This window comes from Neoluteolibacter marinus (assembly GCF_014904755.1).
Classification (GTDB): domain Bacteria; phylum Verrucomicrobiota; class Verrucomicrobiia; order Verrucomicrobiales; family Akkermansiaceae; genus Haloferula; species Haloferula marina.
Genome location: NZ_JACZFQ010000097.1, coordinates 115,343 through 173,013 on the forward strand (window position 1 = coordinate 115,343; position 57,671 = coordinate 173,013).

At 64.4% G+C, this 57,671-nt stretch carries 42 protein-coding genes and 2 tRNA genes (2 of these 44 running past the window's edge); 29 read left to right on the forward strand and 15 right to left on the reverse strand.

What is annotated here, in order from left to right:
• Positions 1 to 162, forward strand: the end of a protein-coding gene (locus IG178_RS19060) for an NAD(P)H-dependent oxidoreductase (protein ID WP_193214174.1). Its footprint begins 477 nt before the window's first position; only the last 162 of its 639 coding nucleotides appear in the window; the start codon falls outside the window, past its left edge; it ends in the stop codon at positions 160 to 162.
• A gap of 211 nt (positions 163 to 373) precedes the next feature.
• Here the strand turns inward: IG178_RS19060 and IG178_RS19065 are convergent, their stop codons facing one another.
• Positions 374 to 1,009, reverse strand: coding sequence for a YcbK family protein (locus tag IG178_RS19065; protein ID WP_193214175.1), 636 nt, complete (start codon positions 1,007 to 1,009; stop codon positions 374 to 376).
• Between the two features lie 219 nt (positions 1,010 to 1,228).
• On the opposite strand from IG178_RS19065, the gene IG178_RS19070 reads away from it, so the two are divergent.
• Both IG178_RS19070 and IG178_RS19075 read left to right on the forward strand, forming a co-directional pair.
• Entirely contained in the window at positions 1,229 to 2,389 is a 1,161-nt protein-coding gene (locus IG178_RS19070) for an LptF/LptG family permease (protein ID WP_193214176.1), read from the forward strand.
• A 14-nt stretch (positions 2,390 to 2,403) separates the two neighbouring features.
• Complete coding sequence (locus IG178_RS19075) at positions 2,404 to 4,275, forward strand: SulP family inorganic anion transporter (protein WP_193214177.1); 1,872 nt, start codon at positions 2,404 to 2,406, stop codon at positions 4,273 to 4,275.
• 5 nt (positions 4,276 to 4,280) lie between these two features.
• On the opposite strand, the gene IG178_RS19080 is transcribed toward IG178_RS19075, so the two are convergent.
• A complete protein-coding gene (locus tag IG178_RS19080) occupies positions 4,281 to 7,649 on the reverse strand; it encodes a transglutaminase family protein (RefSeq protein ID WP_193214178.1) in 3,369 nt (1,122 codons plus the stop codon).
• 105 nt (positions 7,650 to 7,754) lie between these two features.
• Here IG178_RS19080 and IG178_RS19085 point away from each other — a divergent pair, with 105 nt between their 5' ends.
• Positions 7,755 to 8,447, forward strand: a complete 693-nt coding sequence (locus tag IG178_RS19085) for a 3-keto-disaccharide hydrolase (protein ID WP_193214179.1) — start codon at positions 7,755 to 7,757, stop codon at positions 8,445 to 8,447.
• 103 nt (positions 8,448 to 8,550) lie between these two features.
• Here the strand turns inward: IG178_RS19085 and IG178_RS19090 are convergent, their stop codons facing one another.
• Positions 8,551 to 12,906: a DUF7133 domain-containing protein gene (locus IG178_RS19090; RefSeq protein ID WP_226895592.1), complete on the reverse strand. Its 4,356-nt coding sequence runs from the start codon at positions 12,904 to 12,906 to the stop codon at positions 8,551 to 8,553.
• 433 nt (positions 12,907 to 13,339) lie between these two features.
• On the opposite strand from IG178_RS19090, the gene IG178_RS19095 reads away from it, so the two are divergent.
• Genes IG178_RS19095 through IG178_RS19105 form a run of 3 tightly spaced genes read left to right on the forward strand, consistent with a single transcriptional unit; the run spans position 13,340 to position 14,287 of the window.
• Positions 13,340 to 13,612, forward strand: a complete 273-nt coding sequence (locus IG178_RS19095; protein WP_193214181.1) for a BrnT family toxin — start codon at positions 13,340 to 13,342, stop codon at positions 13,610 to 13,612.
• Positions 13,609 to 13,890, forward strand: a complete 282-nt coding sequence (locus tag IG178_RS19100) for a CopG family antitoxin (protein WP_226895593.1) — start codon at positions 13,609 to 13,611, stop codon at positions 13,888 to 13,890. Before IG178_RS19095 ends, IG178_RS19100 begins: the two co-directional genes overlap by 4 nt.
• Before the next feature lie 7 nt (positions 13,891 to 13,897).
• A complete protein-coding gene (locus IG178_RS19105; RefSeq protein ID WP_193214183.1) occupies positions 13,898 to 14,287 on the forward strand; it encodes a VanZ family protein in 390 nt (129 codons plus the stop codon).
• Positions 14,288 to 14,361: 74 nt separating this feature from the next.
• Here IG178_RS19105 and IG178_RS19110 read toward each other — a convergent pair whose 3' ends face one another.
• A complete protein-coding gene (locus IG178_RS19110; protein ID WP_193214184.1) occupies positions 14,362 to 15,564 on the reverse strand; it encodes an autotransporter outer membrane beta-barrel domain-containing protein in 1,203 nt (400 codons plus the stop codon).
• Between the two features lie 834 nt (positions 15,565 to 16,398).
• Between IG178_RS19110 and IG178_RS19115 the strand changes: the two genes are divergently transcribed.
• A complete protein-coding gene (locus tag IG178_RS19115) occupies positions 16,399 to 17,034 on the forward strand; it encodes a hypothetical protein (RefSeq protein ID WP_193214185.1) in 636 nt (211 codons plus the stop codon).
• A 4-nt stretch (positions 17,035 to 17,038) separates the two neighbouring features.
• Here IG178_RS19115 and IG178_RS19120 read toward each other — a convergent pair whose 3' ends face one another.
• The gene (locus tag IG178_RS19120) at positions 17,039 to 19,558 is read right to left on the reverse strand and encodes a c-type cytochrome (RefSeq protein WP_193214186.1); all 2,520 of its coding nucleotides are present in this window, start codon (positions 19,556 to 19,558) and stop codon (positions 17,039 to 17,041) included.
• A gap of 112 nt (positions 19,559 to 19,670) precedes the next feature.
• Between IG178_RS19120 and IG178_RS19125 the strand changes: the two genes are divergently transcribed.
• Positions 19,671 to 20,732, forward strand: a complete 1,062-nt coding sequence (locus tag IG178_RS19125; RefSeq protein WP_193214187.1) for a Ca2+-dependent phosphoinositide-specific phospholipase C — start codon at positions 19,671 to 19,673, stop codon at positions 20,730 to 20,732.
• A 48-nt stretch (positions 20,733 to 20,780) separates the two neighbouring features.
• On the opposite strand, the gene ahcY is transcribed toward IG178_RS19125, so the two are convergent.
• Both ahcY and metK read right to left on the reverse strand, forming a co-directional pair.
• Positions 20,781 to 22,211 carry an adenosylhomocysteinase gene (gene ahcY / locus IG178_RS19130; RefSeq protein WP_193214188.1) on the reverse strand — a complete coding sequence of 477 codons (1,431 nt, stop codon included), beginning with the start codon at positions 22,209 to 22,211 and terminating at the stop codon, positions 20,781 to 20,783.
• A 33-nt stretch (positions 22,212 to 22,244) separates the two neighbouring features.
• Positions 22,245 to 23,414, reverse strand: coding sequence for a methionine adenosyltransferase (gene metK / locus IG178_RS19135; protein ID WP_193214189.1), 1,170 nt, complete (start codon positions 23,412 to 23,414; stop codon positions 22,245 to 22,247).
• 65 nt (positions 23,415 to 23,479) lie between these two features.
• On the opposite strand from metK, the gene IG178_RS19140 reads away from it, so the two are divergent.
• Positions 23,480 to 24,385 (forward strand): ArsR/SmtB family transcription factor, encoded by a 906-nt coding sequence (locus IG178_RS19140; protein WP_226895594.1) that lies wholly within the window; start codon positions 23,480 to 23,482, stop codon positions 24,383 to 24,385.
• Between the two features lie 22 nt (positions 24,386 to 24,407).
• On the opposite strand, the gene IG178_RS19145 is transcribed toward IG178_RS19140, so the two are convergent.
• A complete protein-coding gene (locus tag IG178_RS19145; RefSeq protein ID WP_193214191.1) occupies positions 24,408 to 26,639 on the reverse strand; it encodes a serine/threonine protein kinase in 2,232 nt (743 codons plus the stop codon).
• Positions 26,636 to 27,220, reverse strand: a complete 585-nt coding sequence (locus IG178_RS19150) for an ECF-type sigma factor (protein WP_343226020.1) — start codon at positions 27,218 to 27,220, stop codon at positions 26,636 to 26,638. Before IG178_RS19150 ends, IG178_RS19145 begins: the two co-directional genes overlap by 4 nt.
• Before the next feature lie 289 nt (positions 27,221 to 27,509).
• Here IG178_RS19150 and IG178_RS19155 point away from each other — a divergent pair, with 289 nt between their 5' ends.
• The 8 genes from IG178_RS19155 to IG178_RS19190 all read left to right on the forward strand — a co-directional run bounded on the left by IG178_RS19155 (position 27,510) and on the right by IG178_RS19190 (position 36,567).
• A complete protein-coding gene (locus IG178_RS19155; protein ID WP_193214193.1) occupies positions 27,510 to 29,855 on the forward strand; it encodes a LamG-like jellyroll fold domain-containing protein in 2,346 nt (781 codons plus the stop codon).
• Positions 29,856 to 29,977: 122 nt separating this feature from the next.
• Complete coding sequence (locus IG178_RS19160; RefSeq protein ID WP_193214194.1) at positions 29,978 to 30,811, forward strand: phosphodiester glycosidase family protein; 834 nt, start codon at positions 29,978 to 29,980, stop codon at positions 30,809 to 30,811.
• A gap of 184 nt (positions 30,812 to 30,995) precedes the next feature.
• Positions 30,996 to 31,331 (forward strand): hypothetical protein, encoded by a 336-nt coding sequence (locus tag IG178_RS19165; RefSeq protein ID WP_193214195.1) that lies wholly within the window; start codon positions 30,996 to 30,998, stop codon positions 31,329 to 31,331.
• 90 nt (positions 31,332 to 31,421) lie between these two features.
• On the forward strand, positions 31,422 to 32,015 hold the full coding sequence (locus IG178_RS19170) for a hypothetical protein (protein WP_193214196.1): 594 nt from the start codon (positions 31,422 to 31,424) through the stop codon (positions 32,013 to 32,015).
• Between the two features lie 127 nt (positions 32,016 to 32,142).
• Positions 32,143 to 33,264, forward strand: coding sequence for a redox-regulated ATPase YchF (gene ychF, locus IG178_RS19175; protein WP_193214197.1), 1,122 nt, complete (start codon positions 32,143 to 32,145; stop codon positions 33,262 to 33,264).
• 82 nt (positions 33,265 to 33,346) lie between these two features.
• Positions 33,347 to 34,834 (forward strand): S1C family serine protease, encoded by a 1,488-nt coding sequence (locus IG178_RS19180; RefSeq protein WP_193214198.1) that lies wholly within the window; start codon positions 33,347 to 33,349, stop codon positions 34,832 to 34,834.
• Between the two features lie 23 nt (positions 34,835 to 34,857).
• Positions 34,858 to 36,390, forward strand: coding sequence for a S1C family serine protease (locus IG178_RS19185; RefSeq protein ID WP_193214199.1), 1,533 nt, complete (start codon positions 34,858 to 34,860; stop codon positions 36,388 to 36,390).
• A gap of 104 nt (positions 36,391 to 36,494) precedes the next feature.
• A tRNA-Phe gene (locus IG178_RS19190) sits at positions 36,495 to 36,567 on the forward strand.
• A gap of 5 nt (positions 36,568 to 36,572) precedes the next feature.
• On the opposite strand, the gene IG178_RS19195 is transcribed toward IG178_RS19190, so the two are convergent.
• Both IG178_RS19195 and IG178_RS19200 read right to left on the reverse strand, forming a co-directional pair.
• Positions 36,573 to 37,412: a D-hexose-6-phosphate mutarotase gene (locus IG178_RS19195; protein ID WP_193214200.1), complete on the reverse strand. Its 840-nt coding sequence runs from the start codon at positions 37,410 to 37,412 to the stop codon at positions 36,573 to 36,575.
• Between the two features lie 174 nt (positions 37,413 to 37,586).
• Positions 37,587 to 39,806, reverse strand: coding sequence for a hypothetical protein (locus IG178_RS19200; protein WP_193214201.1), 2,220 nt, complete (start codon positions 39,804 to 39,806; stop codon positions 37,587 to 37,589).
• 171 nt (positions 39,807 to 39,977) lie between these two features.
• On the opposite strand from IG178_RS19200, the gene IG178_RS19205 reads away from it, so the two are divergent.
• The 3 genes from IG178_RS19205 to IG178_RS19215 are packed head-to-tail and all read left to right on the forward strand — an operon-like array spanning position 39,978 to position 43,100.
• Complete coding sequence (locus tag IG178_RS19205; RefSeq protein ID WP_193214202.1) at positions 39,978 to 40,502, forward strand: hypothetical protein; 525 nt, start codon at positions 39,978 to 39,980, stop codon at positions 40,500 to 40,502.
• A complete protein-coding gene (locus IG178_RS19210; RefSeq protein ID WP_193214203.1) occupies positions 40,499 to 41,965 on the forward strand; it encodes a DUF1800 domain-containing protein in 1,467 nt (488 codons plus the stop codon). Before IG178_RS19205 ends, IG178_RS19210 begins: the two co-directional genes overlap by 4 nt.
• Before the next feature lie 4 nt (positions 41,966 to 41,969).
• Complete coding sequence (locus IG178_RS19215; RefSeq protein ID WP_193214204.1) at positions 41,970 to 43,100, forward strand: DUF1501 domain-containing protein; 1,131 nt, start codon at positions 41,970 to 41,972, stop codon at positions 43,098 to 43,100.
• Between the two features lie 68 nt (positions 43,101 to 43,168).
• Here IG178_RS19215 and IG178_RS19220 read toward each other — a convergent pair whose 3' ends face one another.
• Positions 43,169 to 43,963, reverse strand: a complete 795-nt coding sequence (locus IG178_RS19220; RefSeq protein ID WP_193214205.1) for a 3-keto-disaccharide hydrolase — start codon at positions 43,961 to 43,963, stop codon at positions 43,169 to 43,171.
• 107 nt (positions 43,964 to 44,070) lie between these two features.
• On the opposite strand from IG178_RS19220, the gene IG178_RS19225 reads away from it, so the two are divergent.
• The 4 genes from IG178_RS19225 (at position 44,071) to IG178_RS19240 (ending at position 46,803) form a co-directional block, all read left to right on the forward strand.
• Complete coding sequence (locus IG178_RS19225) at positions 44,071 to 45,078, forward strand: polyprenyl synthetase family protein (RefSeq protein ID WP_193214206.1); 1,008 nt, start codon at positions 44,071 to 44,073, stop codon at positions 45,076 to 45,078.
• A 221-nt stretch (positions 45,079 to 45,299) separates the two neighbouring features.
• On the forward strand, positions 45,300 to 45,791 hold the full coding sequence (gene nrdR, locus IG178_RS19230; protein WP_193214207.1) for a transcriptional regulator NrdR: 492 nt from the start codon (positions 45,300 to 45,302) through the stop codon (positions 45,789 to 45,791).
• A 72-nt stretch (positions 45,792 to 45,863) separates the two neighbouring features.
• Entirely contained in the window at positions 45,864 to 46,436 is a 573-nt protein-coding gene (locus IG178_RS19235) for a hypothetical protein (RefSeq protein WP_193214208.1), read from the forward strand.
• 22 nt (positions 46,437 to 46,458) lie between these two features.
• Positions 46,459 to 46,803 (forward strand): histidine triad nucleotide-binding protein, encoded by a 345-nt coding sequence (locus IG178_RS19240; protein WP_193214209.1) that lies wholly within the window; start codon positions 46,459 to 46,461, stop codon positions 46,801 to 46,803.
• Between the two features lie 111 nt (positions 46,804 to 46,914).
• On the opposite strand, the gene IG178_RS19245 is transcribed toward IG178_RS19240, so the two are convergent.
• Positions 46,915 to 52,386 carry a serine/threonine-protein kinase gene (locus IG178_RS19245; RefSeq protein WP_193214210.1) on the reverse strand — a complete coding sequence of 1,824 codons (5,472 nt, stop codon included), beginning with the start codon at positions 52,384 to 52,386 and terminating at the stop codon, positions 46,915 to 46,917.
• Positions 52,387 to 52,483: 97 nt separating this feature from the next.
• Positions 52,484 to 53,233: an RNA polymerase sigma factor gene (locus IG178_RS19250; RefSeq protein WP_193214211.1), complete on the reverse strand. Its 750-nt coding sequence runs from the start codon at positions 53,231 to 53,233 to the stop codon at positions 52,484 to 52,486.
• 163 nt (positions 53,234 to 53,396) lie between these two features.
• Here IG178_RS19250 and IG178_RS19255 point away from each other — a divergent pair, with 163 nt between their 5' ends.
• The gene (locus tag IG178_RS19255; protein ID WP_193214212.1) at positions 53,397 to 54,593 is read left to right on the forward strand and encodes a hypothetical protein; all 1,197 of its coding nucleotides are present in this window, start codon (positions 53,397 to 53,399) and stop codon (positions 54,591 to 54,593) included.
• Between the two features lie 353 nt (positions 54,594 to 54,946).
• Here the strand turns inward: IG178_RS19255 and IG178_RS19260 are convergent.
• A tRNA-Arg gene (locus IG178_RS19260) sits at positions 54,947 to 55,018 on the reverse strand.
• Positions 55,019 to 55,107: 89 nt separating this feature from the next.
• Here IG178_RS19260 and IG178_RS19265 point away from each other — a divergent pair.
• The 3 genes in view from IG178_RS19265 to IG178_RS19275 are tightly spaced (each overlapping or abutting the next) and all read left to right on the forward strand, a layout consistent with a single transcriptional unit that may run on beyond the window.
• Positions 55,108 to 56,478: a lysophospholipid acyltransferase family protein gene (locus tag IG178_RS19265; RefSeq protein ID WP_193214213.1), complete on the forward strand. Its 1,371-nt coding sequence runs from the start codon at positions 55,108 to 55,110 to the stop codon at positions 56,476 to 56,478.
• Positions 56,475 to 57,392: a mitochondrial fission ELM1 family protein gene (locus IG178_RS19270; protein WP_193214214.1), complete on the forward strand. Its 918-nt coding sequence runs from the start codon at positions 56,475 to 56,477 to the stop codon at positions 57,390 to 57,392. The genes IG178_RS19265 and IG178_RS19270 overlap by 4 nt, the downstream gene beginning before the upstream one ends.
• A protein-coding gene (locus IG178_RS19275; protein ID WP_193214215.1) for a glycosyltransferase family 4 protein crosses the window boundary here: on the forward strand, positions 57,389 to 57,671 show its 5' portion. 815 nt of this gene lie beyond the right edge of the window; only the first 283 of its 1,098 coding nucleotides appear in the window; it begins with the start codon at positions 57,389 to 57,391; the stop codon falls past the right edge of the window. The genes IG178_RS19270 and IG178_RS19275 overlap by 4 nt, the downstream gene beginning before the upstream one ends.

The window sequence follows — 57,671 nt, forward strand, 5'->3', positions numbered from 1 at the left end:
GAAGGCTTCGATCCCGCAGGCTACGATGAGGTGCTGGAGCTCGCCGGCACCGATTACACCACCACCGTCGTCTGCGCCGCGGGTTACCGTTCCGGAGACGACAAATACGCCTCGACGCCAAAGGCACGGTTCCCGCTCGAGGAGCTCATCGAGCACCGCTGACAGCTTCTCCGTCAGCGATCTTCCTACGCGATCACGGGGTTCCCGCCGCGCGGGGATTTGCTAGATTGGCCCCATCAACAGGCCGGTTAGGGTGGCCTGCGGATGTGAAAAGGAACTGGTCAGGTACCTTGTCAAAACTCACGGGCGCCGGAGACTCCCCTCTCCGGCGCCCGATGCGTTTCCGGAAAATGGTTCGGCCCAAGGGCACGGCTCACCAATCGACGTTCTGGCCGCGGGTATCGATGTGGGTGAAGCTTGAGTAGCGACCGACGCCGCCACGGAACAAGCCGCGGGCACGCATCGTGCGGGCCTTCGCCGCCACGCTGGACGCGTGGACGGGGAACTTCACATCGACCGCCACGTTGGACTTGTGCCACGAGCCGCTGCTCGCGCCGGCACAGCGGGCGTTGTAGGCCGGGGAGCGGTAGGCTGAGACGATCTCTTTCACCGGTTGACCGAGTTCCTCCGCGAGCCGGTCCACCACCTTCAAGGTCGGCGCCATTTGCTTCCAAAGCGACTTGGGCGGCAGGGTGTTCCAAACACTCCCGTGCCTCTTGGCATGGGCCGCGATCACCTGCTGCGGGGTGAGCCGCTTGAGCTGCAATCCCCCCAGATAGTCCGCGTAGGCACCAAGCGTCCGACCTTGCCGTTCAACCCACTCCGCGGGCAACTCGTCGAGGTTCAGGCTTGCGCCCCCCCGGGGCTTGGACTTCCAACCGAAAAGTGCCGAGGCCGGTGTGGCAGAGGCAAACAGGGCAAAGGCTCCGGCCCCAAGGGAACCGATGGCACCCCGGCGTGTCAGGCGGGGCGAGCGGGCGGGGTCTCCGGAAAAGTCTGAAAAAAGCATGATCAAAAAAATCGTTGCGGATCCGGGATTTCGCGAAAGCAGCTCCCGTGCCGCCAAGTATTGGGTTGTTTCGCCGCCCGGGCTTTCCGGACGAATTCGCCGGGGAGGAAACCAAGCGAGGAGAGCGCGGCAAGGAATTTCGGTCACATTTGCTAACCGTTAGTCGGCCCGCCTTCCCACTCGACAGCCTGCCGGCCCCGGCGCAGGCTCCGCATACGCATGCGTCTCTCCGACCGCTATATTGGCCGCCAAGTCCTCGTCGGGACGCTGTTCGCCATTATCCTTCTAAGTTCCATCCTGGTGCTCGGCAGCGTCTTCCAGACCATCCGCACCCTGCTGGTCGATTTCGGGGCACCGGTCTCGATCATCTTCGAGTTCATCGTCGCGGCGATCCCCTTCTCGCTGATCTACACCATCCCCTGGGCTTTCCTTTCCGCGGTGCTGCTGGTGTTCGGGCGCCTCTCGTCGGACAACGAGCTCATCGGCTTCCGGGTCGCGGGCCTCAGCCTCTACCGGCTCGCCCTGCCGGTTTTCATGCTCGGGCTCCTGCTGTCCGGCCTTTGCATGTGGCTCAACCTTGAGATCGCTCCGAAGGCGAAGTCCACCTCGAAGCACATCGCCACCCGCGCGTTCTTCATGAACCCGCGCAGCATGCTGAGCGCCGCCGCCGAAAAAGACGGGCTGGCCCGCCTCGAGCAGAGCCTCGAAAACGTCCGCGCCTACATTGAAAAGTCGGATGGCTCCAAGATGGAAGGACTCCATCTCTTTCAAGTCGGGGATCCCAACGATCCCGACTCCGCCGACATCTACGTCCACGCGATGAAGGCGGAGGCCGTCATTGACACGGAAGCACAGCAGTTCCGGCTGCACCTCTATGACGCGATGTTCGAGACCACCGGTGAAGCAGGCCCGGACGGCAAACCGGGCGCTCCCGAAGTGGTGATCGCCGGCGAATCGGTGCCCGTGGTGCTGCCCTTCACCCCGGCGCCCTCGAAGCAGGATCCCGGAACCATGAGCATCGCCGCCATCCGCGACTACATGGAGGAGCTCGAGCAACTCGATGTCGAGCGGGTCAAGGAAGGCAAGCCCGCCTTCTGGAAGTACAAGCTGCCCAACTACGAGGCGGAAATCCAGGGTCGCTTCGCCTCGTCCTTCGCGTGCCTCGCTTTCGCTTTCATCGGCATCCCGCTCGGGATCAAGGCCCGCCGCAAGGACACCTCGACCGGATTGATCCTGAGCCTGCTGATCGGCGCGGCGTACTTCATCTGCGGGATGATCGGCGGCAGCAGCAGCAGCGGCGTGATGATCGCCGCCTGGGCGCCGAACGTGGTTTGCGTGCTCCTCGGAATGTTCTTACTCCGGCGCGCCCGCTTCCGCTAGGATCCGGAAATCCCATGACCACCCATTTCCACCCACGCCGGATGCTGCGCCGCGTCGGCGAGTTCTTCCGGGGTGGAAAGCTCGACCCGCTGCCGATCCTCCACACCCTCCGGAAGTACACCCGCGAGAAATTCCGGGCCGACGGCAAGGCCGCGCTCAACGTTTCGCTTCTCGATATCCCGCAGGGCATGGCCTACGCCGCCATCGCCGAACTGCCGATCGTCTTCGGCATCGCCTGCTCGGCCACCGCGTCGCTGGTGGCACCCCTTTTCGCCGGATCGCGCCACACCATCCTCGGGCCGACCAACGCCACGGCGTTCATGCTCTTCGGCTTCTTCGCCATGGAACCGGCGCTGGCCTCGAGGGAGACCGAGCTTGTGCCGCTGCTGGTAATGATGGTCGGGATCTTCTGCCTCCTCGGTGCGGTTCTCCGCGTCGCCGACCTGCTGCAGTACATCTCCCGCTCGGTGCTCGTCGGCTACGTCTCCGGAGCCGCCGTGCTGATCATGACCAACCAGCTCAAGCACCTGCTCGGCATCGCCGCGGAGGTCGACGAGCACCACGCCCGCAGCTTCGTCGGCCTGGTCGACGCCCTCGCCCGCTCGCTGCCGTCCGCCGACCCGGGACCAATCATCATCGGCTTGGTCACCTTCGCCGCTTTCTTCGCATTGAAGAAGTGGAAGCCGCGCTGGCCGAACCTCGCCATCGTGCTGATCGCAGCATCGGCCATCTTCGGCTCGATGATCCATAAGGGCGTCAGTCCCTTCACCGGCTCCGCCTGCTTCCGGTCCTTCACCCCGCAGGACCTGATGCCATCCTTCCCGTCGCTCGCCCGCGCCGGCATTTTCGAGGATATCTCCGCCCTGCTCGGCGTTTCGCTCGCAGTTGCATTCCTCGCCTGCCTTGAAAACTCGCTGATGGCGAAAACCATCGCCTCGCGATCCGGCGACCGGGCCGACGTCAACCAGGACATGTTCGCGGTCGGGGCCGCCAACTTCGCATCCGCGATCGCCGGCGGCATGCCAGCCTCCGGATCCCTGCTCCGTTCGACGCTGAATTTCACCTCCGGCGCGCGCACCCGGATGTCGTCGATGTATTCCGGCACTTTGGTCCTGGCCGCCGCCATGCTGCTCGCCTGGCTGCCGAAGTTCGGGATCTCGGTCATCGAGTATGTTCCCAAGGCAGCCCTGGCCGCTCTGGTCATCGGCATCGCGATGGCCCTGATCAACCGCCACAACATCCGCATCTGCCTGCGCTCGACGCCCGACGATGCCGCGGTGCTGCTGGTCACCTTCCTCGCCACCTTGATCGCCCCGCTGAACGTTGCCATCTTCATCGGCGTGGCGCTGTCCATCACCCTCTTCCTGCGCAAGGCCAGCCGCCCCCACCTCGTCGAATATGAATTCAGCGACGCCGGCGAGCTCCGGCAGATGGGCGAGAAGCGCCAGCGGCCGAACCCGGCGATCTCGATCGTCCACGTCGAGGGCGACCTGTTCTTCGGCGCGGCCGAGCTGTTCCGCACCCAGATCCAGCGCACCGCCGCCGACCCCTCGCTGAGCATCATCATCTTGCGCTTGAAGAACGCCCGTCACCTCGATGCGACATCGGTGCTCGCGCTCGAGGACCTCATCAAGTTCATGCGCGCGAACGACCGCCACGTCCTGATTTCCGGCGCCACCCGCGAGGTCTACCGGGTGCTCAAGAACTCCGGCGTACTCGAAACCGTCCAGCTGGGTGCCGACCGCAAGGCCGGCGAAAGCAACATCTTCCTCAACCGGCCGAGCAACCCGAACCTCTCGACCCGGGGCGCGCTGAAGCGTGCCCAACAACTGCTCGGCGACCAGAAGGCCGACGTGCGGATTTTCTACGATCCGAACAAGAAGTAGGCCGCCTACAGGCCTTTGCCCGAACGCAGGTCGAGCGTCACCGGGAAGTCCATTCCGAGGTCTTCCGGCGGAACTTCGACGTAGCTCACCGGCGCGCCCCCGGCCCGCTCTGTCAGGCGGCGGTAGCCCAGGCCGCCGGTCGCCACCGGCTCCATCACCCCCGGCGTATGGCCGTGCTGCCAGAAGCGGTTCACCCGCCGAGATTCCGCCTCGTAGGCATTCACCGGGAAGGTCTCGTAGCTCCGTCCCCCCGGGTGCACCACGTGATACACGCAGCCACCGAGCGAGCGGCGGTTCCAGGTGTCGACGACATCGAAGGTCAGCGGCGTGTGCACCCCGATCGTCGGGTGCATCGCCGACCACGGGTCCCAGGCCTTGTAGCGCACGCCGGCGACGTATTCACCGCGGCGACCGGTCGGCTGCAACGGGATCCGGCGGCCGTTGCAAACCAGCACGTGCCGGCCGTCGACCATGCCGCGGACCTTGATCTCGACGCGCTCAACCGAGGAGTCGACATAGCGCGCGGTGCCGCTCGAGGAGCTCTCCTCGCCGAGCACGTGCCACGGTTCCAGTGCGGCCCGGACTTCCAACTCGACGCCGTGGTGGCACATCCGCCCGTAGACCGGGAAGCGGAACTCGTGGAACGGCTCCAGCCAGGCCGCCTCGAAGGGAATTCCGGCCTCCTTCAGGTCGAGCGCCACGTCCTTCAGGTCCTCGCGGATGAAATGGGGCAACATGAAGCGATCGTGGAGGTCGGTCCCCCAGCGGATCAGCTTCTTGTGATAGGGCTGGTCCCAGAATCGGGCAACCAGCGCGCGCACCAACAGCATCTGCACCAGGCTCATCCGCGCATGAGGCGGCATTTCAAAGGCCCGCAGTTCGAGGATGCCCAGACGGCCGCTGGCGGAACCCGGCGCATAGAGCTTGTCGATGCAGAACTCGGCGCGGTGCGTGTTCCCGGTGAGGTCGGTCAGAAGGTTCCTTAGGACGCGGTCGACCAGCCACGGCGGATCACCGCTCTCCGGCAACTGGCTGAAGGCGATCTCGAGTTCGAACAGCTTGTCGTCGCGGCCCTCGTCGACCCGCGGCGCCTGGCTGGTGGGCCCGAGGAAAAGCCCGGAGAACAGGTAGGAGAGCCCGGGGTGATGCTGCCAGTAGGTGATGAAACTCCGCAGCAACCCGGGCCGGCGCAGGAAGGGGCTCCGCTCCGGCGACTCGCCGCCCAGCGTAACGTGGTTGCCGCCGCCGGTCCCGGTGTGGCGGCCGTCGAGCATGAACTTCTCGGTGCCCAGCCGTGAAATACGAGCTGCCTCGTACAACGCCGTCGTGTTCTCCACCAGCTCGCGCCAGGTCTTCACCGGGTGCACGTTGACCTCGATCACCCCGGGGTCGGGCGTCACCTTGATCCGCTCGACGCGGCGGTCCCAGGGCATCTCGTAGCCCTCGATGACCACCGGCAGCTTCAGAGAGACGGCGGCCTTCTCGACCGCTTCCAGCAGCAACAGGTAGTGCTCGAGGTGGGTCACCGGCGGGAAGAAAACATGCACCTTGCCGTGGCGCGGTTCGAAGCAGATCGCGGTGGTCGCGACCGGCTTGCCCGAGTCCGCTGCCTCCGGTGCCGCCGGAGTGACGCCCGTCGCCGTTTGCAAGGTCTTGCCGGCCGGCAGCAGCGAGCCGTGATCGGGAAGGTCGCCGGAAGACTCCAACGGCGAGGCTTCCAACGCCGCCTGTTCGCTGCGCTCCTCCTCGCTCCACTTCGGCAGAGAATCCAAGGGCAGCCGGAAACCCATCGGGGATCCACCGGGGACCAGCGTCATCCGGCCGCGGCGGAAGCTCCACCGGTTGCTCTTCCAGCGGTCCCCTTCGACGTCCCACTCCACCGGCAGCGCGAAGCCGCTCGGTTTGGACAGTCCGCGATCGAGCAAACTGGCGAGGTAGCGCCGCTCCAGCGGATCGTCGAGGTCGGCCGAGTGGGGATCAACGTTCTCCGGCAGCGTGCTCTCCTTCCACGCGTAGTACATCGCATCCTCGAACCCCGCGAGCAGGTGCGACTTGTTGCAGGCAAGCTCTTCCGCCACCAGGGCCGCGAAGCGGCGTGTCTCCTCGATGCCGTGGCCCGGGTCGGAGTTCGGGTCGGCCAGCCACTGCTCGTCCTTCCAGAGCGGCTGGCCGTCCTTGCGCCACATCACCGTGTAACCCCAGCGCGGCAGGGGTTCACCGGGATACCATTTGCCCTCGCCGTAGTGGAGCAGGCCGCCGGGTGCATGGATGTCTTTCAGCCGCTTCAGCAAGGTCATCGCCAGCTTGCGCTTCGCAGGACTGTCCGCGCTGACGTTCCACTCCGCACCCTCCATGTCATCGATCGACACGAAGGTCGGCTCGCCGCCCATCGTCAACGCGACATCGCCGGCCTCGAGCCGCGCGTCGACCTGTTCGCCCAGCGCGTTGATCGCCTCCCATTCGGCATCCGAGTAGGGTTTCGTGACCCGCGGATCCTCGTGGACCCGGCTCACCTCGTTGGCCCACACGAACTCCGTTTCGCAGGGATCGACGCCACCCACCACCGGCGCGGCGCTGGCCGGCTCCGGGGTGCAGGAAAGCGGGATGTGCCCTTCCCCGGCAAACAAGCCGGACGTCGGATCGAGCCCGACCCAGCCAGCACCGGGAAGATAGACCTCGGTCCACGCGTGGAGATCGGTGAAGTCTTCTTCCGGGCCCGACGGTCCGTCGAGGGACTTCTGGTCGGGCTTCAGCTGGACCAGGTAGCCCGACACGAACCGCGCCGCCAGGCCGAAGTGCCGCAAGGCCTGCACCAGCAGGAAGGCGGAATCCCGGCAGGAGCCGGTACCCCGTTCGAAGGTCTGCTCGCAGGACTGGACGCCCGACTCCAGGCGGATCACGTAGCTGACCGCCTGGTGGACCTTGAAATTCACGTCGACAAGGAAGTCGATGGTGCGCCGCTTCTCGCGGGAGATCGTCTCCAACCATTCCATCAACCGCGGTCCGCTTTCCGCCGGTGTCAGGTAGGGCGCCAGCTCCTGCTTCAAGTGCGGCGCGTATTCGAAGGGGAACTCCTCCGCCGCATCCTCGATGAAAAAGTCAAAGGGGTTGATCACCGTCATGTCCGCGACGAGATCCACCGTGATGCTGAGCTTCCGCGTTTTTTCCGGGAACACCAGCCGTGCCGCCCAGTTGCCGAAGGGGTCCTGCTGCCAGTTGATGAAGTGGTTCGCCGGCTCGATTTTCAGCGAGTAGGCCGTGATCGGGGTGCGGGAATGAACGCAGGGCCGCAGGCGGATGACATGGGGCCCCAGATTGACCTCGCGGTCGTAGCGATATTCCGTGACGTGGTGGAGTCCGACTCGAATGGCCATAGGGTTCACCGACCATGAAGCGCCCCCCATGCCAAATGAGGCAAGGACATACGCATGCCCGCCTGTGACATGGAAGGGATCCCGGAAGTCCGGCGTAGTCCCCCGATGCGCCTGAAACACCTGCTACTGGGCCTTCTCCTGGCTCACTCGACCTGCTCCGCGGCCGACGAGGGCTTCGACTCGATTTTCGACGGCACCCTCGCGAACTGGCAGGGAGATCCGACGTATTGGCGCGCTGAGGACGGTGTCCTGATCGGCGAGATCACCCCCGAAACGCTGCTCAATAAGAACTCGTTCATCATCTGGCAGGGCGGCGAGCTCGCCGACTTCGAGCTCAAGCTCGAGTACCGCGTCTCCGACAAGGGCAACAGCGGCATCAACTACCGCAGCATCCGCGTCGCCGATCCCGAAACCAAGTGGGCGATGGAAGGATACCAGTGCGACATCGACGGCCAGGACCAGTGGACCGGCCAGAACTACGAGGAGCGCGGCCGCACCTTCCTCGCCTACCGTGGCGAGAGCGTTGTCCTCAAGCCCGATGCGAAACCCGAGCTCACGAAACAGCTCGGCGATCGGGCAGAACTCCAGAAGAAGGTGAAGAAGAACGACTGGAACGCGGTCCACCTCATCGTGAAGGGCAACCACCTCCAGCACTTCGTCAATGGCGTGCTGATGGCGGAGGTCACCGATGAAGATCCCGGGAAGCGCCGCATGTCCGGCCTGTTAGGCGTGCAAGTCCACGTCGGCCCGCCGATGAAGATCGAATACCGGAACATCCGGGTGAAGAAACTGAAATGACCTGTGATGGAAGGCCTTCAGCCTTCCGTGCTCGTTCAGAAGGCTGCGGGCAAGCGAATGGTGCCCATCCGCTTGCCCGTCAGAACCGAATGAAACGAACGACCTACTTTTTCGCCAGGTCTTCCAGGTAATCCAGCAGGCTCGCGAACTCGCGCACGGTGAGGTTCGAGACAAGGCCCGGCGGCATCAGCGAATTCGGCAACTTCTCGCGCTTGGCGATGTCGGCGGTCTTGAGCGTGCTCTCCTGGGCAGCGATGTCGCGGAGCTTTACCTCGGCGGCGCTTTCCAGGGTGATGAAGCCCATTTTCGCCGAACCGTCCTTCATCGTGATCATCTCCGTGGCGAAGCCCTGGGCGATGGTCGCGCCGGGATCGAGGATGTTCTTTGCCAGATCCTCCCGGGTGTAGGTCTGGGCGATGGTGCCGAGGAAGGGCCCCTTCTGCGGCTCGTCCATGCTGACGGCATGGCAGGCGACGCAGGTCTGGCGGGTATACAGCTGCTGGCCTTGGGCGACGCTCCCCTTGGTCTTGAGGATGGCGGCAACCACTTCTTCCGGCTTGAGCGTGCTGACCAGCGGGGTGGTGTCCTTGCTCATCTTCTCGAGCTTGAGGCGCTTCGCGGTTTCCCCGGCTTCCTTCGCGACCTCGGGATCGGCATCCTCGGTCGCGAGCAGCACCTGTTCGTCGAGGCCGTGGAAGTCGGTCATGCGGATCGCGCGGAGGATCTGGATGCGGCGCTTCGGATCTTGCCAGCCTTCATCGAGAGCTTTCTGGGAGAGCTCGCGGGCCTCGGGGCTGCCGCTCTTGCGGACACTCAGCGCGAGGAGCCCGGCATCGGCCCAAACCGAGCCGCCGCCGTCGATCGCGTGTGCCATCTTTTCAAGAAGCTGGTGATGGTTCTCAAGCTTCGGAGATCCGAGAAAGGCCTGGCGCGCCTGATCCCGCTCGCCGCCGCGGGGCATCCGGGCAAGGGCGCCGAGGGAAACCTGGCAACCTTCCGCCGAATCGGTTTTTGCCAAGGTGGCAATCGCCCGGGCGAGCAGCTTCGGCGGCCCGTCCATCGCAGCGGCCTTGATCAGCAGCGGCACCCCAGCGGCCGGAACGGTCTCGACGGCGGCAAGTTGCTCCACCACTTCCGGCACCAGGCTGTCGTCGGATCCGGCCAGGACGAGCAGGCGGTCCAGGGCTTGATTGGACTCGATGCGGTTGCGGCTCATCTCGCGCACCAGGAAGGCGGCGTCCGCCGGCGAGGCCTTGGCGAGTTCCGCCTGAAGGGCCGCGGCGATCTTCGTCGTCTCGCTCCAGGGTTCCGGCTGATAGTAGGGCCCGCGGGTGTCCGGCCGGGTCCCCCACGAGTCGCCCTTCCATTCGCCCTCGTGGAAATGGAGGCGACACAGGGCGCCCAGCAATTCGGTCCGGATCGCAGCCGAAGACGGGCGGTCGAGACGGGCAATCAGGCCGTCGACGACCCCGGTCGTGTGCATGCGCATCAGGGCACGCAGCGCGCCGGTCCGCCGCGCGGAAGCCGCGTCGGTGCTGTCGACGACGTCGAAGCAGGCTTGGGCCGCACCGAGCATGGCGAGCGAGCGGAACGCGGTATGGGCCACGACCTGATCGGCGTCGCCGAGCTGGGTCGCGATCTCCGGGGCCAGCGATTTCATGTGCTGGCGGGTCGCGCCGACGATTGCTTCGAGGCGCGTGCGCGGATCGTTGCTTTTGAACCCGGCGGTGAAAGGCGCGGCCGGCGCTACGGTCTTGCCTTCCCGGGTCTGGTCCAGTCCCATGTCACCGAGGGCGCGCAAGACAAAGCGCTGGAGGGCGGGATCACCGGCAAGCGGCTCGATCAGCTTGACCACCGCGGCCGCGGACGACGCCTTGGTGCCGCGCGAGGCCAGCGCATACAGCGCGGCCACCCGTGCGGGAAGCGGCTTGGTCGGATCGCTTGCCAGCTTCACCAGGCCCTGCGCCATCGCGGCGTTCGCGGGCCGCCGGTTCAGGGCTCGCTGCGCTTCCAAGGTCCGGACCTGGCTCGGCGACTCCAGCAAGGCGATGAGCTCGGCATCGCTCGCCTTGTTGAAATCCGGCAAGGGTTCCGGAGTGTAGCCTTTCGGCGTGACCTTAACGATGTAGCCGACGTCCGGACCTTCCCAAGCGAAGGTCGCGCCTTTCCAGCTGGCCTGATAGATCGCGCTCATGCCGTCGACATCCGCGTCGGTCGGGCGGGTCATCTTGATCAGCGGTTCGGGCTTCGCGGTCTCCGCAAAGGTCGCACCGCGCGGTTCGACGGTGTGCTTCCACAGCGCCCCGCTGCCCCAGTCGCAGGTGAGCGGCGCGTTGTTCCACTTCGCCGGGATGCCCGGTTCGGAGAGGTAGACCGAACCGCAGCCGGAACCGCCGCCATAGTCGGCCAGCGGCTGGACAATCTCGTCGCCGAAATTGATGTACATCCGCGGGTAACCGTGATCTTCCAAGCCGGTGAAGTGGTGGAAGCGGACGTCCCAGCCGCCGCCGTCGTTGGTGTTGTCACGGGCAAAGATGTCGAGCAACGGGCTGATCGGCGTGCCCAGGATATTGCGGGTGCCGGTGCTGAAGACCTCGAGGTTGGTGCCGTCCGGACGGAAGCGAATCACGCCGCCGGCGCGGTGCTGCAGGTGCTTGCCATCGGTGCCAACGGCATCCATGAAGCCGAAGTCGCCGCCTGCGATGTAGAGCCAGCCGTCGATCCCGAGGCTCAAGCCGTTGGTCGTGTGGTCGGCCGGGCGATCCTTGAACCCGAAGGCGATGCCCGTGATAAGGGTCTTCTCCTCGTCCGCCTGGCCGTCGAGATCGTGGTCGATGTAGACGCTGACATCCGGCGGATGAACGACGTAGAGGCGGTCGTTGTCCCACACCATCCCGCGCGGGGAGTCGACGTTCTTGACGAACTCGGTCACCTGGTCGGCACGGCCGTCCTTGTCGGTGTCGCGCAAGCGGACGATCCGGCCGCGGTTCGGATCGCGGCCGAGCGAACCGTTGCCGTCACTCGCAACATAGAGGTCCCCGTTCGGCGCGGAGGCGACATAGACCGGGTAATTCGCCGAGGACGGGGTGGCGAACAGGCTGACGTCGAAGCCCTCGGCAACCTGCACGTCCTTGAGGATCGCGGTTTCCTGTTCCGGTGTCAGCGTGACCATCCGCGGGATCGTGTTGCCTTGTTTCTTGAACGGGTCGGCATCCTTCCTGCGGTCCGCCTCCGGGCGGAGGGCAAAGAGCGGCCCCACCCCGTCGCCGGTCGCACTGATCTCGCGGATGCAAGCCCAGTCCCGGGAAGTGCCGGTGCAGGTGATCTTCACGAACTTGACTTCCGTTTTGGAAAACTCCGCCGAGGTATCCCCCGGTGCCTCGTTGCCCTTGGCATCGGCGAGGACCGTCCACTGCTTGCCATCCATCGATCCCTCGATGACGTGGCGATAGACATTGGCCGGATGCTCCCAGACGATCTTCAAGCCGGTGAGCGACTGCGGCTTTTCGAACTCCAGTTGCAGCCACTGCGGGAGCGATCCCCCGTCGGCGCACCAGCGGGTGTCCGTGGTGCCGTCGATGGCCTTGTAGGGAAAGTTGTCGGGTTGGGTGCTGGAAGCCGTCACCTTCGCCAGCGTCGCGTTCGCCGGCGGTTCGATGCCGGCCTCCGACTTCCTGGGCACCACGGTGAAGCGACCGGCCGGCCCCTGATAGGGCTTGAGGAATTCCGCGTTGAGCTTGTCGCAGCTCCAGAGCAACCCGCGCACCACCAGATCGAGGTAGCGGCCGTCGGCCACCGTCTCGTTGTTGTGCCCCAGCGTCGTGCTGAAGGCGCGGGTGCCTTGGTAGTCGTTGGTCCAGACCACCACGTTGGTGTCCTTGCCGCCGTTCCCCTGCTCCTGGGTCCCCAGCGCGAGCGGCGTCGCCGAGGGGAACACCTTCACGTTGTTGTAAAGCTCCTCGTTGATCGTCGTCCAATTGGCGAGCCCTTTGGTGACCGGGTGATCCGCCACGGTATAATCCACCTCGATCGGCTTTTGCCAGCCGTGGCCGCTCGACTGGAGGCCGAGGAATTCAAACCAGAGCTCGCTGCCGGTCCGGTAGGAATGCATCGCGCAGTGCAGGTTCACCGCCGGCAGACCGCCCTTGTGGGCATCGACGATGTTCTGGACGTAGGGCATTTCCACCATATCGGCGGCGCACTCGTCATGGATGACGACGTCGTAGCCCTCGGCCCAGTCCTTGTTCTCGTAGATCGGGAACCACGGTTTGGTTCCGTTGTCCTCACTGCGGATCACATCCACCTGGACATTGGCCCGGGCCTGGATGCCGTCGCGCAGGATCAGCGCTTGTTTTTCGTAGTCATGGCAGCATCCCCCACAGACCAGAAGGGCGCGCAGCGGGACATCGGCGGCAGGAAGGGAGAGGGCGGCGAAAAGGAGAAATGCAAGGGAACGCATGATCATTGCAGGAGCGGATCGGACGAGGCCGCGACACTACGAGACCCCGCTGTGAATTCTCACGCGGGAAATTCGCCCGGACTTCTTGCCCGCCGTCATCCCCGGCCAGTTGTCGGCGGGGAAAGTGACCGCTGGCAGGCCTGCTTTGTTGGTTTGCCTCGCTTCGGAACGACTCGCCGGGGCATCGCGAACGGCGACTGCCCTACCCGATTGTGGTGAGGCCAAAACGACCGATTGCTCGTCGATCCCGACCTCGGCCCCGCCGACCTCGCGGTCTTTCTCCGCCATGATGGGACCCAATCCGCTCTCCGACGCTTGCCTGCTCTCAACATTCACCGGTCTCCCGACGGAATCACCCTTTCCGCGAAGCAAGCGCCTTTCCGCTTCCCCATCCCGGCCATCTGGTGTTTTCTCCGGCCCGCAACCGATTCCCATGGAGCTCGACCTAATCGACGTCCACTTCGACCTGAAGTCCTACAAGCCGCGAGAACTCGAGGAAGCCCTCGAGGACCCGTTCGGCTTGCGCCTGCTGCCTGACCAGGAATCCGGCGAAAGCCGCTTCTACGCGCTCGGCCGCACGGTCGCGGACCGCTACCTCTTCGTGTGCTTCCGCACCGACGGCAAGCGCACCCGCGTGATCGCCGCCCGGGACATGAGCGAAGGGGAACAGCGCTTTTACGAACGCAAATACGCCGAGTTCAAATGAGTGAGATGCAATCGATCGTCCGCTGGACGGACATCCCGGAATTCGAGGACGAGGAATCCGAAGCCGAGTTCTGGAAGACCCATGAACTCGACGCCAAGGTGATGTCCGGATCGATCCACGAGCCGGATTCCCGCGAATCGACGACCATCACGCTCCGCTTCGACCCGCGCATGCTGTCGCGCATCAAGCGCATCGCCCGCTCCCGCTTCCTCAACTACCAGTCGATGATGAAGCAGTGGCTGGCCGAGCGGCTCGAAGACGAGTTGCGCAAGCAGTAGGCCCGCAATGCGCCGGATCCTCCGACAGCCTCCCTTCTGGATCGTTGCCGTCGTGATCTGGTTCGGCGTCCTGTGGTGGCTCTCGTCGCGGTCGAACATCTTCCCGCCCGACCGGGAGTTCCAGGCCAACGACAAGGTCCTTCACTTCGGCTACTTCTTTGGCGGCGGCATCCTGCTGTCCGGGCTCCTCCACCGGCTCGGCACCGATCCTCCCCGCTGGCGCCGGATTTTCCTTCTCACGCTCGCGATCGGCAGCTTCGTCGGCGCCCTGGACGAGCATCACCAGTCCTACGTGCCGGGCCGCAGTGCCCACGATCCCGCCGATTTCACCGCCGATGTGCTCGGCATCATCTGCGGAGCCTGGATTTTCCGGAAGACCCACCGGCTGATCGCCTGACAGCGATCAAAACGAAAACGCCCCGTCCGGCTCGGGGGAAAGGCCGGACGAGGCGTTTTAACCCGGGGGTAAAGTCAGAATTCCTTGCCGGCCCTCACGCCGCCATAGTGGGCTTCGGTGTTGCTGCCGAAGCGGCCTTCGTAGTCGAGACCGACGCTCCAGCCGTTGTCCCAGTAATAGCCGACGCCCGCACCGACGACCGCGAGGTCCTCGTCGTAGCTCTCGACCGGGATGCCGAAGGAGGTCACGTTGCCGTCTTCAAATTCGTGCTCCCAGCCGACCCGCAACTGGGGAGCCCAGAAGCCGGAACCTCCGCGAATCTTCCAGGACACCTGATAGCCGAGGATCGAAACCAGCGAGTCGACATCCTGCTCGCCGAAGTAGGTCGCACCCGGACCAACCTCGGTGTAGGCGTCGATGCTTCCGGTGATGTAGCGCAAGCCGGCATAGGGGCCGTGCACGAAGTCGTCCTCGCCGAAATTCAGGCCGACGTTGAACTCGATCGTGTGGGTCTCGGCGTCGGGCGATCCCGAAGCGATTCCGCCACCGGTGTAGCGGTTGGTTTCAAAGGAATGCATCCCATAGGAATACATCAGTCCGGCCCACAGGTCCGCCGAGCCAAGCGTGTCGGCCCGGTAATAGGAAACGTAGGGGCTCAGGGCCACCGAGTCGACATCCGTGCTGCCGACCGATCCCATGTCGAGGTCCCCGCTGGAAGCGGAGAGAGCCACGCCGACACTCCAGTTGCGGTTGATGTGATACTCCACGCCGACGCTACCGCCGAAGACTTCCAGCGAGCCATCTTCGGTTCCGGGAGCGACTCCCGTCGTCGGAGTTCCCGGTCCGCTGGACGGCATGCGGGCTGAGACCATGCGCTTCAGGTCATATTTCTCGTCCTTCTTGTCGTCCTTTTTGTCGTCCTTCTTCTTCGAACGCGGACGATAGCTGTCGCCATCGTGATCCTCGCTGTAGTAGTAGAGCGAGCCGAAGAGCCGCCAACGGTTTGGCACCGGCACAGCGATCGCGGACACCTTGCCCTTGGCGGAACTCATGCCGCCCTTGGACCCGGAGTATTCGACCGGGGCCTCGGTTTCGATGATATGGTTTCCCGGGCGGATGCCGGCGCGATTGCGGTAAAGATGGCTCCCGACATCGCGGGTCGTCGCCCAGGCGAGACCAAGGGTGCCGACTCCCAGCGCCGAGGACGTGGCATTGCGGTTGTCAGGAAACTCCTGGCCGGGCTGTTGTGCGCGTGCCGTGACGGATCCTGCTGCCATGGCGGCAAGCAGTACACGAGAAAGCCGGGGGGCTTGGGTGCTCATATCGGGGGGATGGGGGTGAACCGCTCCTCGGGGAAGGAGGCGGAGGGGATCCGGCGTATAGCAGCAATTTTCCGGGGCAGGCAAGGAAAGTTTGGACCCCTAAGTTTTGACGAAATCTTATAAAATTTAACTTTCAACCTCGATTGATCGGCAATGCAGCCCCAGATTGTTGCCGGAAGCTGGAGGGTCTCCCCTCCTTGATTCATCGCGCTAGATCCTTAGCCTGAACCGGTGCCACTCGATCCAACAGCAACCGAACCGCTCAAATTCAACTGTCCGGCTTGCGGTTCAGGCCTGACCGTTCCTGCTGCGGCGGCAGGCCTGACAGGACCCTGTCCCAAGTGCTGGCAAGAAATCGTCAGCCCGGATCCGGGGCGTGGATTGGCCGCCCGGCTGCCTGAAGTTACGCCGGCAGCTGAAGCCCGCGAGCTCCCGGCAGAGCCCGCTCCCGAATCCGATGTTCCCGATGTCACCTCGCCCCGGGAGGCCGGCTCATCACCGCCCGCTCCAAGCCCTGCACCTTCCCATCACCGTCGTGGGCTGAAGGTGTCCTGGATCTTCCTCATGCTCATGAGTGCCTCGGGGGCCTCGGTCGCCGGATATCATTGGGGCAAAGCCTCGCGTCCAGTGATTCTGCCGCCGGTCGTCGCGACCAAAGCCGTGAATCCTCCGGCGCCGGTGCCCCCTTCCCCGCTCCCGCCCGAGCCACCTGCACCCCTAGCTTCCTCCACCGGGGTCGAACCGCCACCCGTCGAAGAGCCGCCGGTTGTTCCGGATTCACCCGGTCAATTGAGCGCGAGATCAACGCTCAATGCTTTCCTCGATGCCCCCGACTGGAAATCCCGGCGCACCTATGTGTTGGATCCGGAGGGGGTCGGTCCGGCCATGGAAGCCCGCGCCGCGGAACTCGGCGACGGTCCCATCGAGACCACCTCCATCCGCTTCGCCGGCGTCGACGGTGTGAACTACTTCTACCAAGTCTATACCCCCGGAATGCCAGAGGGGATCCCGATCTCGCTGCTTGGAACCGACGAAGGACCGATGATCGACTGGGAGTCGTTCGTTGGCTTCCTCGACGATCACTTCCGCAAGTTCATCGAAGGACCGGCGGACCGGCACGCGATCCTCGACCTCTTCGTGAAGCCGGGTGACGAAAGCGGCCTGTTCTTCCGCTACCACCTGAGCGTGCCGATGCCGGGCCGTGAGTGCGACGCCTTCATCCGCAAGGACTCGGTCGCCTTCGCCCGCTTGCGCAGCGTCTTCGACGGATCGGGCGGCTACGACCTGGAAACCGTCAACCGCATGACGGCCAGCAACGGCCTGCCGCTGGTGCTCGCCTTGGTGAAGCGCGAAACCAACGACGGCAGGACCTTCATCGAGATCGAGGATTTCGTCGCCGCGGGCTGGGCTCCACCGGCGCCGTGAGCGTTCACTTCAAGCTGCGGATGAAGAGCACGATGCTTTGCATCTCGGTCTCGCTCAGCACACCCGCGTAGCTCCCCATACCGAGGGCGTAGCCTTTGACGATCGCCTTGCCCGGTTCCATCATCGACTCGATCAGGTAGGCGTCATCGGCCGTCCGTGGATCCCCTTCGGCAAAATGCCGCTCGGTTCTGTAGAGGCCTTTCCAGGTCGGCCCGCTGTGGCCCTCCTTGGCACCGTCGAGCGAATGGCAGGCAATGCAGCCGAATCGCGCCGACAATTCCCGGCCCTGCTCGAGGGTGGGAACGCCATTGCCCTGCGAGCCATCGTGCACGGTGGCCAGACCTTCATCGAGAACCGGCGGTTCGAATCCCATGGCATCCCAATCCGCAGCCGGTGGATCGCCCACGGTAAAGAACACCGACTGGGAGGAGGAAGCCGTGCCCTTGATGTGGAAACGATGTGAAATCTCCAGCTGCATCGTCGGCTTGAGGCCGGGGATATGAATGAAAGCTCCCTTGCCGTCCTTCGATAGGAAGCAGCCGCCGGTCGCCAGCGGATCCACGCCCTGGCTGCCATCCCGCTTGAGTCGCGGCGAACCGTAACCGGAACTCCGGCGATACTGCCATTCCTTCGCGGCCACCGCCTCCGCCGTCACCGACGCGGGATCCAACCCGGCGCCGAAGCGAAGGATCACCCCTTCCTTCACCACCGTCGCATCGACGGCCGTCGCCAGAGCATCGCCCGTCGGCCTCAACCTCGCCACGCCCTCCAGCGCGGGAGCCCGCGAATCATAGATGCGGAAGCCGGCCAGCCAGATCGATCCATCGGCCGGATGAGTCCGCGCGTGGAGGATCGGCAGGCCCGTGTCGATCGATAGCGGGATCACCGCCCCCCCCGTCGACGGCCATTCGCCGCCCGGCCTCACCAACAAGACCCTGCCGGTGCCGTAGGACAGGTCGAGCAGGCCGCCGTTCCAGTCCTTGAAGGCGGTGCCCCGCAACCACAATGGCGAGGCCGAGGAAGTGTCCTGGTCATGGGGAATCCAAACCGCAGGAGCCACCAGACCCGCCTCGCCATCGCTGCCGTATCCGAAATCCGCACCGGCCGTGACCGGGAAGATCCCGGACGAAGGCACCCAGTTTCCCTGCTGGTCCGACATCGCGATCCTGCCGCTCTTGCCGTCCCGGGCGAAGAAGGGCTCGCGGGCATGCGCGGCGACGACCTCAAGCTCCTTGCCGTCGGGGGAAATGGTCAGGATCGCCCCGCTGTGGGAATTGGCAGGGCGCTTGTTGTTGATCGAGCGCCCGTCGGTCGCGATACCGCCGATTGAGCACCAGGTCCGGCCCGTCTCGTCCACCTCCATGTCGAGCGGGTAGCCGCGGGTTCCCGCGGTCTGCATCACCAAGCTACTATGGTTTTCATAGAAGTCCGTCTCGCCGTCGCCATTGCGGTCGTGCAGGCGGACGATCCCGTTGCGGGTGAACACCTGCAGCACCCCGTTGACCTGCTCGATCGACAGCGGCTCGCAAAGTCCCGCCGCGATGCGCGTCCAGCGGCAACGCTTCCCCGCAAGATCGAGGCGCCACACATCACCGCCGAAAGTCACCAGCGCCGCGGTATTCGCAGCGAGGAAAACCATGTCCGCTGGCCGGACCCGTCGTTTCCACGGGTTGTCGAGCGGCAAGGCGACCCGGTCCATCGCCCACCCCGGCCCGGACCGCTCGTTGTCTTCGATCGCCGTATTGATGCCCCGCCGCCAGCGCGCCGGAGCGGCGCCGGGTGGCGCAGGGGTTTTGGCGGAGGAATCCCCACCGCCATAGGTCAGGCTCACCCGGCGCTCATTCTCCGAAGCCGCGAGCCGGGCGAACCGCAAGGCACCCTTGGTCTCGACTTTGAGCCCCGGATGGTTCTTCCCGACCTCAACGAAGGACCCGGAGTCCGGAAGCAAAAACAGAAGTTCCGGTCCCGGCGCGACCGCGAGATTGCGGATCAGGTGCCCGCGATCAACGGCATACCACTCCCTGATCTCCGTCTTCCCGCAACAATAGGACAAGACGCCCGTGTCACCTGCGGCGAGATACCCGAGGAATCGTCGCCCGCTGGCCTCCAGACCACCCCGCCCTGTATCCCCGCCGAAAGAAGGTCGCGGATCCGCCTCCAGGCCCTGCAAATCCGCCGCCACCCCCGGAAGCGGCGGGCATAGGACCGTCCCGCCGGCAGCAGGAGCTGGCAACTTGACGCCCCCTTTCTGCGTCGGCTTCTCCCAAGAGGCCTGAGCCATCAGCGCGAGTGACATGGGGGATTCACCCTTAGCAGGCTCGATCGCAATCACCGGACGCAGCAGGTCCTGGTCGAAGACGACCCATTTTCCGTCACCCACGTTCAACAGCAGCCCCCTCGCCACTTGGCCGCCAAGTCCGGCGTCCACCGGGCTACCATGCACCGGCACCGTCGGATCGAAAAACGGCGCCGCACGGGTGAGCTGCACCGTCACTGCCAGCACGAGAAGCGACAGGAATTTCATGGCGACAGGATGGAGACCTGAACCCGCACGGCAAGGCCAACTTTTGCATGCAAATTCTAAGCCCGAAACTTCGGGCTGGCTACTCTGGCAGCATCAACAGGAGAGTCGGGCCATGAGATTTGGCCTCCTTGCAATCGTTCTGGGCTTCGCCGGCGGCCACGCTGCGGAGCTCAAGCTAAACCAGCTCCAGGCAATCGGGAGCCACAATTCCTACCACCTCGCCCCGCCACCCGCCCTCCTCGACCGCCTGGGGGCGATGAACCCGGACTGGGCCGAAGCCTGGGACTACAGCCATCCCCCGCTGGTCGAACAGCTCGACGCCGGCGTCCGCCAGTTCGAACTGGATATCTTTTCGGATGAGAAAGGCGGCCTCTTCGCCCAACCGCTTGGCCTTCGCCTGATGAAGATCGCGGGAGCAACGACGCCACCCTTCGATCCAGAGGGTTTGCTGAAGAAGCCCGGCTTCAAGGTGCTCCACATTCCCGACGCCGACTATGGCAGCCAAGCCCCTACCCTGTCACTCGCGCTGTCGCAGATGCTCGCCTGGTCCGGGAAGCATCCCCGCCACCTGCCGGTGATGATCCTGCTCGAGTGCAAGGACCAGCCGCAGCCGCCGCTTCCGACGAAACCGGAAAAGCTTACCCGCGAACGACTCCTGGCCCTGGAGAAAGAAGTTCTCTCCGTCATCCCCGCCGAACGCATCCTGCGGCCCGACGATGTCCGCGGCAAACACCCGACCCTGCGCGAGGCGGTTCTCGGCGACGGCTGGCCCAGCATCGAATCCCTGCGCGGCAAGTTCCTCTTCGCCCTCGACAACACCGATGCCGTCCGCGACCGCTACCTTGAGGACAATCTAGCTTTGGAGGGCCGCCTGATCTTCGTCAGCGCGCCGGACGAACAGCATCCGGCCGCCGGCTGGTTCAAGTGCAACGATCCGGTCCGCGAGTTCGACCACATCCGCCAGCTGGTCGAGGCGGGATTCCTGGTCCGCACCCGATCCGACCAGCCCGGCTCGAAACCGCTTCAACAGACAAAGGCGATCGACAGCGGGGCCCAGTGGGTCAGTTCCGACCGCTTCGCCGCGGGGCACCCCCAGCGGGTGAGTCTTCCCGGCGGCCTGATGGTCCGCAGCAACCCCGCGAGCGGCGGCGACGGCCAGGCCATCGAACCATGAAAAAAGCCCCGCCGGCGGACCGGCGGGGCTGATTTCAAATGGAACGCTTCAGTAGCGGTAGTGCTCGGGCTTGAATGGCCCTTCCACCGGCACGCCGATGTAGTCGGCTTGCTCCTGGGTCAGCTTGGTCAGCTTCGCACCGATCTTCTCGAGGTGCAGGCGGGCCACTTCCTCGTCGAGGTGCTTCGGCAGCACCTTCACTTCGCCGGCCTTGTAGCTGTCCTTGTTCTTCCAGAGGTCGATCTGGGCGAGCGTCTGGTTGGTGAAGCTGTTGGACATCACGAAGCTCGGGTGGCCGGTGGCGCAGCCGAGGTTCACCAGGCGGCCTTCGGCCAGCATGTAGAGGCTGTTGCCGGTCGGGAACGTGTATTTGTCGACCTGCGGCTTGATGTTGGTCTTCACGACGCCGGAGGCCTTGTCGAGCTTGTCGATCTGGATCTCGTTGTCGAAGTGGCCGATGTTACAAACGATGGCCTGGTCCTTCATCTTCTCCATGTGCTCGAGGCGGATGATGTCCTTGTTGCCGGTGGTGGTGACGTAGATGTCGCCCCAGCCGAGGGTGTCCTCGATCGGCAGCACGCGGAAGCCTTCCATCGCCGCCTGCAGCGCGCAGATCGGGTCGACCTCGGTGACCACGACCTGGGCACCCTGGCCGCGCAGCGCCTGGGCGCAGCCCTTGCCGACGTCGCCGTAGCCGCAGACCACGCCGACCTTGCCGGAGATCATCACGTCGGTGGCACGCTTGATGCCGTCGACCAGCGACTCGCGGCAGCCGTAGAGGTTGTCGAACTTCGACTTGGTGACCGAGTCGTTCACGTTGATGGCGGGAACCAGCAGCGTGCCGGCCTTGGCCATCTGATAGAGACGGTGGACACCGGTGGTGGTCTCTTCCGAGACACCCTTCCAGTCCTTGACGATCTTGGCGAAGATGCCGGGCTGCTCCTTGCCGATCTTCTTGAGGAGGTCCTTGATGACCTGCTCTTCCTGGCTGCCGGCCGGGCCGTTGACCCAGTCGGAACCGTTCTCCATCTCGTAGCCCTTGTGAATCAGCAGGGTCGCGTCACCACCGTCGTCGACGATCAGTTCCGGACCGAGGCCCTGCGGGTTGACCAGCGCCTGCCAGGTGCACCACCAGTATTCCTCGAGGGTCTCACCCTTCCAGGCGAAGACCGGCACGCCGGCGGCGGCGATCGCGGCGGCGGCGTGGTCCTGGGTCGAGAAGATGTTGCAGGACACCCAGCGCACCTCGGCGCCAAGGTCGACCAGCGTCTCGATCAGCACGGCGGTCTGGATGGTCATGTGCAGCGAGCCCATGATGCGGACTCCCTGGAGCGGCTTCTCCGGGCCATACTTGGCGCGGGTCGCCATCAGGCCGGGCATCTCGTGCTCGGCGATCTCGATTTCCTTGCGTCCGAAATCGGCGAGGCCGATGTCGCGGACCTTGTAATCCTGGGTGAGCGGTTCTGCTACGGTGGACATGGTAATTCTCTGGTGTGGAGTTGAAGTTCGGGATTACTTTGCGGCCTTGGCGAGAGCGGCGGCCTTGTCGGTCTTTTCCCAAGGGAGATCGCAGTCTTCCTTGCCGAAGTGGCCGTAGTTGGTGGAGGCGGAGTAGATCGGGCGGAGCAGGTTGAGCTGCTTGACGATGTCGGCCGGCTTGAAGGAAAAGACCTTCTTCACTGCGGCGAGAATCTTTTCGTCCGAGGTGGTGCCGGTGCCGAAGGTGTCGACGTGGATGCTGACCGGCAGCGGGTGGCCGATCGCGTAGGCGAACTGGATCTCCACCTTCTTGGCGAGGCCGGCGGCGACGATGTTCTTGGCAACCCAGCGGCCCATGTAGGCGGCCGAGCGGTCGACCTTCGACGGGTCCTTGCCGGAGAAGGCACCACCCCCATGGCGGCCCATGCCACCGTAGGTGTCGACGATGATCTTGCGGCCGGTGAGGCCGGAGTCACCCTGCGGGCCGCCGATCACGAAGTTGCCGGTCGGGTTGATCAGGAATTCGGTGTCGGTTGTCAGCATGCGCTTGGGGATCACCTTCTTGATGACCTTCTCGATGCAGAACTTCTCGATGTCCGCGTGCTTGGTGCCGGCGGCGTGCTGGGTCGAGATCACCACGTTGACCACACGGGTCGGCTTGCCATCGACATACTCGACGGACACCTGGGTCTTGGCATCCGGACGCAGCCACTTGACCTTGCCGGACTTGCGGATGCGGGTCAGCTCGCGGCCGAGGCGGTGGGCATACATGACCGGCGCGGGCATCAGCTCGCGGGTCTCGTCGCAGGCGTAGCCGAACATGATGCCCTGGTCGCCCGCGCCCTGCTCGGCGGTCCTCTTGCCGACGGCCTTCTTGGCATCGACGCCCTGGGCGATGTCCGGCGACTGACCGGTAAGGTAGTTGTTGATGAAGACGGTGTCGGCGTGGAACACGTCGTCGTTGTTGATGTAGCCGATGCCGCGGATGGCCTCGCGGATGACTTCCTCGTAGTTGACCTTGGCCTTGGTGGTGATCTCGCCGCCAACGACGACGATGTTCGACTTCACGAAGGTTTCGCAAGCCACCCGGCTGTTCGGGTCCTGCGCGAGGCAGGCGTCGAGGATCGCGTCGGAGATGGTGTCGCAGACCTTGTCGGGATGGCCTTCACCGACGGACTCGGAAGAGAAAATGTAGGAACTCATGGGCGTTTCGTTTTTCGCATCGTCAAATCGCGATGCGTTGATGTATCCACCTGGCCATGCCGTCAATGCTGAAATCCCTGAAGCTTCTGGCCGACCCGACGCGACTGCGGATCCTTCACCTGCTCGACCGCGAGGAGCTGAGCGTCGCCGACCTCCAGGATTTGCTGGGCATGGGACAGAGCCGCATTTCGACCCAGCTGTCCCAGCTCAAGACAGGCGGATTGGTCGGCGATGAGCGCAGCGGCAAGAACAACATCTACCGCTCGAACATGACGCCCGAGGTCGCCGGACTCGCCCGCCACGCGGCCTCCGAGCTGCCGGAGTCGGCCAAGGATCTCACGGCCCTCCGCCACCTCGTCCGCAAGCGCCAGGACCGGGCGCGCCGCTACTTCGACCAGCTGGCCGGCCGATTCGGCCGCGACTACGTGCCGGGACGGTCGTGGAAGGGCCTCGCCGAAGCCCTGCTCAAGGTCATGGCCGGGGGGATCGTGGCCGACCTGGGTGCCGGCGAGGGCACGCTTTCCCAGCTCCTTGCCCAGCGCGCGGAGAAGGTGATCGCGATCGACCTATCGGAGAAGATGGTGGAATTCGCCACCGCCCTGGCCGCGGAACACGGCATCGGAAACATCGAATTCCGGGTCGGCGACATCGAAGCCCCGCCCTTGGACCCTGCATCCCTCGACCTCGCGGTGTTCAGCCAGGCGCTGCACCACGCCGCCCATCCCCAGAAAGCCATCGACTCCGCCTACCGCGCCCTGAAGCCCGGGGGGCGGGTCGTGGTGCTCGACCTACTGACGCACAGTTTCGAGCAGGCCAAGGAACTCTACGCCGACACCTGGCTTGGCTTCGGCGAGGGCGAGGTTTCCGCCATGCTGGAAAAGGCGGGCTTCACCGAAATCGAGACCGCGGTGGTGGATCGGGAGGCGGAATCGCCGAATTTCCAGACCCTGCTCGCGGTGGCCCGCAAGTGATTTGCCGCAAGCCGTCGCCGGCTCACGGCTTTGCCAGGACCTCCGGCATCCCGGCCTCGCGGGCCAGGACCTTGGCCACCGACCAATCGAACCAGTAGGCAGGCACTTCGTGCCCCGCTTCGAAATCCCGCCCGCCGGCGTCGACGATCATCCTGCGTGCCAACGCAAGATTCTCCGCCGCCGCTTGCACGTCGCCCCGACCCCGTGCGGCCATCGCTGCCACCGCCCGCAGCGATGCCTCGCAGGACCGCTTGATCATTTCATCTTCCAGACCGTGGCTTGCGACCGCCAGCGCTTCGTCAAAATCGCCCCGACGGAGGTGATCGAGGCTGGTGCTCAGCGCGATCCAATAGGCCGGCGTTTCGTCGGAGATTTGCCCGATGAGCCCCGCTACCCCTTCCAGCCGCTGGTGTTCCCCGGCTGAAATCGGCGCAAGCAGGCAGAACTTGAGAAGTCGCTCCGCCTCGACCGGACGCTCCACCGGGAGGTAGGTGTCGATCACTTCCGAGCGATAGGCCCGGTATTCGTCGGGGGCCAGCTCGGCCAGCACCGCACCGATCGCGATCAAGTCGAGCCCCTGCATGATCTTGGCAGGGTCCTCGAAGCGGTTGGCCTGGATCAGGAGCCGGTAGCAGGGCAAGGCGTCCTTCATCCGGCCGGCCCTGGCGTGCCAGTTGGCCAACGACCGGAACGAGGCGGCGGCTTCGATCGACGGGCCGATCGTCGATGGCGGGTGTTCGCGGTAAAGCGCATCCGCCTCGTCGATGCGGTCCTGATGGAGAAGGAAAGCAACCCGCGCCATGCTCGCCCGCGCGTCCGCTTCCAGGCGGAGCCGCTCCTCGTCCGCCCGCGCATCCTCCGCCTCGGTCCGGAGCCGGACCTGCAGGTCGCGCGAACGCTGGGCGTCCCGATACAAGACGGTGGTCACCGCCAGAGCGGTCAAAAGAAGCAGCATGATGACCGCCGACAAGGCCACGGCCAGCTTGTTCCGGCGGACGAACTTCCCCGCCAGATATATGCGTCCCGGCGGCCGAGCGAGCACCGGCTGATCGTGGAGATAGCGTTCCAGATCCATCGCCAGGCTGTTGACCGTCTGGTAGCGGCGGGCCCGCGCCTTCTCCATCGCCTTCAACACGATCCAGTCCAGGTCGCCCCGGATCGCAGCGATCAACGACGCCGGCTCGGTCCGCCTCCGGGCGGCAATGCCCGGCAGGTCGTCCTGCTCCCCGCTCCGCAACCGTTCGGAGGGACGCACCGTGTCGCTTTCCAGGATCGCCTCGTGAAAGCGCGAGATCCCGGCGGCACCGCGATCCGCCGGCGCGGCCGGCGGCATCGAGGTCAGCAACTCGTAGAGCAGCACCCCGAGGCTGTAGACGTCGCTGCGGGTGTCGATGTCGAGGCTCGACGGGTCGAGCTGCTCCGGACTCGCATACTGGGGCGTGCCGAAAAACTGGTCGTGCGACGTGAAAACCGTCTCGCTGGACAGCGGCCGGGCGTCGGTCGCCTTGGCGATGCCGAAGTCGATGATCTTCGGAAAATGGCTGCCGTCCTCGCGATGCACGACGAGGATGTTGGACGGCTTGATGTCGCGGTGGATGATCCCCTTCTGGTGCGCATGCTGGATGGCGTGGCAAACTTGGATGAAGAGCTCGATCCGCGCCGGAATGTCGAGCCGCTGATGATCGCAGTGATCGGTGATGCGCTCACCATTCACGAGTTCCATCACGAAATACGGGTTCCGGTCAGCCGGTGCGCTGGCATCCAGGATCTTGGCGATGCCCGGGTGATCCATCATCGCCAGCGCCTGCCGCTCCGCCTCGAAGCGGGCGATGATCTCCCGGGAATCCAGGCCGTGGCGGAGCACCTTCACCGCCACCCGACGGCGCACCGGGCGGTCTTGCTCGGCCTCGTAGATGATCCCGCTCCCCCCCTCCCCGATCCGCCGGATCAAACGATAGCCTCCGAGCCGCATTCCGGCTCCGGTCTCGACGGAAGGATCCCACGGCAGGTCGGCTACCGATTCTGTTTGTTCCCTCGCAAACTCCTTCACCAGGCGGACCTTCTGGTCGCTGGCCTCGGAGAAATACCGGCTGGCCGTGCGGGTCGATTCGATCAAGTCCCACATCTCCGCCTTGGCGGGATCATCCGGCGCATAGATCCGGTCGAGAAAGCGCCGCCGGGCTTCCGTTTCCTCGATCGAGAGCGCCGCCTGATAAATGGCGGACTCGAACTCGACGCTTTCGTCCCGGTTCATGATCCTTGCCCGGGCTTGCTCCCCGTGTGCTCGGCGATCAGCTGGTAAAGCCTCGCCTTCGCATACATCCACTGCCGCTCGACGCTGCGCACCGCCATGTTCTCGATGCGTGCGATCTCCGCGGTACTAAGTCCCCCGTAGAACTTCAGGAGCACGATCCGCGCGGCTTCCGGGCACTTTCGTTCAAGGACGCGCAGACACTCGTGGATCATCAGGATGTGATCGTCGTTCTCTCGCCAGTTTTCCTCCGACCATCCGGCCGTCGCGGGAGGCGTGCGCTTTGCCGCCAGCTTCGACCGGGCACGATCCACCAGAATGCGGCGCATCGCCTGTGAGGCCGCGCCGAAAAAGTGACCGTCGCTGCGCCACGCCCCGTCGCCGTCGATGCCCACGCGCATCCACGCCTCGTGGACCAGGGCGGTGGGCTGCAAGGTCGGGCTCGGCCCCCACTCCCGGGTCAAAAGCTGCGAGGCCAACCGGCGGAGCTCCTCATACATCTTCGGCAGAAGCTGCTCCGAGCTGAACATCAGGCTGGTCGCGGGATCTTCCATCGAAACGCCGGAGCGAAAACCGGCCTGCACGCTACCGGGAAGGATTTTCCGCGTCAAGGAACCCGCCGATACCCGCTGGAAGCGGTCGTTTTCCCGCCAGGGCCAAACTGACTTTCCACCGCGAAATCCTGTCGCCCGACATTTTTTTGGCGGTTTCGCCGGACGGGCTGCGCACTGCGAAACGAACCCTCGGGATGCCCGTCCACCGGCATCGCGGAACCCAAGCGTCTCCCAGTGAACCCCTGGAGCACCGTGCCCGACGGAACCCATCCGAAAAAAATTGAAGACACGTCCCATGAACCAGAACCCACACAACCCAATGGCACCCCCCACCCGTATCCACCGCAGCGCCGGCGCGAAATGGCCCGCCTCGCTGCTTGCCGGTGCGCTGCTGGCCCCTCTTCACGGCCAGGATCTCGCCCACCGCTGGAGCTTCGACACCCTGGCGGACAGCGCCGGATCCGCGGATGCCGTCCTGGTTGGCACCGCCTCCCTGTCCGGCACCGGCTCGCTCACGCTGCCCGGCGGAGGGACCCGCACCAATCACGCCACGGTTCCGATCGGCAGCACCATCGCCGGGCTTTCCAGCATGACCGTCGATACCTGGTTCACGATGAACGCCCAGCAAGACTGGAGCAAGGTATGGATGTTCGGCACCACACTAGGCTCGTCGAATGCCTCGCCCTACATCGACCTCACCCCGCGCGCGGGCACCGGCGGAAATCCCCCGTCCGCGGGTTTCAAGGCCGCCGGCACCAACGCCGAGTCCAACACCCGCAACGATCCGAATCCCGCCGCCCTGGCAACCGCCACCGAGTATCACGCGACCGTGGTCTTCGATGCCGACAAGGACACCATTTCCCTCTATCTCGACGGCACCTTGGCCGACAGCACGACCTGGACGGGCCAGATCTCCGACCTTGGAAATACCGTCGACAACTTCATCGGAGCCCCCGTTTTCTACAACGACGCGAACTTCAACGGTTCCGTCAACGAGATGCGAATCTGGGACGGCGCGTTGAGCCCCGGCAAGGTCATGGCCTACCACAGCGCGGGCGCTGATTCCGTTCCCGCCAACGATCCCGCCCTGTCCGTTTCGAACACATCGACCTCGTCGCCGGGAGGGGCCATCGTGGTTGAGATCCCCGTCCACAACGTCGGCGACAGCTTGCCGTTGACCATCAGCAGCATCGAACTCTCCGGGGTCGATGCCGACTACTTCTCCGCGCCTGCCAGCTACCCCGAAAACATTCCTGCCGGAGAGTCAGGAATCCTCCAGGTGAACTTCGACCCGGAGTTCTTCAGCGGGAACTTCAATGTCGATGTCCTCATCCACAGCAACGACAACCTCGATCCCGACCAGACCATCCACCTGACCGTGAATGTCTCGGAGCCCGATGCCGTTTACACCGCGAACTTCAGTACAGTGGCCAACACCGAGGGCGAGCAGGCCTACGAGATCACGGTCACCAACAACAGCACCGCGGCGCTGGAAATCTATGACGGCGTCATCCTCGCAACCGCGGCAGCTCCCCACTACCACCAGCGCTTTGCGGTCGACCACGACTTCGTTGGCAGCGGTGCGATCGTCATCCCGGCGGGTGAAGTCGGCGCAGTGCCGGTGACCTTCGACCCCACGGGCCTCGGCGCCGGGGCCAAGGCCGCAATCGTTTCCCTCCAAACCAACGAGTTCGACAACTTCCTTCCGGAGATCCCGGTGAGCGTTGAGGTCACCGGCACCGTCGACGACGGACCAACCGCCCTCGCCCACCGCTGGAGCTTCGACGATGCCACGGACAGCGTCGGCGCCGCCGATGTCGTGTTGAACGGGACCGCGTCGATCGGCTCCGGCAGCCTTACGCTTCCGGGCACCGCGGTGCGGAGCGACTACGCCGAGATCCCGATCGGCGAAACCCTCGCCACCTCCAACAGCGTGACGATCGAGACCTGGTTCACCATCGCCGAAGCCGGCGAGACCTGGCGCAAGCTGTGGATGTTCGGCTGCATGCAGGACTCCGAGGCGAACTCCGTGTGGATGGACTTCACGCCCTACTCCGGCGATCCCGCGGCCGCCCCGTCGTCCAGCGCGAAGGCCCCGGGCTTCCAGGGAACCACCCGCGCCGACGGCGGTCCGCCCGAACTTTCGGTGGGTCAGGAACACCACTCGGCCGTCGTCTTTGACGCCGGTGTCGGCCAGATCCTGCTCTACATCGACGGCGCGCTGGTCGATTCGGGCCCGATGACCGGAGCCGTGCACCAGATCGGGATCACCGACAACAACTACCTCGGCGCTGCGGTCTTCTTCGGAGACGCGGACTGGAAAGGCTCGATCAACGAAATGCGGGTCTGGAAGGGCGCCCTTTCGTCCACCGACGTCGCGGCCAGCCACACCGGCGGCCCGGCCAACGTGATCGAACCGGGTGCCGCTCCCGTCGAGCCCTTCGCGGTCGCCGGGGTGTCGATCGTCGGCGGTCAAGTCACCCTGACGATCTCCGGCATGTCGCCGGGCCAGCAGTATCACCTCGAGACCGGCATCTCGCTCGACGACTTCGCGACTGTTGAAGGCAGCACCTTCACCGCGGGTGAGGCCGTCCCGACGGTTCCCGCGGATGGACCGCGCCGCTTCGTGCGGGTCGTCGAGGGCCCGGAGCCCGTGGCCCCCTGATTTTCCAAGATGGGTAATGGAAATCGCCGCCCGGGGACCGGTTCTGGGTTCCTGTCCCCGGGCGCGCGAATCGCCCGGCAATGAAAGTTGCCGGGCCGCGATGGGGCCGCTTTGCTTGGCGCATGCGGCCCCATTTCCTGTTCGCCACGCTCGCGCTTGCAGCCTGTTCACCGGTCGAACCGCCGGCGGCGGCCGTCACCCCGGCCCCGTCGCCGGTTCAACAGGAGTCCCCCTCCGCTCCACCCCAAGCAAGCAAGCCGGTCGCCAAGCCCGATGCCGGGCCTTTGATTTCGCCCCGCCTTGTCGAGACCAGCGTTTCCGGGATCCCGGTGAAAGCCGTTGTCTTTGATGCGAGGAGTCACCACCTGAGGGTCGCGGACCAAGCCGGTGGCCCTGACAGCCAATGGCCGGATGCCCGGGCTGCCGGTCAGGCCATGGGCGGGCTCGCCGCGGTCAACGGCGGATTCTTCACCCCCGAGGGCCAGCCGCTCGGCCAACTGGTCGCCGCCGGACGGAAAACCGGCACTGTCAACCGCGCCTCCTCGCTGGGCGGCGGTTGGTACGTGGACGACGGCAGGGGTCTCGACCTCGTGCGGCGTGAGCAATTCCGGGGCGGTCGCGAAGCGCTCCAGACGGGACCCTTCCTGGTCGAAAACGGCCGGCCGGTGAGCGGCCTCAGCACCCGCAGTTCCAGCGCCCGGACCTTCCTGGCCAGCGACGGGCGCCACGGCTGGATCATGGCCACCACCGGGGCCTGCTCGCTTGAGGAACTCGCCAAAGCCCTCGCCGGCACCAACATCGGCGGCATCCCCCTCCGCAGCGCCCTGAACCTCGACGGTGGGCGCTCGTCGGAAATCTGGATTGCCGGAACCCTCGCCGGAGGCCCCCGCCACGACCGGCCGTTCTGGAACAAACCGGTGCGCAATTTCCTCGTGCTGACCCCGCGCGGCGAGTGAAACGAATCGCCGGGACACGCTGGTTTATAAGCTTTCCCGAAATATCGCCCCCTCGGTAAATCCCGCCTGCAAGGACCGTGGAATCAAGGATCGAGGACCACGACAGGATTCGATTTGGACAGCGGAGCTTCCCCGTGCTAGCGGTTCCGGCGTTTCCCCCTAACAAACAACACCCCCGATTTTCATGAAACCCCTCTGCTGCGTCGCCGCCGCCCTGACTCTCGCCTCTTGCGGACAAATGAGCCAGATCAAGCAAGCGACGACCGGCGGCTTCACCAAGGTCTCCGAAGCGTCCAAGGCATCGTTCGCCAAGCTGATGCCCGCCCGCGTGCCGATTGTCGAGGTCCGGGCGGAAGACCTGAAGGACCTCCCGTCCGGCCAGGAGCAAGCGCTCGCCTTTGAGAAGACCCGCCGCAACCGCTTCTGGATCTTCAGCGGACCGGTCGATTTCGAGGAGCCGCAATTGCCCGATGATACCGGGGCCATGAATGGCGACCTGTTGCCCCCGAAGGTGGAGTGACCGCCGCACGGCGGCGGCCGGGAAAAAATCCCGCGGATCCGGAATTTGTCTAAACCCCTGCCAGCGGGTGGACATCCGGAGTCTGCAGTGATGAAACCCCAAACCCTTCTGGCCTTCTTTCTCGCCTCGGCAGCCCCGGCCTTCGCCGCCGTCGGCGTGGTCGAATCCACCGGGCAGTTCCTGGTGAACTCCTCCGTGGTCTACCTTTCCCCCACACCGGGAGGCACCGCCAACCCGACCCTCGACGGCTACGATTTCGGGAGTTTCAACCCGCTGTCGGATACCCTGGAGCTGACCAACTGGTTCGTCGAAAACTATGCCTACAATGCCGGGCCGGGCAGCGACAACTGGATCACCGACAGCAATTCGGCGACGCTCTTTCTCAGCGTCGGCCTCTCCGCCAATGACCAGATCCTCGGCCACGCCGGCGCTTCGGGTAACAACCACTTCTGGAACAACACCGGCAACGGCCCGGTCAACCTGCTCGACGGGCTTTCAAACGGAACCTACTCGCTGAGCGTCTCGCTCGCCTACACCTACAACGATTGGGACGGCAGCTCGACCTCGGTCCTGACAAGTTCCGGCAATTCGTTGGCAACCGCGAGCTTTACCGTGGTGCCCGAACCCGCGGCCGCGCTCCTCGGCTCGATCGGGCTTCTGATCCTGCTCGGCCGCCGCCGTTGATTCCTTTCCCCCAGAGTCCAAGGAAGTCCGGTCGGCTCGTCCGGCCGGGCTTTTCTTTGGCTCCGGGCACAAGTTCCGCATTCCGGCGTTGGCAAGCCGCCGGCTCTCGCCTAACCCTCGCCGCGCCATGCTCAAAGCCGGAATCGTCGGACTCCCCAATGTCGGTAAGTCCACCCTCTTCAACGCCGTCACCCGCACCCGCAAGGCGGAAGCGGCCAACTACCCTTTCTGCACCATCGATCCGAACGTGGGCATCGTCACCGTGCCCGATTCCCGGCTGGCCGTGCTTTCGAAGATCTCCGGCTCCCAGAAGCTGGTGCCGACCGCCATCGAGTTCGTCGACATCGCCGGCCTCGTCGCCGGTGCCTCGGAAGGCGCCGGTCTCGGCAACAAGTTCCTCGCCAACATCCGCGAGACCGACGCCATCGTGCAGGTCGTGCGCTGCTTCGAGAACGACGACATCATCCACGAACTCGGCTCGGTCGACCCGATCCGTGACATCGAGGTAATCAACGCCGAACTGATCCTCGCCGACATCGCGGCCATGGAGAAACGCCGGGTTTCTCGCGAAAAGAAGGCCAAGGGCGGCGACAAGGAATCGAAGGCGGAAGTCGAGCTGATCGACAAGCTGATGCCGCACCTCAACGACGGCAATCCGGCGCTGACCCTCCAGCTCAGCGACGCCGAGCGCGAGCTGATGAAGGACTTCTTCCTACTTTCCGACAAGCGCACCATTTTCGCCTGCAACGTCGCCGAAGACGAACTGGCCGACGCCCAGAAAGACCCGGATTCCCATCCGATGGTCGCCAAGGTCCGCAAGTACGCGGCCGACGCCCACGCCGCCGAGGCGATCGTCATTTCCGCCCGGATCGAGGAGGAACTGATCGACCTGGAGCCCGAGGAAGCCGCCGAGATGCTCCGTGAAATGGGCGTCGACGATTCCGGCGTGTCGGCGTTGATCCGCGCCGTCTATCACCTGCTCGGCCTCCGCACCTATCTGACCACGGGAGTTCAGGAAACCCGTGCCTGGACCATCAACGAGGGCGACAAGGCCCCGGCCGCCGCCGGTGTCATCCACACCGACTTCGAGCGCGGCTTCATCGCCGCCGAGGTCGTCCACTACGACGACCTGGTCGCCGCCGGTTCCAAGAATGCCGCCAAGGAAGCCGGCAAGGTGCGGATCGAAGGCAAGGAATACGTCGTCAAGGACGGCGACGTCATCGAGTTCCGCTTCAACGTCAGCAAGTAGCCGCCGCCCGGCCGGCGGAACATCATCGGGGCGGCGCGGCATTCCCCTTGCAGAGGCGGCGTTCCTTCGTAGCCTCGCGCCGATGCTCGCGCGCTCATTCGTCACCCTCGCCTTGCTGATCGCCGGCCCTTCGCTGGCGCAGACGGCCACCCCGAAAATCCCCCCGACTCCCGCCGGGGCCCCCTCGGACATCTACCGCTCGGTCGTCCGGATCGAGGCGGCGGTGCAGGTGCCCGATTATGAGACCCCTTGGAACAGCGGACGCTTCGGCGGAGGCATCGGCACCGGCTTCCTGATCGGGAAGAACCGCTTCCTCACCAACGCCCACGTCGTCTCCAACCAGCGCCGCCTGCTGATCACCATCCACGGCAGCCCGCGCAAGTACCCCGCCCGCGTCAAGTTCGTCGCCCACGACTGCGACCTCGCCCTGCTCGAGGTGGAGGACTTCACCGACTTCGAGAAGTTTCCGGTCCTGCAATTTGGTGACGTTCCTCATTTGGAAAGCCAGGTGCGGGTGATCGGCTATCCGATCGGCGGCGAGCGCCTGTCCGTCACCCGCGGCGTCGTTTCCCGCATCGACTTTTCCTCCTACTCCCACTCCCGGGCCGACCAGCACCTGATCGTCCAGATCGACGCCGCCATCAACCCGGGCAACTCCGGCGGCCCCGTGCTGCAGGACGGCAAGGCCGTCGGCGTGGCATTCCAGGGACTCATGCAGGCCGACAATACCGGCTACATCATCCCGACCCCCGTGGTGCGCCGTTTCCTGAAGGACATCGAGGATGGCACCTACGACCACTACGTCGATCTCGGCATCTCGACCTTCCCGCTCTTCAACCCGGCGATGCGCAACGCCCTGAAGCTGCCGGACGACGGCAATGGCGTGCTGGTCACCGACGTCACCCCCACCGGCGCCTGCGACGGCATCCTCAAACCCGGTGACGTGCTCCACGCCATCGACGGTCACATCGTCGACAGCGCCGGACAGATCCTGCTCGACGGTGAAAAAGTCGATCTCAACGAAGTCGTCGAACGCAAGTTCGCCGGCGACACCGTCGCCCTGCGCTGGCAGAGCGCCGGCACCTGGAACGACCGCGACATCGAGCTCAAGACCCTGCCGCCGGCGCGGATGTATGCCATCCAATACGAAAAGAACCCGCGCTACATCGTCTTCGCCGGCCTCGTTTTCCAGCCGCTCGACACCAACCTCTTTGCCACCGTCAAGTTCGACGATGTCAACGTGCGCCGCCTCTATTCGGACTACGTGCCGAACGGCATCTTCACCGAGCGCGAGGACATCGTGGTGCTTACACGGGTCGAGAGCGACCCGGTCACCAGCCAGCTGGGCGGCTTCGAAGGCCACGCCGTGGACAAGATCAACGGCGTCACCGTCAAGAGCCTCAAGCACGCCCATGAATTGCTGAATCCCGACACCCTGCCGGAGTTTTTCGTGATCGAGCTCTTCGGTGCCCCGCGCCCGGTGGTCATCCCCGGCAACGTCGTCGCCGCCGCCAACGAACGCGTCAGCAAGACCTACAACATCCCGCGCCTTTCCAACCTCACCGAGTGATGAATCTCGCACCTGACATCCTCATGCGTCCCCTTCTTCTCCTGCCCCTCGCCTTCCTGCCGGGCTGCGAACGCCACGAAGCCGTTCCCGCCGTGCCCCCGGTCGTCGTCGAAGTTCCCGTCGCCGGACCAGTGATCGGTCCCGATGATCTGCTCGACTCGGTGGTGCGCATCAGCACCACCCAGCAAGCCTGGGACCCGGCGGAACCGTGGCAAAAGAACAACCCCGGCCAGCGCCGGGCCCTCGGCGCGATCGTCGGCGACCAGCTGGTCCTGACCACCTCGGAGATGGCCGCGGACGCGACCTACATCGAGTTCGAATCCTCCGATGGCAAGCGCCTCGCCCCGGCGAAGGTGATCGCAGTCGACTACGAGGCCAACCTCGCCCTGTTAGGTCCCCAGTCGGAGGAAGACGCCAAGTTCTTCGAGGGCACCGAGCCGCTGGAAATCGCCGAGCCGCCGAAACCCGGCGACGCGCTGGAGATCGTCCAGCTCGAGACCAACGGCACCCCGCTGGTCACGTCCGGAAACATCCAGAGCATCGACGTCGTCTCCAACTTCCTGCCCGGGCAGTACTTCCTCACCTACGAGGTGAAGGCCTCGATGCAAAGCTCGGCCAACAGCTTCTCGCTGCCCGTGATGCGCGGCGACAAGCTCGCCGGGATCCTGACCAGCTACAACTCCAAGGACCAGATCAGCGACGTCACCGCCACCGACATCGTCTCGCGCTTCGTCAAGGAGGCCGCCGACGGCGAATACTCCGGTTTCCCCTCGCTCGGCATCGCCATCACCCGCACCGAGGACCTGAACTTCCGCCTCTGGCTGAAGCTCCCGGAGGACGACGGTGGCCTCTACATCTCCAGCGTCCGCCCCGGCAGCGCCGCCGAAAAGGCCGGACTGAAGAAGGGCGACGTCATCGTGTCGATCGACGGCCACACCATCGACCGCCTCGGCTACTTCGACGATCCCCACTACGGCCGGCTCTACTGGAGCCACCTCGTCCGCGGCGCCAAGGCCAGCGGCGACAAGGCGGTCTTCGGCATTCTCCGCGACGGCCAGCCGCAGGAAGTCGAAGCCGTGCTGGACCGCCTCGAGGAAAGCGACCAGCTCGTGCCCGCCTACACCTTCGGCCAGGCGCCGTCGTATCTTGTCAAGGGAGGCCTGATCTTCCAGGAACTCACCCGCCCGCTGCTCCAGTCCTTCGGCAAGGAGTGGCAGTCCCGGGCACCGCTCAAGCTCCTCGATGTCTACGAGAACCCGGAGAAGTATGAATCGCGCGCGCGCCGCGTGGTCTTCCTTGCCAATGTCATCCCGACCCCTGCCACGGTCGGCTACGAGCCGCTCCGCAACCTCATCGTGAACCGCGTGAACGGCAAGGAGATCAAGGACATGGCCACCCTGATCGAAGCCTTCGACACGCCCTCCGAGGACGGCATGCACCGCATCGAATTCGAGGACGAGAAGTTCTCCGTTTACCTCGATGAAACGATCTCCACCGCGGTCGACGAGCAACTGATCCAGCGCGGACTCAACCGCTTGTCGCGGGCGGAAAACTGAGGTCGCGACCACTTCTTCGGCCGAGGTGATTTTCCTCCAATTTTTCGGTTGTCAAAACCGGAGGTCCCCCCCTAAATCCCCGCCCACCCCGCAAGGGGCACCAAGGCTCGGTAGCTCAGTTGGTAGAGCAGCGGATTGAAAATCCGCGTGTCGGCGGTTCGATCCCGTCCCGAGCCACTTCCTCACCTTTCGACCCGTAGCGTCGTCCTCAGGACGGCGCTTTTTTTCGGCCCGAGCACGACGGCCAGGTCATTGGCAATCGCGGCTTCGATGCAGACGAAGTGGCGGAATCCATCGTCCGGGAGATCTCCCAGCGCGGCGGCCTTCGCGACCCAGGGGTTCCACACCACCGTCGACGGACTGCCATCCTTCTCCACCACGACCGAGCGCCCCGCCACCTTGTCGATCATTCTAACAGACTGCGTGCTCCGGTAGATCCGGTCCACCTCGCGGTCGATCCGCAGGTCGCCCGCTTGCCCCTTCACCGCCGCCTCCCCCACCGTGTCGAGATACTCTACACCGTCGAGCCCCTCGATGAGGATCTCCCCGACATCCGCGACCCGCAGGTAGGAATGCAGCGCCCCGCTGACCGCGACCGGATGTTCACCGGGATTGGTCGATTCCAGTGAAACTTCCAGCGTCCTGCCCATCCGGACCGTGAGAGCCGCGGCCCACGGGAGATCGACCAGCGAGAACCGCAGTTCGACCCCGTCATTGTCCCCCGTAGTGTCATCGAGTTGCCAGAAGCGGGACCGCGCAATCCCGTGCGCCGGCTGCTTCGGGTCGGACGGGTGCGCATTGAACCACGGCCAGCATACGGGGATCCCGCCGCGGATCGCCTTGCCTTCGCGGAACACCGCGTCCGGACTCAAGTAGAGCACCGGATCCTCACCGGCGGGTTGCCAGTCCATGACGTGGGCTCCATGCAGGGCCACGCGACCACGACAGCGCGGATGATCGACTTCAAGCACCGGATAACCGGGAACGAGGTCAACCAGGCGGACGGACGACGGAAGATTCATGCCGGAATCTCAACACGGAGCGAATCGATTGCGAGCGCGACCACGCGTCATATCGATGCCGCGGAACGCGGTCATCCATTCGATCCGCTCATACCCCCCGTCGGCCACCCGGACACGAAAAAGGCCTCCCTTGCGGGAGGCCTTGGCATCGCGGAGCGCGGCACCCTTTCACGATCAGCGGACCTTGAAATGCAGTGTGGTCCTCAGCTTGCCGCCTTCCTTGCGCTCGGCAACGCTGACGCTGTCGAACTCCTCGAAGGCTTCGAGTCCCTTGCGGATGCGCGGCAGCTGCTCCTTGAACTCGGCATACTGGGGCATTTCGCCGAAGGCATCCCCGCCCTTGGTTTCCATCAGGGTGGTCCACTCCGCGGCGAACTTCCGCAGGGCGTCGAAATCGAGCTCCATCCACATGCCCTTGCGCTCGCCGCCGGCACCCGCTTCCGCCTGGGCGATCAGGTCGAGCGACTGGAGCTTCGAGGTGGAAGCCACGAACCACTTGTCGCCCACCGTGACCGAGGGCAGGAAGTCGTCGTTGAAGAAGGGGAAGGAGAAGAAGTAGGTGACCAGGTCGTTCTTCTCGGAGCTGATCGGCTTCTGCATCGGGATCTCCTCGCCGGCCAGTTCACTGAGGGTCTTGAAGATGTTCTTCAGCGAGCCGTCGATCTGTCCCCATGAATCGGTGAGCTTCGACCGGTCGGTCACCGGCGAAATCACCGAAGCACGCACGAAGCGCCCGCCATCGACCAGATCCTGGGGCATGCCGGGGATCGGCGGCATCGTGCCCTTGAGGTCGACGACCAAGGCCGTCTCCTCCCCGAGCCCGGAACCGGCAACGGACAGCGCGTCCCACAGACCGAGCGCATCGGCCCGGAACTTGTCGTTGAACATGCCGAAGCCCTGCTGGAAACCGGCAAACTCGCCGGCATCCTCGATCTCGAGACCGGCAACCTTCTCGGCCATGGCGTAGGCGGTCTCGACGATCACCTCGCCATACTCGCGGGCCCGCTTCGAGTACTCCGGGGTGGTGATCCAGTTTCCGAACAACATCACATCTTCCCCCTTGCCCAGTCCGCCGAGCTGGTGACCGGCGGTGAAGTCGATCCCGCCGCGGTCGGTGCCGCCGAACATCTCGAACTTCACGCCTTCATCCAGGACCACCAGGCCGCCCACCGACTCCGAGCTCGCCAGCGCGAGCAGCGACTCCTCCTTGTCGCCGATCAGTTCCAAAAGGCTCGCCAGATCACGGGTATCGCCCAAGCCATCTGATCCCGCGAGACCGTCGCGGATGCCCAGCGCCATGTCCTTGAGGGAACCAGCCACGCTTGCCTTGACGAGGCCTTGCTCGCCATAAAGGAAACCTACCACCTTCTCGTCCTTGTAGCCGTCGACGAAGGAAATTGAATCATTGGCGGCGAGGGAATCGTCCACCGACTCCACCAGCGGGCAGGCTTCCGCGTTGTCGCCGAGGTAGAACATCACGTAGTTGCCCAGCGTGCCGGCCGCGAGGACCAGGTTCTTCGTCTTCATCGCGGCGATCATGCGGTCGACGTCGGCCGGCTCGAGCGTTTGCTCGATGTCGCTGCGGGATTCCTCCATCTGCGAGGCGAGGAATTCACCCGAGATCTTGTAGCCCTTGAACTCGGCACCCCCCTGGGTGAACTCGGCCGGTTCCACGGCTTCGCCCAGCAGTTGGGGCAGCGATTCCAGGCTCGAGGTAAGGTTCTCCTTCGCCATCCCGAGCGACTCTTCGTCCAGAGCCTTCACCCCGACCAGTACCGGCGGCATGGCGGCCCCTTCGAGCAGGGCCATCTCCTTGCCCAGTTCCTTGGTCATGCCCATCATCGCCTCGGCGCTCGCCTGCGACATGCCGGAGAGGTCGCCCTCTTTCGCCCCTTCGACGAAGGCCTCGGTCATCACCCGCATCTGGTAGTAGTTGCTGCGCTGGCTGAGCTTCATCAGGTTGGCCAGCTGCGGACCGGTGCCCTTGCCGGTCGCCATGAAGATCTCCTGCCCGATGAACTTGCCGGCGGCTTCAAGGTCGTCCGCGATCTCCTCCTCGGGATCCATCCCCTCTTCTTCCTGCGCGACTTCCCGGATGAAGCCCCAGGTCTTGAGCGTCCTGAGCCGGTTGACGATCTCCTTGCCGTCGTAAACGGCCATCACGCTTTCCGTCTCCTTGGAAAGGTGGGCAACAATGCCGAGCATCGCGGCGCGCTCGCCGGCGGTGAGTGACTTGACCTCGGGTGCCGGGGTGTCGCCGGGAGCGACCATGGGAGTTTTCTCGACCTCGACGGCGGCCTCCGGTGCAGCGCTTTGCTGCTCTTTCTTCCCGCAAGAGCTGAGAACCAGCGCGGACGCCGGCAGGACGGACAACCAAGGACGAAACGATTTCATAACCCGGCGAAGCTACGGGAATCCACGAAGATGCGGCAATTCCAAAGCTCGGGCGATTTCCCATAACAAGCCCGATGTAACCTCCATGCCGCCGCTTGCCGTACCCTTGGCAACGGGGTGCCGGCGCCATCGGCCCGGTGGCTCCCCAACCCGATGAACCGAGCTACCGCCATGGATTACCTCACCACCGCCAATGTCCTTCTCTGGGTGTTCCTCACCATCGCCTTCTACTTCGTCTTCCTCAGCCACTGGCTGGTCGCCTCGTCGCTCTTCCCGGACTATGTCGAAAGGTGCCAGGAGCAGTATCGCCGGCCGGTGGTGACCACCCTGGTCGGTTTGCTCTTCACCGTGGTTCCCATCGTTGCCGGGCTGACCCTGGCGAAGATCGCGCCCCCGGCCTTGAAGTGGACCGGCATCCTGATCACCGCGGTTCCGGTCATCACCGGCCTGCTCGGCACCGCCGGGCTCGCCCGCCGCGTCGGTTGCGGCATGCCCTCCCCCGTCGATGAAAACCAACCGTGGCGGCGCGTCCTGCGCGGCGGGACCGCCCTTGCGCTGACCTTCCTGCTGCCTCTGCTCGGCCAACTGGTCGTGATTCCACTGGTCGTGGCGAGCGGGGTCGGTGCCAGTGCCCTCGCCTGGCTCGGCCGCAAGCAACCCGCCGCCGGAACTGCCAGCCTTCCCGCCTCGCAATGATCCCCCGCCGCAGCCTGTTGAAAGCCGCAGCCGCCGGAGGAGCGGTGGCGGGAGTCGGTGGATTCAGCGCCTTGTCAAAGTGGGCCGCGCCCCTGCTGGCGGACAGCGGCGACGGGTTCGACCCGTTCCGCGCGCCGGAAGCCGGGGACATCGACGATGCCAGCCATGTCATCAACCGCCTCACCTTTGGCCCACGACCCGGACTGCACCAGGAGGTGACCCGGATCGGCGCACGCGCCTACATCGCCCGGCAGCTTGACGCCGATTCGATCGACGATCGCTGGACCGACGCCCGGGCCCGCCGTTTCGAAGCCCTCCACGCCTGGCCGCTGGGCGAACTGCTTGAATATGACTCCCGTGAACTGCTCGACCAGCTGACCCGCCACAAGATTCTCCACGCCACCCGGTCACGGCGGCAGCTGAAGGAAGTGATGGTCGATTTCTGGAGCGACCACTTCAACATCGACCCGTCCAAGGGCGACTCCCGCTGGCTCAAGCCCGCCGATGACCGCCACGTCATCCGCGCCCATGCCCTGGGAAAGTTCCCCGACTTGTTGAAGGCGTCCGTTCTCAGCCCGTCGATGCTCTGGTACCTCGACGGCCGAGTGAACCAACGCGCCAGCGCTTCCGGCGGACCGAATGAAAACCATGCCCGCGAACTGCTGGAACTCCACACCATGGGAGTGCACGGCGGCTACACCCAGCGCGACGTGATGGAAGTCGCACGCTGCCTGAGCGGCTGGACGGTGCGCGAACGCGCCAAGGACCGCTTCGCCGTCGGCAAGGTCGAGTTCAATCCGGAGCGGCACGATGACGGTCCGAAAACAGTCCTCGGCAGCACCATCCCCGCAGGGCTGGGCGAAGGTGACCTGGATCGGGTGATCGACCTGCTGGTCCGGCATCCCTCGACCGCCCGCTTCATCGCGGAAAAGCTATGCCGTCGCTTCATCGCCGACACTCCACCTCCCTCCGCCATCAAGGTCGTCGCCGACACCTTCTCCCGGTCGGCGGGTGACCTCCGGACGACCCTCGGCGCCCTGTTCGAAACCCCGGAGTTCTGGGCCTCGCGCGGGAACCGGATCAAGCGGCCGTTCCACTTCGTGGTCTCCGCGCTGCGGGCCACCGCCGCCCGGACCGACGGCGGTCCGGCCTTGCAAGATCATCTCCTGCGGCTCGGCCACGCCCCCTTCCAGTTCCCCACGCCCGACGGCTACCCGCTGGAAGCGCGGCCGTGGATGGCCACCCTGCTCTGGCGCTGGAAGTTCGCCCTCGATCTCGCCGGCCAGGCCATTCCCGGAACGAGCTTCCCGGAGGAACGCCTGGTCACCTCCGCTGGCAGCCAGGCCTCGTTCGCGGCCCACTTGCTGGGCCGACTTCCCACCCCGGAGGAGATGGTAGCCGCCACCTCGTCCGGCGCGCCACTCGCGATGCTGCTCGCAAGCCCCGCCTTCCAAACCTTTTGAGCCCGTGAACAGCCAGGTCACCACCTTCGTCAATGATCAACGGGACGCCTCCGGCACCCTCGTCGTCGTCTTTCTGCGCGGCGGCGCCGATGGCTTGAACATGATCGTTCCCCACGGCGACGACCACTATCACACCGCGCGTCCCGGCATCGGGATCCGCCGCGGGGAAACGATCGATCTCGACGGCTTCTTCGGACTCAACCGCCACCTTGCGCCACTGCACCCGTGGTGGAACTCCGGCGACCTGGCGCTGGTCCACTGCGCCGGATCCGAGGACGAGTCGCGCTCCCACTTCGAGGCCCAGGACTTCATGGAGCACGGCGGACTCGCCGCCGGAGGATGGCTGGGCCGCTTCCTGCGCGCCCGGCCCGATGCCGGCCAATCGCCGCTGACCGCGGTCGCCATCGGTGCCACCCTTCCGGAATGCCTGCGGGGTTCACCGTCGGCCGCGGCGATCCAATCGATCGACGAATTCGGCCTCGGCCCCGCCGCACCGCCTGCCTTTCTCGAGGGTCTCGCTGCCCTCTATCGTGCGACCCCGGGCGAACTCGGACCCGCCGGTCGCAGCGCCCTTGCGGCCGTGGATCGCATCCAGGCCCTCACCGCAAACCGCCACGCCCCCGCCAACGGCGCGGACTATCCGGCCGATCCATTTTCCACGGGACTGCGCCAGATCGCCCGCCTGATCAAGGGCCGCGTCGGCCTGCAGGCCGCAACGATCGACCTCGGCGGCTGGGACTCCCACATCACGTCTCCGGTGATCATGGACGGCCCCATGCAACAACTCGCCCGCGGCCTGCACGCCTTCGCCACCGATCTCGGCGCTGCCGAACTCGCCAGCACCCAAGTGGTGGTGATGACCGAGTTCGGCCGCCGCGTCGCGGAAAACAGCGCTGCGGGTACTGACCACGGCCGGGGCGGAGCAATGTTCCTCTTCGGCGGCGGCGTGGCCGGAGGCAAAATCCACGTCGACTGGCCCGACCTGGACACCCAGCTCACCGGCCCGGGCGACTTGCCGGTTCTCAACAACTACCGGGACGTGCTCGCACCGGTCCTCGCCCGTCTGGCGCCGGGGACCGACCTTTCCGCGGTGCTCCCCGGACACCCCCTGCAGCCTCTCCCGCTCTACTCCTGACCCGGCACGAAAAAAAAGGGAGAAGCCGGAACGCGCCGGCTTCCCCCTTTGAAATTCGAGACAGACGATTACTTCTCCTCGTCGTAGGTCCCGATCGGGCGCACCCAGATGTTGCGGAACTCGATCGGATCGCCGTGGAACTGGAGCTGGATCGGGCCCGTCTCCGGGTGCTCGGCGGGATAGCTTGCCAACTGACGGAACTGGGTCGGCCCCAGGAACTTGCGGGCGTTGTGGAGCACCACGCCGTTCTCGATCACCGTCGCGGTCGCGGCTTCCACGACCTTGCCGCCCTCGTACTTCGGCGGCGTGAAGAGGATCTCGTAGCTCTGCCACTCGCCCTGCGGCGCGGTGGCATTCACCAACGGCGGGGTCTGGCCATAAAGCGCCCCGGCCGTGCCGTCCGGGTAGGTCTTGTTGCCGTGGCTTTGAAGGATCTGCACCTCATAGAGCCCCATCAGGAAAATCCCGCTGTTGCCGCCACCCTGGCCGTTGACCTTGCGGTCGGCGGGGACCCGCCATTCGATGTGCACCTGCACCGGACCGAACTTGTCCTTGGAAATCAGGGTGCCGGGAGACGCCACCAGACTGCCGTCCTTGATCTTCCACGTCGCCGGTTTGCCGTCGGTGGTCCAGGCGTCCAGTGAAGTGCCGTCGAACAGCACCTTGGCATCGCCCGGGGCCTTGACGCTGACCGCGCCCGCCGTCTCGACGACCCGCGGCTGCGGCCGGGTGCCGTCGTGAACCTGCCACGGGGTGCCCGGAATCACCGGCGTCCCCGGTTTGATGCCGAATCCTTCCTCGCCCAGGGCTGCACCCCCGACTGCCAGGCAGCCGGCCATCACCGTCCATTGGATCGTTCGCATGAGTTCAGTTGGCACAACGTCGCTGGCGGGGCAATCTTTCGCTCTGTCCGCGACATCGGGGTTGCGGTCCCCATGACTTTGTGAAAAATTTCACAAGCGCTTCCACCATGAGCACCACCACCGTCCCACAAGACCGCAGCGACCGGTTTCCCTTCGAGCTAGTCCGACCCCAATTGGAACGGGTGGAAGCCTCCATCCGCGATCAGGTCCGGGCCTTCGATCCCGCGGTGGAACCCTACGTCAGCTACGTCTGCAACACCTCCGGCAAGCGCATTCGCCCCGCCCTGTCGATCCTTGTCGGCGGAGCGCTGGGCGGCGTGACCGACGGCCACCTGAAAATCGGCGTCATCCTCGAGCTCATCCACATGGCGACGCTCGTCCACGATGACATCATCGACGGCGCCGTAACCCGCCGCATGGTGCCGACCGCGAACGCCAAGTGGGGTGCCGGCCTCTCGGTGCTGCTCGGCGATGCGCTGTTTTCCCACGCCCTGGCCCTCGCCACCGAGTTCGACGACATCTCGATCTGCCGCAAGGTCGGCCGCGCCTCGCGCGAAGTCTGCGAAGGTGAAATCGTCCAAACCCAGCGCCGTTGGGACCTTTCGCTGACCAAGGCCGACTACTTCCGGATCATCGAAATGAAGACCGGCGCGCTCTTTGCCGCCGCGACCGGCATCGCCGCTGCGATCTCGGGGGCGGATCCCGAAACCGAGGCAAAGCTGTTCGACTACGGCCTCAAGCTCGGCACCGCCTACCAGATCTATGACGACTGCCTCGATCTGGTCGGCAGCGAGGAAGATGTCGGCAAGACCCTCCGAACCGACCTCGAGAAGGGCAAGCTGACCCTGCCGATCCTCAACCTCCTTGAAAGCGCCAGCGAGAGCCAGCGCTCGAAGCTCAACAAGCGCATCATCGACCAGCAATCGCTCGACCTTTCGGTCCTCGTCGGCATCGCCGAATACGAAGGTGCCATCGAATCCGCGGTCGACACCGCCGTCGACATGCTCGCCACCTGCCGCAATCACCTGGTCGGCCTGCCCGGCGGCGAATCGGTGGAAGCCATGGAGCAGATCACCTGGTTCCTTGGCGCGCTGCTCGAGAAGTGCCGGCGATAGTGCCGGCCTCGTCCCATTCGATCGGGTTCCAGCGGGGTTTCCTCCCTGCTGGAACTTTTTTTTTGGCAGCCGTCCGCGCCTCGGGAAGCGGAACTCGATTCTTCAAAAAACTCGCTTCATTTCCGCCGATCATTCGCCCCTGCCTACTAAATGTAGCGTAGTTTTCAAATTGACTGCGCCACCGGTTGAAAATACTCTCCCGGCCATCGTTTTTCGACCCCATGCGTTGTGTGCAATGCGGCTCCTTCAAGGACAAGGTTCTCGACTCCCGCATGTCGAAGGACGGCACCACCATCCGTCGTCGTCGCGAATGCCTGGGATGCACCTACCGCTACACCACCTACGAACAGATCGAACGCACCGAGCTGCGGGTGGTGAAGCGCGACGGCACCCGCGAGGCGGTTCACCGCGAGAAAATCATCAGCGGCATGATCAAGGCCTGCGAGAAGCGCCCGGTTTCGATGGATCGCCTCGACCGCGCGGTGGAGGAAATCCTCACCGAACTCCACCAGGATCACGTCGCGGAAATGCCCTCCTCGGTGATCGGCGGAAAGGTGATGGAAAAACTTCACCAGATCGATCCCGTCGCCTACGTTCGATATGTCTCCGTCTACCGGCAGTTCGAAGATGTCGGTGAATTCATCCGTGAAATCCAGGCCTTGGAACGCCGCTCCTCCCGCGATCCCATGCAACGTCGCCTCTTCAAAGACTGATCCCTTTCCCGTGCTGCTGTTCCGAACCCAAAACCCTGCCTGCACCCACCCCACCTCGTTTTCCAAACTGACGTGATTTCCCTCATCGGCTCCCGGCCGGCCATCCAGGTCGGACGCTACCAAGTGATCCACTACGACACTTCCTGGTTGAGCGTGGCGCTGCGTCGTGCCGCCTCCGCCGCGGAACGCCACGACTTCCCCTTCGTCGACGAGATCCGGCTCGGCATCGAGCAGTATCTCGAAACCAAGTGCCCGCTCCAACTGCTCCCCCTGCAGGACCTCTTCGAGCGCATGCGCCACATGCTCGTCCGCATCGGCTGCGAATCCATCGCCGAAAAGCTCGAACCGCTCGCACCGCCGGTGACCCTGTCGCTGGTCCGCTTCGCCAACGAAGCCGGCAACGGCTTTGAACTCGCCTTCTTCGGCCGCCTGCGCAACGAACTGGCCCATCTCCACGAATCCGGCGCGGAGGAAATCCGCTTCACCGGCCTCAGCGACGCCGCCCTCGCCCTCAGCGGCAGCGAGAAATGGGATCATCGCTGCGACCAGATCCTGATCGAGATCCGCAGCTTCCTCGGCAACCTCGACCGCGAGAACCGCCCCTTCCACCGGCCCTTGCGGCTGCGGGTCGACAACGAGCGCTAGCCGCCGGCAGCCACCTCCCCTCATGGAAAAGACCCTGTTCGAGAAAATCTGCGACCGCGAGATCCCGGCCGACATCGTTTACGAGGACGCCGACTGCATCTGCTTCAAGGACATCTCCCCGCAAGCTCCGGTCCACCTCCTGCTCATTCCCCGCAAGCCGATTCCCCGCATCGCCGAGGGAGGCCTCGGGGACCAGGCCCTGCTCGGGCACCTCATGCTCACGGCGGGAAAGATCGCCCGAGAACAAGGCATCGCCGGCGACGGCTTTCGGCTGGTGATCAACAACGGCCCCGATGGCGGCGAGGCGGTTCCCCACCTCCACATCCACATCCTCGCCGGCCGCCAGATGCAGTGGCCTCCGGGTTAGCTCCACCTTGGCTGCTTTGAAGGACGGGCTCGCACGATCCGGTTGGTTTTTGGTTCCAAGGTAGCCTGGCCCGTTGCTACCGACGTTCGCAGGCAAGGAGTGAAGCCAATTTCAATCAGCTTGCTTCGAAACCATCAGGTCCTCGGCCTCGGAAAGGAAGAGGCGGTGAATGACGTTGACGTGCCACGATGCGTTGATGTTCCCTCTTCCGATTTCTGCCTCGCGTCGCTTGATGACCGGTCGGACCGCCTCAAGAGCAGAAAGCGCTTCCCGGCGATCACCCCGTTGCGCCGCAGTCATGGCGCGAAGCAACAGCAACATGCGCGCGGTATCCGGATCCTCGGTTTCAGGCGCGGCTTCAATCAGCGACCAAGCGTCGGCGTAGTTTCCCAAGCGATAGGCGACAAGAGCCCTCTCGACCGAGGTGTTCATGTCCGTTGGGTCCAATTCGATTGCTCTCCGGGCCAAGGACACCCCGGCGTCCACAAGATCGGGATCCTCCCGCGAGCCAGGGAGGAGCAGGATACGGCACATAATCCTGGCCTGATCATCCGGGGTAGAATGCCGGAATGTCTCCAGAATACGCCCGAAGAACGATTCCTGCGTGGCTTGGTCCGCTTCGAGACCAAGACCTGCCATCCCTTTCAGGAGCGTGAGACCCTCCCGCTGCTTCAGCCCCTCCTCCACCAGGCCGACGAAGACCTGCTGGGCAAACCTCCCACGGAAATCTCCTTCACCACGGAGTAGCTCAAGTTCCACCTCCGGCGGTGAGAAATCGATGCGCTCAAATGCATTCCTTACCCGCACATCACCGGGTCCCAGGCCCGAACCCATCAGGGTTTCCAGTTCAACGACAGGTGGAAGTTCAGAAGCCTGTTCGGGAGGATCGATCGTGATCCCAAACACCATCAATGCGGTGTCCTTTTCTCCGGAGACGACATCGATGGAGTGGACGGGAACATCTGGACGAGGATTCAGCCACGATCGCACATACAGCACGGTGTAATAGCCTTCCAAGGGGCCGTTTCTGCACCAGACCGACGTGCGCGGCAGGCTGAATTGCTCGGGCGGTGTCCCGTCACTTGGAAGGTAAAAATTATTGAACACGCCTTTGTCCGCTCTGACGGGAACGACCGCTGTGTCGCCGTCTTCATAGTGGATCACGTAGTTCGCGATCACCTCCCTGTTCTCCCATTCCGGATTCCTGTTTCCAGCGGTCACCGATCCTGCATGAAGAAAGTGGATCGCAGGAGTGATCCTTCCCACCGGAATGCCCCGGACTGCAGCAGGGAATTCCAACAGGTAATCGTGGCGCCCCTCGCCTCCATATAACGGATCCCTCGCCCCCCGCACCCGGATCATTCCACGAACGTCGAATGAAAGTGATCCTACTCTGATGATATCGGGCAGCTCTTGAGGCAACATGCCATCGGGGAAGAAGCCGATTCCACTGCGTCGCCGATAGGGAGAATCGTCAAGATACAGATTGTAATGGGAACCCAGGTCAATTTGATGGGAACTCGCATCCGGCGACCGCATTGGAACGCCAACCGCAAATGAATCCGGCGTTGCGATATCATCGCCGAGCTGCTTCCTTGCAAACCAGCGAAGACGAGCGAGAACGCGGGCTTGTTTCGTACCGTGATCAATCCTGGCAAGGAGTGGCTCCGTGATCTTGAGGACATCCTGCCATTGACCGTCCAGGGCTGCGAGCTGTGAGCGAACAAGTGGTTGCCAATCCGGCATGGGCTCCTTCAGCTCGAGGCCGGTTTCGCTCCGCAGGGCCGAAAGCGCCGCAGTGGGATCAAATCCAGCGAAAAGAGATGAGAGATCGCCCAGGAAACCAGGGCCCGGGTAAACGACAAGCTTGGCCAAAAACGAGTACTCATCTGACTGCTGCGGTACCTCAACCGCCAGGACATTCCGACCGTCCACGAAGTCGGCGCTATCGAGCCAGACCGCGATGGAGTAGGCCTCCCCGTCCAGCTCGGTGTCCCCAATGATCTCGTGGCCGATGTTCCACTCGTGACGGACCGCTGGAGTGATCTTGCCACTGGGAAAACTCCCGATTCTCTGGCCGTTGAGGAAGACCGTCGCCCCCGCTCCCGCCTGGAGCTGAAGTAAAGCCCTGCGCTCCCCGAAATCCTTCTCCCATGTGAACTCCTTGCGGAAAAAGGCTCTCGGAGTAGGTGCCGTGGCATCACGTTGCTGCCAGATGGATCGCTGGCAGGCCTTGTCCTGACTGGTCAGCGGTGACTGCAGGATTCTCCAACCGCCTTCCCCTGGCTCCGCTCCTTTCCAATCCGGGAGCGGCTCTCCGGCATCCCTCTCACAGAAAACGGACCATTCCGTCTGATATGAGATCGCCACGCGTGGTGCCGAGAGGCGCAATTCGGGCAGCTCAGACAAGCCCGAGAGCCCGAACATCTTGAAGTCATTCCGCATGAAAGGCTCATCGTCCCCGGAGAGAAGGGGGTCCTCCAGCAACTCGGGGATCAGGTAAAGAAGGAAAAGATCACGAGCCAATGCCGGGTCGCCGGTCGCCAGATGCGACCGAGCCGCAAGGTGAACCAACATCTGGTCCAGTTTGTCTGGCCGGGAGGCGACCATCGAGAAGCACCTGGCAAGGGCGTGCCCGACGAGGTGGGATTCATCCTCCCCCAAATCCCCGGCATGGAGCCCCGCAAGGATCCCGCACAAGTGGGAATACGCTTCTCGATAGGCACCCGTCCGGTGGTAGCTATGAAACAACATTGTTTCGGGATCCAACCGGCGTTCGTGCCACGGCGTCAGGACCTCCTCGACCGCCGGGAGCAAGCGCTCCAGAAGCGTGATTGACCGCTGATCCTCACCAGCACGAAAGTAATTCACCAGCAGTGTGCGAAACGTATCCTGGGCAACCTGATTCTGTATCGAGGCGTGTTGCTCCAGGTCCCTCAACAGCGCCTCTCCTTCTTTGATCAATGCGCCGGGCGGCTGACGGTTGGGACGCTGGGCTTCGTCGGCGACTACCCTGAGGGCCCACGAATCATATCGAGCACCCAGCGTCTCGAGGCCGACCGGCCCGAGGACCTTCTCGAGTCGGTCGCGCATCGCGCTCGAAACCTCGATCGATTTCTCGTGGTCGCCGGCGGCCTGATGCAGATACGCCAGGCGGCGCATGAGCCCGGTGGTATATACCGAAGATGGTCCGGATTCGATTTCCTCGCGGCGCAGCAACTCCCCGCAGCCCTGGATCGCCCGTTCCAGCTGCCCCAGCTTTCCAAGTGAGTTCAGATACTTCTCCGCAGTCTCCCTGGACGGAGCTTGGTCAATGCCACCGTAGTTCTTCTCGTAAGTATCCCGCACGAGTTCCGCGTAGCGCAACGACTCCTGCCTATGGAATGCTGCCACGTCCGGCCGACATTGAAGCGCGATGATTTCGAAACTCAGGCTAAGTTGTTCCGCAGCATCGATCACGCTCTCCGGATTGGGAGAAGCTGCCGTTTCGATTTTCTTCAGGAGCTTCTGGACCAGTGCCAGGGCCTCCTGGTCTCTCCCCACGGCACGGTAGCAGTCAACAAGATTGGAAGTGTTGACTCTCAACTGGGATTCGTCTCCGCTCCCCGACTCGGCGTAGTACTTGGCGACTTCCTCCAAAAGAGGAATGGCCACCTCGGGCCTGCCATTCCAGTAGTGGAGCCGTGCAACCTTTTGCTGCAGGGAGGCCCAGCTTTCAGGATTGGGAAATGCATCCCGGTTCAGGAGCGCGGACGCGTGACCAAGCAACCGGTCGAGATCGAGTCGGGAGTTGTCACGGTCTGCATCCAACAACTGGTGGACGAAGACCGAAACGGCCTCGGCTTCTTTTCGTGCTTCCTCCGAATCTGCCAGGCGGATCTCGGCAAGTGCCCGGGCGGCCATGGCATCCCCTTCTTGCACTCTCGCTTCGGAATATCCGAAGAGTGAAATCACGAGCCCTAGAACGAGCGATGCAACGATCATCAGCCCTGCAACCATCGCGATCCGGTTTCTCCGCACGAACTTCCGGGCGCGATAAGCCAGTTCGGGGGGGCCAGCGGCGACCGGCTCGTTGTGCCGGAAACGTTCAAGATCTTTCAAAAGTTCTGAAACGGAGGGATAGCGGCGGGCAGGATTCTTTTCGAGGCACCGCAAGACGATCCAATCGAGGTCACCCTTCAGCAACTTGGATTCGGCTCGGTTCAGAATGTGGCTCGAAGGCTTGTCAGGGTCACTTTCCCGGATTCTCCGGCGGAGGACATCCTCCGGTTGGCCCGGATTGAAAGGAAGCGACCCGGAGAGCAACTCGTAGAGCAAAACGCCGAGACCGTAGACATCGGTGCGGGCGTCCGGAACCTGCCCGTCGAGCTGTTCCGGGCTCATCGAGGCAGGAGTGCCGAGAACTTCCGCCGAGTGGGTAAGCAAGGTGAACTCGCAGAGCGGATCTTCCAGGCAACGCGCGATACCAAAATCGATGACCTTCGCTGCAGCGCTCCCCGCCTCCCCGGCGACCAGAACGTTGGACGATTTGATGTCGCGGTGGATGATTCCTTTCTGATGGGCGTGTTGGATGGCATCGCAAACCTGCTCGAAAAGTCCGAGACGCTCCGGCAGAGAGAGTCGATGGGACCGCACGTGGCCCGTGATGGATTCCCCCTGGATCCATTCCATCGCGAAATACGGACGCCCGTCTGGTGTGGTGCCTCCATGGAAGAAGCGAGCAATGTGCGCATGGTCAAGACGTGCAAGCGCCTGCTGTTCGACCTCGAACCGCGCCTGGAGACGCATGGAACCGAGACCATGCTTTAGTACTTTCAGCGCAACCAACCGCTTGACCGGCTGATTCTGCATGGCCCGCCATACCTCTCCGAAGCCCCCTTCCCCCACACTTTCCTCTAGAATGAACTCTCCAAGTCGAAGGCCGGGGTGCAGAACGAAATGATGGGGTGGCATGTCGTCGGCCGAAGGCGGGGCCACCCTTGCAGGAGGAAATGGCGACGGTGTTAGAACCATCGTCTTGCTCGCAGGATCGTAGAACGCACAGGAAAGATTGATTGTGCTCGATAGTCCGGCCTCATGGCTTGTGGCCACGGCATCGGCGACAGATGCCAGGTTGGATTCGAGTTCCTCGCACGTGAGGGAATTCAAATGGGTCTTGGCATCGATCCAAGAATCACTGCGACAGGAAAGGAGGAAGAAGGCATCGGAAAGATCTCCGGCCTCGATAACTGGCGCGAAGCCAGGTGGAGCCTTCTCGCGGAACTGGTGTGCCCGGAGCACCAATGTTCCGCTCCCCCCTTGAGCCTCCAACTGCGCTCCGGTCACAACCTGCAAGACAACCGGTTGTCCAAGCTGGCCGAGGTTCCGTGCCAACCATGCGCGATGACCGGGCTCATCCCGCAAAGAATCCCCGAGTTCCAGATGGGGAAACACCTCGCCCCAGTCGGTATCGTCCCGGCACGTGGGAACAGCCCCCCCGACAGCGCGGGAAACGCCGAGAAGGCAACTCGGACAAAGCTGACGATCGGCAAAGCGCCCCCGCACCACCGCTCCGCAGGTACGACATTTCGTCAGCTTGTTCATGATCTTGTATCCGGCATTTCACGGAGGTTCAGAGTGATCCCCCGACCTCTTCAGACCCTTCCGGCGGCACTCGTTGCTGCTGATTGATCATCTCCAATCACCTGGATCGAAATGCATCGTAGAAATGATCGATCTCCGATTCCAAATCCCCCTTGTCCGCCAACGTGGCGGCGATCTCATCACGCACAATTGCACGAAGGCGCTTTCGCAGCCGGAACGCGGCCGAGCGGGCGCTTCCCTCGGTCAGCTCCAGCACGGCTCCCGCCCGAGCATATCCCCCGCGGTCGTCACTCCCGGCGATGAGGGGCATAAGGATCTCGAAGTATTGTGCCTTTCCCTCCTGCCGGTATCGCTCTTCGAGCCGGGTGAGACAGCGCTCCAGAATCCCTGCCGCCCAATGCCGCTCGAAGATGGTATCCGGGGAATCGCCATCAACGCCAGCCTCCTCAAACCAGGCTTCCCCGAGGTCGCGGTCGATCGAGACATGCGCGATACCTCCCCCGCGCTTCAACCTCGATCGGTCGCGCTTGTCATTGAGCAGGAAGTTCTTCAACGCAGCGAGGAGCCAGCTCCGGAACCTGCCATCTGCGACATCCGCCACGCCGAACGACTCCCGTTCGATGAAGGAAACTAGAAATGACTGGGTGAGATCCTCGGCTTCTTCCGGGGGATGCCCCCAAGTCCGGATGAAACTGTAGATCGGTGGCCAATAGTCGCGACTGAGAAGCTCCAAAGCTCTCCGGCGATCCGAAGACGTGACGGAGGATCCGGCGGCACGCACAAGGCTCCACCTTGTCGTCGGCATGCGCCCGTTCACCACGCGGGTTTCCAGCAACCGTTCACTCATAGGCGAACTACTCCATAGGCGACATTCCGGACCAGTGCACTCATTTCCGCACCCATGGCAGGATTTGCCGGTTCGCCTGATTCCAGGAAAAGAACGATCTCGGGCTGCAACGCTCCGGAACAATGGGTTCTGATACAGTCGAATCGAACCAAAACAGACGGTCATGAAAACCACACCTACCATGGTCAAGCAATCCGAAGAAATCCGCCGCACAGCCGTTCTGGGTATCCTCCTCGGCTGCAGCATGTTTGCGAACGCCCTTGCCAAGGGGAAGCCCGGAGGCGGCGGCAACGAAGCCCCCCCACCCGTCGAGGTGCCATTTGTGTACCACGTCACCTGGATTGACACGGAAAACCCGAACGATGTCCTGAACTTGAGAGATGTCTCGCCGGATGGAACGGCGGTGGGAGCAATCGTCCCGGAAGGAATCTACGGCAGCAATGTCGCGGTGGTCAGCTTCCCGGACGGAAACCTGCTGGATGTTCAGGCGATGCTTCACGCAGAGAACCGGATTCCGGCCACTTGGCGCGCGACCTATGCTTACCGGATTTGCAACAACCACTTGATCGCCCTCGACCTCTACGACGACTCGGGGAGCATGTATTGCGGTGCGCTTCAGCTGAATCCCGACCGCACAATGGCGTGGTTCTCCTACTTCGCGGATCCGGGCGGGGCGGACGCGGCCTTGATGGATGCCTCGGAGTCGGGTGACTTCCTGATTGCCTCCGGTGAAATCACCGATGGTCCGGTTGGAATACAATTCTCCCAACCGGCCGACCTGCACGTGTGGACTCCACTCGCCGGAACCATGTTCGGACTCGCTTCCGACGTTCCTGGCATGTCGGGAGGGTGGTACGAGAGTTCGATCAGCGACTACCCGGCCGCGCTCTTCGACGGCGGCTTTGTCAATTACCCGGCAAGCCTGGTCCCTATCCAACTCCCCGATCCCGGCACCGGGTTGACGCTGCTCGATGTGGGAGCCGATGGCACCGTCGTGGCAAGAATTGCCGGAGCCCAGATCCGACGCAACAAATACGCGCCGGATACCATTTCGCGCTGGAGCCCGACATCGGGCACATGGGATCCGATCTACGAAGGAGGGGGAAATGCTTTCATCAATGCATCCGGGGAGATCGCGATCAGCTCGGGTGGCGACCTCCACGTGTTCCAGGACGCATTTGGAGCCATCAATGTGAATGCCATGGTTAATCCCACATCGGGGAACGGCTGGGCCGCATCGAACAACCACCAGCTGCTTGGATTATCCAACAAGGCCGGCCCGGATTCCAAGGGAGGAGTGATCGTTGGAAAGGACCTGACCGCTGGCCGGAGTTTCATCCTCACCCCCGCGTCCCCCTGAATGTTGTGCTCCGGCCAAGCGGACTCCCGGCCCTCTCGCCAGAGGGAAAAATCCTCCTCTGGCCTCCGGCGGGCCGGGAACTCGTGATCCGAGCCCCCATCCTCAGCGCGGAACGGCAACGCGCCCCCATGCAATGGGTTCAAGGCGGGGGACGCCACCGGGGACCTTCGATCGACATTGGACGGGACATTTGCCGTCCGCATCGGATGCAGCGTCAATGCAGAAGCCACTTGGCAACGGCAAATGAACTCCGGCGAAATGGCCTTGAAGCCCGGCTCCCTCAGCTTCAGGGCGACCGTCAAAAGGTGGCCAATGCCCTTTGACACGAACGAAAGTCCCGCCAGGTCACGCAGTGCTCCCGAGAGGAATCGAACCTCTATCTAAGGTTTAGGAAACCCTTGTTCTATCCGTTGAACTACGGGAGCGGGCGGCGCGAGATTAGTGGGGGTCCGCCGGAGGATGCAAGCCCCGGGGCTTGCCGCGGGGCGCGGGAAGGCCGAAAGTCCGCGCGGCAATGAGCGATCCGGAACCACAGGCAAGACGAGCAACCCCGGTCCATCGCCTGCAATATGCCCTGTTCCGGGGAGTCGAGGCGCTGCTCGGCCTGTTTCCGATCACTCCGGTGGTCCAGGCCGGCCGGCTGCTCGGCCATGCGGCGTGGCGGCTGTCGCCGAAGCACCGCCGCCTGGTGACCCGCAACCTGCGGATCGCAACGGCGGCATCCCCGCCCGGTGAGGCAGCCCTCCGCGAGATGGTGAAGGAGACCTTCCGCCGCTCCGGCGGCAACCTGCTGGGCGGCCAGCGGGCCGCGACCATGAAGCCGGCGGAACTGCGCCGGCACATCACCTTCGAAGGCATGGAACACGTGCGCGAACCGATCCTCGCGGGCCGTGGCGTCGTCGTGGTGTGGTCCCACATGGGCAATTGGGAAGCCCTTGCCCAGCTCCTTCCCGAACTCGACGTCGGCGCCCGCGGCGGACCGATCTACCGGCCGCTGGAGAATCCGCTCCTCGACCAGCTCACCCTCGACCGCCGGACCCAGCACGGCGCGGTGATTTTCAGCAAGCACGACGGCTTCAACGGCCCGGCGGCCTTGCTGCGCGAGGGCGGCGCGGTCACCGTAATGAGCGACCAGCGCGCCGGCGGCCACGGGGCCTTGTGCCCGTTTTTCGGCCGGCTGTCTTCCTGCACCCCGCTGCCGTCGCTGCTGGCGCGGCGGACCGGAGCCGCAGTGGTGGCCTTGTCCATCTCGAGCGGATCGACCGGCCACTGGAAGCTCAAGATCCGTCCGGTCCCGGCCAAGGCGAACACCGCCGAGATCATGACCGGACTGGAGGACGCAATGCGCGACAGCCTGACCGACGTGTTCTGGTTCCACGACCGCTGGCGCGTCGACAAGGAGCGACCGCTGAGCTTCTTCACCAAGGAAATGCCCACCGAGGCGGCGCGTGCCGCGGCGGTTCCCACCCGCTTCGTCGCGACCCTTCCCGCCAACAGCCCGGAAGCCCTGGAAACGCTGACCGCGATCCTCGAGATGCGGCCGGATGTCAGGATCGACATCCTCGATCCGGGAGGGCTGCCACGCCTGCCGGATGACCCGCGGCTCGTGGCTTTCCCGTGGGACCCGAGCGCTCCCGCCGAGCAGGTGGCGGGCGTGCTGGATCGCTGCGACGCCTCCCACCCCGCACCTCTCGACTTCGCGCTGTTGCTCGATGGCGACGTCCGGCTTGCCCGCGCGGCAGCCCGACTGGGCCTGAGGTCGATCATCGGCACCGGGGTCAAGGGCAAGCCCTGGACCCGCAGCTTCCCCACCCCCACCCATGCCGGCGAATGGCGCGACATCGCCGCGGGACTGATCAAGATCAAGAAGACGCGGGATTCATGAAGGAGCCCTTGGAAATCATGATCCTGTCCGATGGCAAACCCGGGCACGCCAACCAATCCCACGGGTTGGCCGAAGCGATCGGCCGGATCCGGCCCGTGTCGATCACCCGGGTGTCGCTGAAAGAAAGCCGTGGCGCCCTGCAGCGGATCGCCCGGGCATGGGGCGAGAGTGCCAAGGAAAGCCCGCCCGACCTCCTCCTCGGTGCCGGTCACGCGGTGCATGCCGCCCTGCTGGTTCTCTCCCGACGCTTTGACGTCCCCTGCGTCGTGCTGATGAAGCCGACCCTGCCCGACGCGCTGTTTGACCTTTGCCTGATTCCCGAGCACGACCTGGGAAAGGGCGAGGCCCCCGACCACGTCATTCCCACCGTCGGGGCACTCAACCGGGTCCCGCCGCCCGATCAGCGGGAACGGAACGGCGGATTGATCCTTCTCGGCGGACCGTCGGGTTCCCACGGCTGGGATGGCAAGGCCGTGACGGAAGCCGTGACCACCATCGTCGGCCGCTGCGGCGGACGGCCGTGGCGGACCACCGATTCGCGCCGCACCCCAGCCGGCACCCTCGGCAAGCTTGCCGCAGAATGCCCGGCGCTCGCCTGCTACCCCCACGTCGACACCGGCCGCGACTGGCTGCCGCAGCGGCTTGCCGAGGCCGCCGAGGTCTGGGTCACGGAAGACAGCGTGTCGATGATCTACGAAGCACTTAGTAGCGGCGCGCGGGTCGGGTTGTTGCCGGTCCCCTTGCTGAAGAAGGCCGGCCGCGTCGCCCGCGGGATCGACCGTCTGGTCGAACAGGGCTTCGCGACCCGCTTCGCCGACTGGACGCCAAGCTCCGGCCTCGCGGCCCCGCCCCGCGTGCTGCGCGAGGCGGACCGTTGCGCGGAAATCGTGCTCGAATCCCTGCGGCTGCCATGAAGGTGTTCCAACTGATCCCGGAAATGGAGTCGGGCGGCGTCGAACGGGGAACCCTCGAACTCGCCCGGCACCTCGGCTCCCTCGGCCATGAGTCCATCGTCGTCTCCGGTGGCGGCAAGATGGTCCGCCTGCTCGAGGAGTGTGGCACCCGCCATCTCACCCTGCCGGCCGGCCGCAAGCGCTTGTCCTCGCTCGCCTTGGTGCCGAAGCTCCGCCGCTTGTTCACGGAGGAGAAACCGGACATCCTTCACTTGCGCTCCCGGGTTCCCGCCTGGCTTG

What these genes read in the sequence shown, in the direction of transcription:
- IG178_RS19195 (WP_193214200.1), bottom strand. Translation starts at nt 37,412, where the DNA reads ATGAATCTTCCGTCGTCCGTCCGCCTGGTTGACCTCGTTCCCGGTTAT.
- IG178_RS19170 (WP_193214196.1), top strand. Translation starts at nt 31,422, where the DNA reads ATGAAACCCCAAACCCTTCTGGCCTTCTTTCTCGCCTCGGCAGCCCCG.
- ychF (WP_193214197.1), top strand. Translation starts at nt 32,143, where the DNA reads ATGCTCAAAGCCGGAATCGTCGGACTCCCCAATGTCGGTAAGTCCACC.
- IG178_RS19100 (WP_226895593.1), top strand. Translation starts at nt 13,609, where the DNA reads ATGAGTGAGATGCAATCGATCGTCCGCTGGACGGACATCCCGGAATTC.
- IG178_RS19165 (WP_193214195.1), top strand. Translation starts at nt 30,996, where the DNA reads ATGAAACCCCTCTGCTGCGTCGCCGCCGCCCTGACTCTCGCCTCTTGC.
- IG178_RS19250 (WP_193214211.1), bottom strand. Translation starts at nt 53,233, where the DNA reads ATGAGTGAACGGTTGCTGGAAACCCGCGTGGTGAACGGGCGCATGCCG.
- IG178_RS19125 (WP_193214187.1), top strand. Translation starts at nt 19,671, where the DNA reads ATGAGATTTGGCCTCCTTGCAATCGTTCTGGGCTTCGCCGGCGGCCAC.
- IG178_RS19075 (WP_193214177.1), top strand. Translation starts at nt 2,404, where the DNA reads ATGACCACCCATTTCCACCCACGCCGGATGCTGCGCCGCGTCGGCGAG.
- IG178_RS19245 (WP_193214210.1), bottom strand. Translation starts at nt 52,386, where the DNA reads ATGAACAAGCTGACGAAATGTCGTACCTGCGGAGCGGTGGTGCGGGGG.
- IG178_RS19225 (WP_193214206.1), top strand. Translation starts at nt 44,071, where the DNA reads ATGAGCACCACCACCGTCCCACAAGACCGCAGCGACCGGTTTCCCTTC.
- IG178_RS19180 (WP_193214198.1), top strand. Translation starts at nt 33,347, where the DNA reads ATGCTCGCGCGCTCATTCGTCACCCTCGCCTTGCTGATCGCCGGCCCT.
- IG178_RS19240 (WP_193214209.1), top strand. Translation starts at nt 46,459, where the DNA reads ATGGAAAAGACCCTGTTCGAGAAAATCTGCGACCGCGAGATCCCGGCC.
- IG178_RS19205 (WP_193214202.1), top strand. Translation starts at nt 39,978, where the DNA reads ATGGATTACCTCACCACCGCCAATGTCCTTCTCTGGGTGTTCCTCACC.
- IG178_RS19255 (WP_193214212.1), top strand. Translation starts at nt 53,397, where the DNA reads ATGAAAACCACACCTACCATGGTCAAGCAATCCGAAGAAATCCGCCGC.
- IG178_RS19120 (WP_193214186.1), bottom strand. Translation starts at nt 19,558, where the DNA reads ATGAAATTCCTGTCGCTTCTCGTGCTGGCAGTGACGGTGCAGCTCACC.
- IG178_RS19070 (WP_193214176.1), top strand. Translation starts at nt 1,229, where the DNA reads ATGCGTCTCTCCGACCGCTATATTGGCCGCCAAGTCCTCGTCGGGACG.
- IG178_RS19140 (WP_226895594.1), top strand. Translation starts at nt 23,480, where the DNA reads ATGCTGAAATCCCTGAAGCTTCTGGCCGACCCGACGCGACTGCGGATC.
- IG178_RS19160 (WP_193214194.1), top strand. Translation starts at nt 29,978, where the DNA reads ATGCGGCCCCATTTCCTGTTCGCCACGCTCGCGCTTGCAGCCTGTTCA.
- IG178_RS19265 (WP_193214213.1), top strand. Translation starts at nt 55,108, where the DNA reads ATGAGCGATCCGGAACCACAGGCAAGACGAGCAACCCCGGTCCATCGC.
- IG178_RS19090 (WP_226895592.1), bottom strand. Translation starts at nt 12,906, where the DNA reads ATGCGTTCCCTTGCATTTCTCCTTTTCGCCGCCCTCTCCCTTCCTGCC.
- IG178_RS19270 (WP_193214214.1), top strand. Translation starts at nt 56,475, where the DNA reads ATGAAGGAGCCCTTGGAAATCATGATCCTGTCCGATGGCAAACCCGGG.
- nrdR (WP_193214207.1), top strand. Translation starts at nt 45,300, where the DNA reads ATGCGTTGTGTGCAATGCGGCTCCTTCAAGGACAAGGTTCTCGACTCC.
- IG178_RS19200 (WP_193214201.1), bottom strand. Translation starts at nt 39,806, where the DNA reads ATGAAATCGTTTCGTCCTTGGTTGTCCGTCCTGCCGGCGTCCGCGCTG.
- IG178_RS19155 (WP_193214193.1), top strand. Translation starts at nt 27,510, where the DNA reads ATGGCACCCCCCACCCGTATCCACCGCAGCGCCGGCGCGAAATGGCCC.
- IG178_RS19110 (WP_193214184.1), bottom strand. Translation starts at nt 15,564, where the DNA reads ATGGCAGCAGGATCCGTCACGGCACGCGCACAACAGCCCGGCCAGGAG.
- IG178_RS19085 (WP_193214179.1), top strand. Translation starts at nt 7,755, where the DNA reads ATGCGCCTGAAACACCTGCTACTGGGCCTTCTCCTGGCTCACTCGACC.
- IG178_RS19185 (WP_193214199.1), top strand. Translation starts at nt 34,858, where the DNA reads ATGCGTCCCCTTCTTCTCCTGCCCCTCGCCTTCCTGCCGGGCTGCGAA.
- IG178_RS19105 (WP_193214183.1), top strand. Translation starts at nt 13,898, where the DNA reads ATGCGCCGGATCCTCCGACAGCCTCCCTTCTGGATCGTTGCCGTCGTG.
- IG178_RS19210 (WP_193214203.1), top strand. Translation starts at nt 40,499, where the DNA reads ATGATCCCCCGCCGCAGCCTGTTGAAAGCCGCAGCCGCCGGAGGAGCG.
- ahcY (WP_193214188.1), bottom strand. Translation starts at nt 22,211, where the DNA reads ATGTCCACCGTAGCAGAACCGCTCACCCAGGATTACAAGGTCCGCGAC.
- IG178_RS19080 (WP_193214178.1), bottom strand. Translation starts at nt 7,649, where the DNA reads ATGGCCATTCGAGTCGGACTCCACCACGTCACGGAATATCGCTACGAC.
- IG178_RS19095 (WP_193214181.1), top strand. Translation starts at nt 13,340, where the DNA reads ATGGAGCTCGACCTAATCGACGTCCACTTCGACCTGAAGTCCTACAAG.
- metK (WP_193214189.1), bottom strand. Translation starts at nt 23,414, where the DNA reads ATGAGTTCCTACATTTTCTCTTCCGAGTCCGTCGGTGAAGGCCATCCC.
- IG178_RS19220 (WP_193214205.1), bottom strand. Translation starts at nt 43,963, where the DNA reads ATGCGAACGATCCAATGGACGGTGATGGCCGGCTGCCTGGCAGTCGGG.
- IG178_RS19065 (WP_193214175.1), bottom strand. Translation starts at nt 1,009, where the DNA reads ATGCTTTTTTCAGACTTTTCCGGAGACCCCGCCCGCTCGCCCCGCCTG.
- IG178_RS19145 (WP_193214191.1), bottom strand. Translation starts at nt 26,639, where the DNA reads ATGAACCGGGACGAAAGCGTCGAGTTCGAGTCCGCCATTTATCAGGCG.